This is a genomic window from Chryseobacterium mucoviscidosis, assembly GCF_002177115.1.
Classification (GTDB): Bacteria; Bacteroidota; Bacteroidia; order Flavobacteriales; family Weeksellaceae; genus Chryseobacterium; species Chryseobacterium mucoviscidosis.
Genome location: NZ_MVAG01000091.1, coordinates 1 through 57671 on the forward strand (window position 1 = coordinate 1; position 57671 = coordinate 57671).

General features: G+C 36.4%; 64 protein-coding genes (1 of these 64 running past the window's edge). 17 read left to right on the forward strand and 47 right to left on the reverse strand.

The window, feature by feature from the left end:
• Positions 1-290 precede the first annotated feature (290 nt).
• Positions 291-809 (reverse strand): hypothetical protein, encoded by a 519-nt coding sequence (locus B0E34_RS05655; RefSeq protein ID WP_087707761.1) that lies wholly within the window; start codon positions 807-809, stop codon positions 291-293.
• 267 nt (positions 810-1076) lie between these two features.
• Here B0E34_RS05655 and B0E34_RS05660 point away from each other — a divergent pair, with 267 nt between their 5' ends.
• Genes B0E34_RS05660 through bamJ (B0E34_RS05670) form a run of 3 tightly spaced genes read left to right on the forward strand, consistent with a single transcriptional unit; the run spans position 1077 to position 2620 of the window.
• The gene (locus tag B0E34_RS05660; protein ID WP_076395201.1) at positions 1077-1448 is read left to right on the forward strand and encodes a helix-turn-helix domain-containing protein; all 372 of its coding nucleotides are present in this window, start codon (positions 1077-1079) and stop codon (positions 1446-1448) included.
• A 9-nt stretch (positions 1449-1457) separates the two neighbouring features.
• Positions 1458-1907 (forward strand): D-aminoacyl-tRNA deacylase, encoded by a 450-nt coding sequence (gene dtd / locus B0E34_RS05665; protein WP_087707763.1) that lies wholly within the window; start codon positions 1458-1460, stop codon positions 1905-1907.
• 29 nt (positions 1908-1936) lie between these two features.
• The gene (gene bamJ, locus B0E34_RS05670; RefSeq protein ID WP_087707766.1) at positions 1937-2620 is read left to right on the forward strand and encodes a BamJ family beta-barrel-assembly machinery protein; all 684 of its coding nucleotides are present in this window, start codon (positions 1937-1939) and stop codon (positions 2618-2620) included.
• A gap of 79 nt (positions 2621-2699) precedes the next feature.
• On the opposite strand, the gene B0E34_RS05675 is transcribed toward bamJ (B0E34_RS05670), so the two are convergent.
• From B0E34_RS05675 to B0E34_RS05735, 13 genes are all read right to left on the reverse strand, one after another.
• Complete coding sequence (locus B0E34_RS05675) at positions 2700-3212, reverse strand: hypothetical protein (protein ID WP_087708002.1); 513 nt, start codon at positions 3210-3212, stop codon at positions 2700-2702.
• A gap of 52 nt (positions 3213-3264) precedes the next feature.
• The gene (locus B0E34_RS05680) at positions 3265-3804 is read right to left on the reverse strand and encodes a hypothetical protein (protein WP_087707768.1); all 540 of its coding nucleotides are present in this window, start codon (positions 3802-3804) and stop codon (positions 3265-3267) included.
• Positions 3805-3972: 168 nt separating this feature from the next.
• Positions 3973-5349 carry a DUF4153 domain-containing protein gene (locus B0E34_RS05685; protein ID WP_087707769.1) on the reverse strand — a complete coding sequence of 459 codons (1377 nt, stop codon included), beginning with the start codon at positions 5347-5349 and terminating at the stop codon, positions 3973-3975.
• A gap of 8 nt (positions 5350-5357) precedes the next feature.
• Positions 5358-5648: a hypothetical protein gene (locus B0E34_RS05690; RefSeq protein ID WP_087707772.1), complete on the reverse strand. Its 291-nt coding sequence runs from the start codon at positions 5646-5648 to the stop codon at positions 5358-5360.
• Between the two features lie 2 nt (positions 5649-5650).
• Positions 5651-6136, reverse strand: a complete 486-nt coding sequence (locus tag B0E34_RS05695) for a Coq4 family protein (protein ID WP_087707774.1) — start codon at positions 6134-6136, stop codon at positions 5651-5653.
• Positions 6137-6139: 3 nt separating this feature from the next.
• Positions 6140-6454 (reverse strand): hypothetical protein, encoded by a 315-nt coding sequence (locus tag B0E34_RS05700; protein WP_087707777.1) that lies wholly within the window; start codon positions 6452-6454, stop codon positions 6140-6142.
• Between the two features lie 11 nt (positions 6455-6465).
• The gene (locus B0E34_RS05705; protein ID WP_087707779.1) at positions 6466-6753 is read right to left on the reverse strand and encodes a hypothetical protein; all 288 of its coding nucleotides are present in this window, start codon (positions 6751-6753) and stop codon (positions 6466-6468) included.
• Positions 6743-7588, reverse strand: a complete 846-nt coding sequence (locus B0E34_RS05710) for a metallophosphoesterase (RefSeq protein WP_087707781.1) — start codon at positions 7586-7588, stop codon at positions 6743-6745. Before B0E34_RS05710 ends, B0E34_RS05705 begins: the two co-directional genes overlap by 11 nt.
• Before the next feature lie 24 nt (positions 7589-7612).
• The gene (locus B0E34_RS05715) at positions 7613-7903 is read right to left on the reverse strand and encodes a hypothetical protein (protein WP_087708004.1); all 291 of its coding nucleotides are present in this window, start codon (positions 7901-7903) and stop codon (positions 7613-7615) included.
• Between the two features lie 66 nt (positions 7904-7969).
• Entirely contained in the window at positions 7970-8260 is a 291-nt protein-coding gene (locus B0E34_RS05720; protein ID WP_076395182.1) for a winged helix-turn-helix domain-containing protein, read from the reverse strand.
• Complete coding sequence (locus tag B0E34_RS05725; RefSeq protein WP_087707783.1) at positions 8257-8793, reverse strand: hypothetical protein; 537 nt, start codon at positions 8791-8793, stop codon at positions 8257-8259. Before B0E34_RS05725 ends, B0E34_RS05720 begins: the two co-directional genes overlap by 4 nt.
• A gap of 4 nt (positions 8794-8797) precedes the next feature.
• Entirely contained in the window at positions 8798-9415 is a 618-nt protein-coding gene (locus B0E34_RS05730; RefSeq protein ID WP_087707784.1) for a hypothetical protein, read from the reverse strand.
• A gap of 120 nt (positions 9416-9535) precedes the next feature.
• Positions 9536-10300 carry an enoyl-CoA hydratase/isomerase family protein gene (locus B0E34_RS05735; protein WP_087707786.1) on the reverse strand — a complete coding sequence of 255 codons (765 nt, stop codon included), beginning with the start codon at positions 10298-10300 and terminating at the stop codon, positions 9536-9538.
• 270 nt (positions 10301-10570) lie between these two features.
• Here B0E34_RS05735 and B0E34_RS05740 point away from each other — a divergent pair, with 270 nt between their 5' ends.
• The 3 genes from B0E34_RS05740 to B0E34_RS05750 are packed head-to-tail and all read left to right on the forward strand — an operon-like array spanning position 10571 to position 12551.
• Positions 10571-11116, forward strand: a complete 546-nt coding sequence (locus B0E34_RS05740) for a phage tail protein (RefSeq protein ID WP_087707788.1) — start codon at positions 10571-10573, stop codon at positions 11114-11116.
• A 37-nt stretch (positions 11117-11153) separates the two neighbouring features.
• A complete protein-coding gene (locus B0E34_RS05745) occupies positions 11154-11699 on the forward strand; it encodes a phage tail protein (protein ID WP_087707790.1) in 546 nt (181 codons plus the stop codon).
• A gap of 24 nt (positions 11700-11723) precedes the next feature.
• A complete protein-coding gene (locus B0E34_RS05750; RefSeq protein ID WP_087707792.1) occupies positions 11724-12551 on the forward strand; it encodes a T9SS type A sorting domain-containing protein in 828 nt (275 codons plus the stop codon).
• A gap of 189 nt (positions 12552-12740) precedes the next feature.
• Here the strand turns inward: B0E34_RS05750 and B0E34_RS05755 are convergent, their stop codons facing one another.
• From B0E34_RS05755 to B0E34_RS05850, 21 genes are all read right to left on the reverse strand, one after another.
• Entirely contained in the window at positions 12741-13427 is a 687-nt protein-coding gene (locus B0E34_RS05755; RefSeq protein WP_087707794.1) for an SMUG2 DNA glycosylase family protein, read from the reverse strand.
• A 39-nt stretch (positions 13428-13466) separates the two neighbouring features.
• Positions 13467-14201, reverse strand: coding sequence for a DUF4241 domain-containing protein (locus B0E34_RS05760; protein ID WP_087707796.1), 735 nt, complete (start codon positions 14199-14201; stop codon positions 13467-13469).
• A 180-nt stretch (positions 14202-14381) separates the two neighbouring features.
• Positions 14382-14543, reverse strand: coding sequence for a bacteriocin-like protein (locus B0E34_RS21265; RefSeq protein ID WP_165762953.1), 162 nt, complete (start codon positions 14541-14543; stop codon positions 14382-14384).
• 147 nt (positions 14544-14690) lie between these two features.
• On the reverse strand, positions 14691-17186 hold the full coding sequence (gene paaZ, locus B0E34_RS05765) for a phenylacetic acid degradation bifunctional protein PaaZ (protein ID WP_087707798.1): 2496 nt from the start codon (positions 17184-17186) through the stop codon (positions 14691-14693).
• 95 nt (positions 17187-17281) lie between these two features.
• Positions 17282-17875 carry an acyltransferase gene (locus B0E34_RS05770; RefSeq protein WP_087707800.1) on the reverse strand — a complete coding sequence of 198 codons (594 nt, stop codon included), beginning with the start codon at positions 17873-17875 and terminating at the stop codon, positions 17282-17284.
• Positions 17876-17940: 65 nt separating this feature from the next.
• Positions 17941-18447 (reverse strand): hypothetical protein, encoded by a 507-nt coding sequence (locus tag B0E34_RS05775; RefSeq protein WP_123956558.1) that lies wholly within the window; start codon positions 18445-18447, stop codon positions 17941-17943.
• A gap of 47 nt (positions 18448-18494) precedes the next feature.
• Entirely contained in the window at positions 18495-19700 is a 1206-nt protein-coding gene (gene pcaF / locus B0E34_RS05780) for a 3-oxoadipyl-CoA thiolase (protein WP_087707804.1), read from the reverse strand.
• Positions 19701-19758: 58 nt separating this feature from the next.
• Complete coding sequence (locus tag B0E34_RS05785; protein WP_087707806.1) at positions 19759-20073, reverse strand: hypothetical protein; 315 nt, start codon at positions 20071-20073, stop codon at positions 19759-19761.
• 5 nt (positions 20074-20078) lie between these two features.
• Positions 20079-20492, reverse strand: a complete 414-nt coding sequence (locus B0E34_RS05790) for a PaaI family thioesterase (protein ID WP_087707808.1) — start codon at positions 20490-20492, stop codon at positions 20079-20081.
• A gap of 1 nt (position 20493) precedes the next feature.
• On the reverse strand, positions 20494-20808 hold the full coding sequence (locus tag B0E34_RS05795) for a hypothetical protein (RefSeq protein WP_087707810.1): 315 nt from the start codon (positions 20806-20808) through the stop codon (positions 20494-20496).
• Between the two features lie 9 nt (positions 20809-20817).
• Positions 20818-21234: a hypothetical protein gene (locus B0E34_RS05800; protein ID WP_087707812.1), complete on the reverse strand. Its 417-nt coding sequence runs from the start codon at positions 21232-21234 to the stop codon at positions 20818-20820.
• A gap of 2 nt (positions 21235-21236) precedes the next feature.
• Complete coding sequence (locus tag B0E34_RS05805) at positions 21237-22370, reverse strand: 3-hydroxyacyl-CoA dehydrogenase NAD-binding domain-containing protein (protein ID WP_087707814.1); 1134 nt, start codon at positions 22368-22370, stop codon at positions 21237-21239.
• A gap of 40 nt (positions 22371-22410) precedes the next feature.
• Positions 22411-22764: a four helix bundle protein gene (locus tag B0E34_RS05810; RefSeq protein ID WP_087707816.1), complete on the reverse strand. Its 354-nt coding sequence runs from the start codon at positions 22762-22764 to the stop codon at positions 22411-22413.
• 35 nt (positions 22765-22799) lie between these two features.
• Complete coding sequence (locus B0E34_RS05815) at positions 22800-23600, reverse strand: enoyl-CoA hydratase-related protein (protein WP_076395152.1); 801 nt, start codon at positions 23598-23600, stop codon at positions 22800-22802.
• Between the two features lie 94 nt (positions 23601-23694).
• On the reverse strand, positions 23695-24159 hold the full coding sequence (gene paaD / locus B0E34_RS05820) for a 1,2-phenylacetyl-CoA epoxidase subunit PaaD (RefSeq protein ID WP_087707818.1): 465 nt from the start codon (positions 24157-24159) through the stop codon (positions 23695-23697).
• 97 nt (positions 24160-24256) lie between these two features.
• Positions 24257-25006 (reverse strand): 1,2-phenylacetyl-CoA epoxidase subunit PaaC, encoded by a 750-nt coding sequence (gene paaC / locus B0E34_RS05825; protein WP_029297552.1) that lies wholly within the window; start codon positions 25004-25006, stop codon positions 24257-24259.
• 136 nt (positions 25007-25142) lie between these two features.
• Positions 25143-25424, reverse strand: coding sequence for a 1,2-phenylacetyl-CoA epoxidase subunit PaaB (paaB, locus tag B0E34_RS05830; RefSeq protein ID WP_002981782.1), 282 nt, complete (start codon positions 25422-25424; stop codon positions 25143-25145).
• A gap of 123 nt (positions 25425-25547) precedes the next feature.
• Complete coding sequence (gene paaA / locus B0E34_RS05835; RefSeq protein WP_087707820.1) at positions 25548-26486, reverse strand: 1,2-phenylacetyl-CoA epoxidase subunit PaaA; 939 nt, start codon at positions 26484-26486, stop codon at positions 25548-25550.
• A gap of 112 nt (positions 26487-26598) precedes the next feature.
• Positions 26599-27684 (reverse strand): 2Fe-2S iron-sulfur cluster-binding protein, encoded by a 1086-nt coding sequence (locus B0E34_RS05840; protein WP_087707822.1) that lies wholly within the window; start codon positions 27682-27684, stop codon positions 26599-26601.
• A complete protein-coding gene (locus B0E34_RS05845; protein ID WP_087707824.1) occupies positions 27685-29001 on the reverse strand; it encodes a phenylacetate--CoA ligase family protein in 1317 nt (438 codons plus the stop codon).
• Positions 29002-29339: 338 nt separating this feature from the next.
• The gene (locus B0E34_RS05850) at positions 29340-29918 is read right to left on the reverse strand and encodes a TetR/AcrR family transcriptional regulator (RefSeq protein WP_087707826.1); all 579 of its coding nucleotides are present in this window, start codon (positions 29916-29918) and stop codon (positions 29340-29342) included.
• 596 nt (positions 29919-30514) lie between these two features.
• Between B0E34_RS05850 and clpB the strand changes: the two genes are divergently transcribed.
• Entirely contained in the window at positions 30515-33121 is a 2607-nt protein-coding gene (gene clpB / locus B0E34_RS05855) for an ATP-dependent chaperone ClpB (RefSeq protein ID WP_087707828.1), read from the forward strand.
• 133 nt (positions 33122-33254) lie between these two features.
• Here clpB and bamJ (B0E34_RS05860) read toward each other — a convergent pair whose 3' ends face one another.
• Positions 33255-33956 carry a BamJ family beta-barrel-assembly machinery protein gene (gene bamJ, locus B0E34_RS05860; protein ID WP_087707830.1) on the reverse strand — a complete coding sequence of 234 codons (702 nt, stop codon included), beginning with the start codon at positions 33954-33956 and terminating at the stop codon, positions 33255-33257.
• A gap of 192 nt (positions 33957-34148) precedes the next feature.
• On the opposite strand from bamJ (B0E34_RS05860), the gene B0E34_RS05865 reads away from it, so the two are divergent.
• From B0E34_RS05865 to B0E34_RS05885, 5 genes are all read left to right on the forward strand, one after another.
• On the forward strand, positions 34149-34703 hold the full coding sequence (locus B0E34_RS05865; protein ID WP_087707832.1) for a hypothetical protein: 555 nt from the start codon (positions 34149-34151) through the stop codon (positions 34701-34703).
• A gap of 29 nt (positions 34704-34732) precedes the next feature.
• Positions 34733-35380, forward strand: coding sequence for a hypothetical protein (locus B0E34_RS05870; protein ID WP_087707834.1), 648 nt, complete (start codon positions 34733-34735; stop codon positions 35378-35380).
• A complete protein-coding gene (locus B0E34_RS05875; protein WP_087707836.1) occupies positions 35359-36144 on the forward strand; it encodes a sensor histidine kinase in 786 nt (261 codons plus the stop codon). The genes B0E34_RS05870 and B0E34_RS05875 overlap by 22 nt, the downstream gene beginning before the upstream one ends.
• Complete coding sequence (locus tag B0E34_RS05880) at positions 36141-36779, forward strand: response regulator transcription factor (RefSeq protein WP_076395130.1); 639 nt, start codon at positions 36141-36143, stop codon at positions 36777-36779. The genes B0E34_RS05875 and B0E34_RS05880 overlap by 4 nt, the downstream gene beginning before the upstream one ends.
• A 192-nt stretch (positions 36780-36971) precedes the next feature.
• Positions 36972-37964: a zinc metalloprotease gene (locus tag B0E34_RS05885; protein WP_087707838.1), complete on the forward strand. Its 993-nt coding sequence runs from the start codon at positions 36972-36974 to the stop codon at positions 37962-37964.
• 62 nt (positions 37965-38026) lie between these two features.
• Here the strand turns inward: B0E34_RS05885 and B0E34_RS05890 are convergent, their stop codons facing one another.
• From B0E34_RS05890 to B0E34_RS05930, 9 genes are all read right to left on the reverse strand, one after another.
• Positions 38027-39889 (reverse strand): M1 family metallopeptidase, encoded by a 1863-nt coding sequence (locus tag B0E34_RS05890; RefSeq protein ID WP_087707840.1) that lies wholly within the window; start codon positions 39887-39889, stop codon positions 38027-38029.
• 143 nt (positions 39890-40032) lie between these two features.
• Positions 40033-40860 carry an endonuclease/exonuclease/phosphatase family protein gene (locus B0E34_RS05895; protein WP_087708006.1) on the reverse strand — a complete coding sequence of 276 codons (828 nt, stop codon included), beginning with the start codon at positions 40858-40860 and terminating at the stop codon, positions 40033-40035.
• Positions 40861-41130: 270 nt separating this feature from the next.
• Complete coding sequence (locus B0E34_RS05900) at positions 41131-43329, reverse strand: M1 family metallopeptidase (protein WP_087707842.1); 2199 nt, start codon at positions 43327-43329, stop codon at positions 41131-41133.
• A gap of 79 nt (positions 43330-43408) precedes the next feature.
• Positions 43409-43603: a hypothetical protein gene (locus tag B0E34_RS05905; RefSeq protein WP_123956560.1), complete on the reverse strand. Its 195-nt coding sequence runs from the start codon at positions 43601-43603 to the stop codon at positions 43409-43411.
• A 2-nt stretch (positions 43604-43605) separates the two neighbouring features.
• Complete coding sequence (locus B0E34_RS05910) at positions 43606-44862, reverse strand: S8 family peptidase (protein WP_087707846.1); 1257 nt, start codon at positions 44860-44862, stop codon at positions 43606-43608.
• Between the two features lie 148 nt (positions 44863-45010).
• On the reverse strand, positions 45011-45604 hold the full coding sequence (locus B0E34_RS05915) for a hypothetical protein (RefSeq protein ID WP_087707848.1): 594 nt from the start codon (positions 45602-45604) through the stop codon (positions 45011-45013).
• Positions 45604-46302: a hypothetical protein gene (locus tag B0E34_RS05920; protein WP_087707850.1), complete on the reverse strand. Its 699-nt coding sequence runs from the start codon at positions 46300-46302 to the stop codon at positions 45604-45606. The genes B0E34_RS05915 and B0E34_RS05920 overlap by 1 nt, the downstream gene beginning before the upstream one ends.
• Positions 46303-46318: 16 nt before the next feature.
• Positions 46319-47191: a DUF2589 domain-containing protein gene (locus B0E34_RS05925; RefSeq protein WP_228408263.1), complete on the reverse strand. Its 873-nt coding sequence runs from the start codon at positions 47189-47191 to the stop codon at positions 46319-46321.
• 484 nt (positions 47192-47675) lie between these two features.
• Positions 47676-48557: an SDR family oxidoreductase gene (locus B0E34_RS05930; RefSeq protein WP_087707852.1), complete on the reverse strand. Its 882-nt coding sequence runs from the start codon at positions 48555-48557 to the stop codon at positions 47676-47678.
• Positions 48558-48787: 230 nt separating this feature from the next.
• Between B0E34_RS05930 and B0E34_RS05935 the strand changes: the two genes are divergently transcribed.
• A complete protein-coding gene (locus B0E34_RS05935; RefSeq protein ID WP_087707854.1) occupies positions 48788-50422 on the forward strand; it encodes a DUF1800 family protein in 1635 nt (544 codons plus the stop codon).
• A gap of 4 nt (positions 50423-50426) precedes the next feature.
• On the forward strand, positions 50427-52043 hold the full coding sequence (locus B0E34_RS05940) for a DUF1501 domain-containing protein (protein ID WP_087707856.1): 1617 nt from the start codon (positions 50427-50429) through the stop codon (positions 52041-52043).
• 326 nt (positions 52044-52369) lie between these two features.
• Here B0E34_RS05940 and B0E34_RS05945 read toward each other — a convergent pair whose 3' ends face one another.
• Complete coding sequence (locus B0E34_RS05945) at positions 52370-52780, reverse strand: DUF1573 domain-containing protein (RefSeq protein WP_076395107.1); 411 nt, start codon at positions 52778-52780, stop codon at positions 52370-52372.
• A 161-nt stretch (positions 52781-52941) separates the two neighbouring features.
• Here B0E34_RS05945 and B0E34_RS05950 point away from each other — a divergent pair, with 161 nt between their 5' ends.
• Both B0E34_RS05950 and B0E34_RS05955 read left to right on the forward strand, forming a co-directional pair.
• Positions 52942-54189: a sensor histidine kinase gene (locus tag B0E34_RS05950; protein ID WP_087707857.1), complete on the forward strand. Its 1248-nt coding sequence runs from the start codon at positions 52942-52944 to the stop codon at positions 54187-54189.
• Between the two features lie 15 nt (positions 54190-54204).
• Positions 54205-54885, forward strand: a complete 681-nt coding sequence (locus tag B0E34_RS05955) for a response regulator transcription factor (RefSeq protein ID WP_087707859.1) — start codon at positions 54205-54207, stop codon at positions 54883-54885.
• 166 nt (positions 54886-55051) lie between these two features.
• Here B0E34_RS05955 and B0E34_RS05960 read toward each other — a convergent pair whose 3' ends face one another.
• A complete protein-coding gene (locus B0E34_RS05960) occupies positions 55052-56389 on the reverse strand; it encodes a dihydroorotase (protein WP_087707860.1) in 1338 nt (445 codons plus the stop codon).
• A gap of 161 nt (positions 56390-56550) precedes the next feature.
• Between B0E34_RS05960 and B0E34_RS05965 the strand changes: the two genes are divergently transcribed.
• Positions 56551-57671, forward strand: partial view of an oligosaccharide flippase family protein gene (locus tag B0E34_RS05965; RefSeq protein WP_087707862.1) — the 5' portion only. 304 nt of this gene lie beyond the right edge of the window; only the first 1121 of its 1425 coding nucleotides appear in the window; its start codon is at positions 56551-56553; the stop codon falls past the right edge of the window.

Sequence of the window (57671 nt, forward strand, 5' to 3'; positions counted from 1 at the left end):
ACTTTATCTAATGATTGACATTTATAACATTTCATAATACTAATTTATGAAATATATTTTAATTTAACAATACCAAAATTAGCAGTATCCACATTTTGATTCGCCAGAAAATGCGCTCGTAAATTGTCTGCTTCCATCAAATGATTTTACAGATAAGAAAACTGCTGTGTATTTAAGCTCTGCATACCGATCTGTGTAAGCATGTAATTAATAGCACTCGGTGCGGGAAGACTATAAGCTGGATTGCTTCCTGCACCCCCATCCGGTCCGTAGCTTCCTCCATTTCCTATTTAATTATAAAATTCATCCTGAAAACAACTGTTAATAATTTGTGTATCGTAATAAGCCGCATTAATTGTTCCTGCATAAGCACAGGGTTTTCCCGGAAAATGCAAACCTTCTATACAGGAGACTGGTGTAGTAATTACTGTATAACAGCCAATTGCAGTCTTAGCGGCTGTTTTTGCAATCCCGTTCTCGAAAGAAAGACTGGATATAAGTTCTCCGTTGTAAGACTTATAATGTACCGTACCCGAGAAGGTTGTAAGATTCAGATAAGGAATTGGCGTACTGGAAATATATTGTGCGATAAAGAATGATTCCCTTTCTCCTGTAGTGTAAACGATTATCTCATAAACCGTATCATCTTTTTTAGTAAAAGTACTGTAAGATGTTTTGTTGCCTTTCTTTACAACATCTACCGGCTGGTTATCAAAAAGCAATGCAGCGTAAGAATTGGATTTTGAAAAGTAATTGGACGAGTTTATTTTCGTTTCTAAAAAATTTTTAAAAGCAGGAACGTCCTTCATGAGGTAAACCTTCGCTTTTTCTTTTTGAGTTTCAGAAGAAAAACTGTCGGATGAAGCATCTTCATGTGCGGCAGCTAACCAGAAATAATACCAATGCCATAAGCATTATGAAATAAGATTTTTTCATTTTGTATTGAATTAAAATTTAATGCTTCAAATATATATTTTATTCCGATACCTTACTGTTCTATTTTCGGGAGGAATAAATTTTATGAATTGGAAAGATAGTTTTTGTTACTTTTGTTATCAGTATAATATTAGATCACAATGAACATTCAGATAGGGAGTAAAATAAGAAGATTGAGAGAGACTAAAGGCTTTTCTCAGGAAGAAATGGCTGAAAGGCTGCAAATTTCTCGCTCAGCATACAGCCGTATAGAAATGGGTGAAACAAACTCTTGGGTTAATCATATTGAGAAGTTATGCGAAAATTTAGATATCAAACCGGAAGATTTTTTTATTAATTCTGAGAACAACATAAATACAAATCAGGATAACGCTTCTGCTGTTCAGTCTAATCCTCATCATGATACTCATATCACCATCAATCAATTATCTGAAAAAGTAATTGAAATGTATGAAGAACGCATCCGAGAGCTGAAAGAACAGGTAGAATTCTGGAAAACAAAGAACAGCTAAAAATTTGTAATGAAAGTTGTCATACAAAGAGTTTCAGAATCCAGCGTAAAAGTGGATGGAAAAGTGGTCGGGGAAATCGGAAACGGTTTAATGCTTCTGGTAGGAATTGATGAAAATGATGAAAAAAGCGATGCAGACTGGCTTGTACAGAAAATTTTAAACCTCAGAATTTTCGGTGATGAAGATGGGAAACTGAATCTTTCTGTTCAGGATATTCAGGGAGAGATATTATGCATCAGTCAGTTTACGTTGATTGCCGATTATAAAAAAGGAAACCGCCCTTCTTTCATTAAAGCCGCAAAACCGGATAAAGCGATTCCTTTGTTTGAGTATTTTAAAGAAGAAATTTCAAAATCCGGACTAAAAACCGAAAGCGGAATCTTCGGAGCAGATATGAAAGTTTCGTTAATTAATGACGGTCCGGTAACTATTGTGATGGATTCCGTTACAAAAGCTTAAATTCGCAGAAAATATATTTACATTCAACAATGAAAAAAACGTTATTTACCTTAGTTCTTTTAACAGGAGTAAATCTTGCATTCGCTCAGAAAACTTACACAGACGAGCAGAAAGCGTCTTACTACATCGGTCTTGATATTGCTGAAAACATGAAGAAGCAGGGCTTTCCGGCAGATCCTGAATTATTGGCACAAGGTTTTAAAGATGCTTTCGGAGATAAGGCAAGTTTATTCCCGAAAGAAGAAATGGGAACTTTTTTACAGGGCTTTATGCAGAAGCAGAATGAAAAAAAACAGGCTGAAGCAAAAGTAAAAGCAGAGGAAAACAAAAAGAAAGGTGCTGAGTTTTTAGCTAAAAATAAGCTGAACAAGAACATAAAAACCACAGCAAGCGGTTTACAATATGAAGTTCTTAAAGAAGGCGATGGTAAAGCAAAACCAACTGCTTCAAGTACTGCAAACGTAAAATACACCGGAAAATTAATGGACGGAACCGTTTTCGATTCTACGGATAAAAACGGAGGACAACCGATCGAATTAAATCTTTCAAGCGTTATCAAAGGTTGGACAGAAGGAATCCAACTGATGTCGAAAGGTGCAAAATACAGATTCTATATTCCGGCTGATCTTGCTTATGGAGACAACGGAGCAGGTGGCGTAATTCCTCCGGGAGCAACCCTTATTTTTGATGTGGAACTGGTAGATTTTAAATAATCTTTTCTATAAAAAAACAGCAAAAACGTCTTTCAGAAATCTGAAAGACGTTTTTTTAAAATAAACTTTTATAAAAAAACTAATTCGCAGGAACGCTGCTGAAATTTAGTGCAATTCTAAGGTTCATGTCAGAACTTGTCTGGTTCTTCAGTTCATAAACCGTTCTTACGGTAACCCCCGTACTTTTTACCACCTCATCTAAAAATCCTGAAGTTGCAAGATCAAGATTCAAACTTGAAGCATCTGTAGAAATATTGGTTCTTGAAGCAACCAGTCTTTCTCCTGTTCCGCTCGATGAAATGTATACTTTTATCGATTTAAAAGCATTCAGGCTTCCTCCTGCCGGAGAAACTACGGAAACTTTAGCATCCGATATTCTTACGTCTTTAATTTTTGCATTGTTATTTCCTCCAAACCAAGTCTGAACGTTGGAAGCGGTAGAAGTAGAAGAAACTTCTTTATCTGCGGGAACTCCAGTGGAAACTAACACATTGGCTGTATAAGGAAATGTATTCTGAACCAACGACTGCACCGTTCCACAACTTACCAGAGCTACTGAAGCTACTGCCGCCGTCAAAAATATATTTTTCATAATGATAAATTTTAACATTGTCTTTGCAGAAACTATACCAAAATGATGAAAATTATTCTACACTTACGGTAAAACTGCCTTTGGTATTACCGGAAGCCATATTGCTTTTACCGATGATCAGCCAAACTTCGCCCTTATCTTTTACATCATAAGTAATTTCTCTTCCAAAAGGTCCGTCATAATCTCCGTTGGGAAGTTTGATCTGGTTAAAGCGGATGTTGAAATCCTTTTCATTGGTCGAAATTTTTGCCTTTATTTTAGATTGATCGAAATTGATGATTTTAAGAATAAATTCCTGTCCGTCTTTTGTAAATTCTTCTCCTAAAGTTAACGGAAACTGTTCTGCATCTACCGTTCTGGTAATTTTACCATCCTTTACCGTTCTCATCACTCCGGTTTTAAGAACTTCTTTGGTTTTCGGCGCGTTGTTGATCACAGAATCCTTCATTTTTACGGCTGCGGAATCCATTTTAGGAGCAGAATCAGATTGTTCGCTTACGATTACTGAATCATTTTTCTGAGTTTCTGCCGGAGCAGATTCTTTTTGACATGAAACAATAAGTAAAGGGATGAGCAATAAGGATTTTTTCATAATGATAATTTTTAAGCACGATCTAAGCCGTCTTGATTTTAAAGTTTATGGAGATGCCAAAATTGTTCCATTGATTATTTAAGATGATTTTTTAATAACAATCTTTTCTGATTGATTAAAAAAACCTCACAGGTTTTTGAAACCTGTGAGGTTTGACCGAAGATCTTCTTACTTTAAATTCTGGTAATACAAAACCTGAGAAAGAAATGTTTCATTTTGTTGGAATTTCACTCTTTCTAAATTCAGAATTTCAGATTTTAAGGCATCGTTGTGATGTTCTTCGGCATAATTCAGCAATTGCTTCTCACTGAAATTAATTTGAGTTTTATGGTAGTTTGAAGCAAAGTCTTTACGTTTCCTATTTTCAGAAGTAATGATTCCGCCCCAATTGATGTAGCTGCAAACAAGGATTACTCCGTAAATATACCAAGCCATGGTGTTGAAAAGGAAAACATTTCTCTTCTGCTTCTGAATTTTAATAAAAGTGGTGACCAAGCCAATTAAAGCCAATATCAAAAATGCATAAACACCCAGTCTTTTGTAGGTAAAACCATAATTGATGATGTATTCTGAGTTTTTCACCATGGCAGAAATAACGAGAACGGCATTCAGGAAAATCCAGACTTTGGCTAACATTTTCATCAATCCGGCTTTCGGATCAAAATTGAAATTCGATTTAAAGTAAAACATGATCACCAGAATCGACATGATGATCGACAGAATGACTGCATTTACTCTTTCATGTGTTTCTTCGGAGAGTTTTACAGGACTTTTTACTGACTCGTAAAACTGTTCATAGTTGTAGGTGATGATGAAAAAGACGAGCAGAATATTCAGCGCAAATAAAGAAATTACGCCGCTCATTCTTTCTGCATCCAGATCAAGAAAAGAATAGGTGGCTTTCTGAATTTTATCTTTCTCCCCGAAATTGTTATCCAGCAATCTGTTGCTTTTGTAAATAAAACGTTCAACGGCGAAATTCCAGTAATTGAATGCGATAAAAAAGCCTAAAACAATCATAGCAAAAAGCTGCCAGAAATTGACATCAAGCTCCACATTGGTGAATAAATTGGCAAAATGATCGCTTCCTGCGGAATAGATTCCAAAGAAAACGGAGATCAGAATTAAAGGAATTATTACAAAAGCCAGTGTTTTCTGCCACAAACCGGAAACGTTTCTTTTGGGAAGCCATGCATCGAAATTCAGGATTCTGAAAAACTCTGTAAAGCAGTTCGTCACAAAAACCGGAACCAGCAAAAGGATTTTCATCCTGCGGTTTCGGGATCTGTATCCTAACAATAACAGTGAACTGACAACCGCCAGAAAGGACGGAAAATCTCCGTACCACGCAAACGCAGCACTCGAAATAATGCTCGTTACGAAAAGAAAAATAAACGTTTTGGTTCGGTTTCGTTCAGGTGTTCTGAAGAAAGTAAGCACGGCATAAATAATTCCGATAATTCCGAGATTGAGACCTACATTCTGATCATAAAATACAATGACAAAAAGCAGGGTCGTAAGAAATATATAGTGATGTGTTTTCATAGGTTAGTTTAAATGTTGGTGAAAATAAAAAAGTAAAAGGCGGCAATCGGAATATTCAACAAAATCAGCAAAGCTGAGTTTCCGTGAGATTTTTTATCTGAAACATCTGTTAAAAAAGTAATCAGTTCGGAGCAGAAAACAATCATGTTGACAACAACGGCAATAACGACATAATAAAATCCGAGCCAGACAAAAAACCAAGATTCGGAGATCCAGAATGCCAGTAAGATGATGGTTCCAAGCAGCCATGAAATCAGAAACAGACTTTTTCCGACGGGACTAAATTTTATTCGTTCCATGATTAATGCAAAACAGCGGTATTCTTCTGTTGAATGAAATCTTTCAGATGCTCAAAATTCTGCCAGAGCAAAGCTTCAAAATCCCAATGGTAAAACGGACGCATATTTTGTCCTTTTTTGTAGGCTTTGATGTAGAGTTTGTAATATTCCGGTAAAATGAGGCTTCCCAAAACAATGGCTGCCAAAAGATGGGCATTGAGCTTTCCGTTTCCTAACAGGAGAAACTGCATGGCGATTTCGTCCTCGAAATTGGTTCCGCATCCTGTAATAAGGTGATGAACATCGTGATTTTCCATTTTGGGAATCATCGTGAAACCATGTTTTTTATAAAATTCTCCCAATTTTCTGCCCAGAGAATCTTCCTGAAACTCCAGCAGTTGTTTTTCGGTAAACTGCCACTGCCTTTTCTTTTTCTTGAAATAGGTTCTGTACAGTTTCTGGGTCTTATTGTAAACGAAAAGAAGAAATTTGACGCGTATTTTTTTCATAATTTATGGGTTTAAAAAATTAATTGAAACAAGCTGAAATCCGATGATGATATAAATTATTGCTATGGGAATATTAATCAGCATAATTCCTGAAGATTTAAGACAGGCATTGAGTTTACTCTTATGAACAATTCCGTGCATTAATAGAGTAACAAGAACAATCATATTAACTACAAATCCATATTCCAAAACCAAAATTCCACCTTCAACAAGTAAATCATTTTTAGTGAGAGCATACCCGAACAAAGAGATGCTTCCTAAAATAAATGAAAGCCAAAACAGAGTTTTTCCGATAATTATGATTGTTTTTTCATTCATATTATGTTATTTTAAGTTAATGATATGGCTAAGTATAAAAAAAAGATGATTGGAAAATTAAACATCATCAATACCAAAGAATTTTTAAATTGAACACGGTTTTCAGGAAAAATAAATATAAAAGCAAACAGCAAAATCATTGAAAATAGATTAATAATCAGATTAATTGCTGACAAGAAAATCAAAGTCCCAACAAGATCATCACTAATTTTAAATACCATGCCTGCTATAATTAAAATTCCGATCAACCAACTTGCAGAGAAATAAATCAATGCAATGTTGTTATATTTACTTTTCATAATTTATGAGTGTAAAAACCGTAATTTCCGGACGCACCATAAAGCGAACCTGAAAAGAATGTCCCAAAGCACGGTTGATGTAAAGCATTCTTCCATCTTCAAGATCAATTTCTCCGGAAATATATTTTCTGTTTTTCACGGGAAGCAGAGGCGTAATGACTCCGGGAATTCTGCACTGTCCTCCATGCGTATGTCCGCTCAGAATCCATCCCTGATAACCATTCCAGATATCTTTATCACAGGCATCGGGATTATGACAGAGAATAATATTCGCTTTGGAAGGATCATAATCTTTCATCACTTTCTGCGGTGCAAAATTGGGCGACCATAAATCTTCAAAACCGATAAAATTCAGTCCGTTGCTTTCCTGCTGCGCATTATTCAGCATTGTGATTCCGAAGCTTTCCAGAATATTGCAGATATTGTCGGACGACTGAAGATCCTGCCAGTCTTTTCCGTAATCGTGATTTCCCAGAATTCCAAATGTTGCCAGATTTCCCAACACAACATGTTCCATCACTTTTTTAAGGTCTTCCGTTTCTTTAGCTCCTCCATGATTAACAAAATCTCCTGTGTACACCACGAAGTCGGGATTGTATTTTTTAGCTTTCTGAAAAGAATCGATAATGAAATTCCAGTCGAAGCGGGTTCCAACATGAAGGTCGGAAATCTGCATCAGAATTTTTCCTTCAAGATCTTTGGGTAAATTTTTAATCGGAAGTTTCCGTTCTACAAATTCCAGCCAAAACGGTTCGATCTGCCATGAATAGAGAAGAGGGAATGCTCCTATTACAGAAAGCTGAAAGATCTTTTTTAAAAATGTTTTCCGGTTCATTTATGTTTTAGTTTTTTTACAACATTAGCTTCCTGCGAAAGGAGTTCCGAAAAGCCCGACTGCCAGTTCGATCCACACTAAAGCCAGGACTAATAAAATCGCAAAGCAGATCAGCAGTTTATACCGTAAAGATTTTTTCGATCGGATGACCAGATTGATAAAGAATGCGGTTCCGAAAAGTAAAGTTCCGGCAATAATAAAATCAGCAGGAGACCAGTTCCAGCCTTCTGCAAAAAGATTGGCAAAAAATGCCGTAAGCATCAATAATGCAGGAACTGCGAAAATGATGGTTGTTTTTTGTTTTTCTAAAGTCATAATTTTCATTTTAAATTATTAAAAGTACTTTGTATTTCAAAGTTTAAAAATAAAAAAATTTAATCTCTATTTTCCGAGTAATTTTTCCAAAGCATTAAGATGTTCTGTAAAGGCTTCTCTTCCACTTTGGGTTACCCGATATGATGTTTTGGGTTTCTTGCCTACAAATTCTTTCTTCACTTCTATATATGCTGCTTTTTCCAGCGCGTTGCTGTGACTGGCAAGATTTCCGTCCGTTATTTCAAGCAGGCTTTTCATTTCTGAGAAATCAACCCAGTCGTTTACCATGAGAACGGACATAATGCCCAATCTTACACGGCTTTCGAATTCTTTGTTGAGTTGATTTATATTTATCATTTTAATTTTATCCTGTCTATTCTGAAATAATCATACACTGTTGCATCAACACCGATTGTTTCCTTTGTCTTTACATTTTCAACGGTTACAAAATCATGATCTCTGAAAAATTCAGAATTAAAATGTCTGTTGATATTTTCATTCATTAAATAAATTTCTCCAACGTTATGATGAACCTTCCAATCATTTTGCAGTCCGCTCTGCTTCAATTTAAACTGAATAACAGAAGCTAAAAATGCTGAGTAACCGATACAGTTTGCTTTTTTGGTTTCTACTAATTTATCTGTTTCATGATCACATTTATCAAATGAAAAACTAAGGGTAGAAGCTGTTTCTTTTAAAGAATTCTGAATGAGATCTTCTACAGATGTATTACTTCCAGTTTCCTTTAACCGATTTTTCAGTTTCTCGTTGGCAATATCTAAAACCGTTCTTTCTTTAATTATGTCATATGAAAAAAATATCCGGAATAAATAAGCTTTGCAGAACACAACTGCAAAAATAATGATTAAAAATATCCCCCATTTTTTCACAATTCTATTTGTATTTCTTATGCATTATCAATCCATAAACAATATGCAAAGCTCCAAATCCTATTGTCCAGAAAACCAGTCCCCATCCTAAAAAGAATAAGGAAATTAATCCTAAAACAATCTGACAATAGCCTAAATATTTTATATCCGTTAAGGTATATCGTTCCGCACTTACCAAAGCCAGTCCGTAGAACAGCAGTGTTGCCGGAGCAATAAATACAAAAAGATGATGATAAAGAAGTGCCAGACAAAAGAAGCCTCCCGTTATCAAAGGAACTGCAAAGGTAACCAAAAGTCTTTTAGTGGTTGCATCCCAAATCTTCAAACCTTTCTTTCTGCTTTTATTGGCAGTGAAAATATAACCACTGAGCAATGCCACACCCAGAATAACAACTCCAGTTACAACAAGTTCTTTTACCAATGACGGTCCGAAAATATTTCTTTCTCCATCAAAATAATCAATTCCCTCTCTCTGAAAAACAAAATATACATACACTCCTCCTATAATTGCCGCTAATCCCGCAACAACTCCGGACAACCCGCTCAAAGAAATAAATCTGGAAGAACGCTCCATCATAGAGCGAATGTGTGATAAGTCTTCGTGATAGTTTTTTGATTCCATAAAAAGAACTTTGAATTACAAAGTTACTATTTATTTTGAATCTGCAAAATATTTTTTGGGGAAATTTAGAATTTATTTCAAAAAAAAGCCGCTGATCTTATCAACGGCTCAATGTATAAATTACTTTGCTCTTAATCTTTCTTTAATAGATTCAATATTCTTTTTTGCAGAATCTTCCAGAATCAGACTTGCACTCATGTGGATTCTTGCAGGCATCAGTTCGTTAAAATGATCTGTTCCTTCCCACGAAACCTTTTTAATTAAAGCTAAAGCATCGCTGCTTCTTGAAGCCAGTGTCTGAAGGAATTTTTCAAGCTTGGCATCCATATCTTCAATGGTTTCTGAAACCGAATGATAAATATTGTGCTGTTCTGCCCATTCTGCCGATCTGAAGTCTGCATCAATTGCCATGGCTGAAAACTGGGATTTTCCTATTTTTCTTTCTACATAAGGTCCTATTACAAATGGCCCTATTCCCAGATTGATTTCCGTTAAAGCTAATGCCGAATCTTTGGTAGCGAAACAGTAATCTGCTCCACACGCAATTCCTACTCCGCCTCCTGTAGTTTTTCCCTGAACTCTTACCACGACTATTTTTCCGCAGTTTCTCATCGCATTCAGCACTTTTGCAAAGCCCCCGAAAAATTTTGTCGATTTTTCCAGTTCTTCAATTTCCAGAAGCTCATCAAAACTGGCTCCTGCACAAAAGGCTTTTTCACCTTCACTTTTTACAAGAATGGCTTTTACTTCTTCTTTTGCACCTTCATCAAGAATGGTCTGTGCCAGTTTTTCAAGAATGGCTCCCGGAAGTGAGTTGCTTTTCGGAGTTCCGAATGTAATTTCGGCAATATTGTTCTTCAGTTCTGATACTACAAATTCGTTCATTTTTAGTTTTAATTGGATTTACACAAAAATACTAAATACAGGGATTTTGAGGAAGATTTTATTTAAGTTTTTATACTCCCGGTGTTCATTACAATTCTCATTACGTAGAAATACGGAATCTTCAATTTGGTATTTTCTACTCTACCATGCATCATGCTATTGCCGTTACTTTGACATATCAATACGACATAAGTTTTTAAAGATTTTCTGGCGGCATCCGAAAAGCCATAAACAGAGTAGGAATTAAAAAAACTGAAAAATTATATTATCATGGACGACGAATTAATGGGCGTAGTTAAAGTATTCGCAGGCAATTTTGCACCTAGAGGCTATATGTTCTGCAACGGTGCTTTACTAAGCATTGCACAGTACAGTGCTTTATTCTCACTTTTAGGAACAACTTACGGTGGTGATGGTATCAGAACTTTTGCCCTGCCAAATCTTAACGGACGTACTCCGATCGGTCAGGGGAATTCAAATACCGGAAGATCTTATACTCTAGGAGAGGTAGGAGGAACAATACAAAATACTTTACTTTCTTCTAATTTACCGAGTTTTGCGAGCCAGCTAAAGGTTTCATCATCTAATGCGACAACTTCTGTGCCTACTGCAAATACATCGATCGCAGTAAGCGGTATACAGGCAGGAAGAGATTTTACGGCTGTTCCAAGCTTTGTAGATGCAGCACCTAACACGGTATTATATCCACAATCTGTTGTTTTTACAGGACAGAATCTACCGGTTAATAATATGCCTCCATATTTAGGAATTAACTACATCATTTGTGTAGAGGGAATTTATCCTTCAAGACCTTAATTTTTTTTTAAAGTACTAACAAATTAATACAATAATCATGGACGAAGAATTAATAGGAACCATCAAATTATTTGCAGGTGATTTTGCACCGAGAGGATATATGTTTTGTAATGGTGCTTTGATAAGCATCAGCCAAAATCAGGCACTTTTCGCTATCCTAGGAACAACTTATGGCGGAGACGGAAGAACAACATTCGCTTTGCCTAACCTTAACGGAAGAACACCCATCGGGGCTGGAACTTCAAACACAGGAAAAAATATTGCTTTGGGAGAAGCAGCAGGAACACCAACCAATACTCTTCTTAGCTCAAATCTTCCATCAATGATAAGCCAGCTAAGAGTTTCTTCTTCGAATGCAACAACGGCAACTCCTTCGGGTAATTCTTCGATTGCTGTTTCAGGAACATATGCAGGAAGAGATTTTCAACCTGTTCCAAGTTTTACAGATGCGGCTCCTAATACGCAAATTAATGGAGCTTCAGTAACGTTTACAGGGCAAAATGTGCCTGTTAACAATATGCCACCTTACCTTGGTCTTAATTATATTATCTGCGTAAATGGTATATATCCATCAAGACAATAATTAACAACCTAAAAATTTAAAATCATGAAAAGTACTATACTTTTTACCTTATCTGTTCTTTTTATTTCGGTCTTTTCTTTTGGACAGACCAGTACGGAACAATTTGAGACAGAATCTAATGCAAGCGCAAGCTTTACTGATAATGGAGTAATATTCAATATTCTGTCGCATGTAAATACCTACGATATTCAGGCTTCTTATCCGGGGACTGGATGGAGTGGTACCGCAATTGACAACAGATATATAGATAACTCCGGAGCGGGTAACCAATCTGCCGGAACTTCTTTTAGTATTAAGACAACATCTAATTTATTTAAAGTAAACAGATTCTGGGTTTATTTAGGCGCAGCAAATACTGCACAGAATGTAACTGGGACATTAACTATTACAGGTAAATTATCCGGAGTTACAAAATTTACTCAGACAAAAACTACAGGGTTTGTTAACTCTATTGCTACAACGAATGGATATACTTTAATAGACATGACTAATCTTAACGGACAGAATTATAGCAATATCGTTATCGATCAGCTACAAATTACTGCAGGAGGTGGTTATCAGTATATGGGATTAGATGCGTTTACATGGGTAAAAGATACCGGACTTGTATTAGCTGCCAACGAAGTAAGATCATCGAAAAAAGATTCGGGGATTTATCCTAATCCAACAAGCGGTCCACTTACCATTAAAACTGAGGAAAACAGTAAGTTTGAGGTGTACAGCCAAAGCGGACAATTGGTAAAAACAATTGAAACACAAAAAGGAACAAACGAATCTGATATTTCCGATCTTCCAAAAGGTGTTTACATGATAAAGTCTTCTAAAGAGTCTTATAAAATTATCAAAAAATAATACGCTTATCGTTAAGGTAAAAACTAATAACCATGAAATTCATTAAGATAGGTGATTGTACCATGAAAGATTTTAAAGCATAATATTGTGATGATGTCCCCTGAGCAATCGGGGGATTTTCATGTTTTCCCTCGTTCTGGCGATATTTAATATCACCGTTCTAAAACTCTCTGAGAAATTCAGGGAGTTTTAATTTTTCAGTGAGAGAATGTACTTATCAATATACAATTGTTTCTCCTTGGATTTGTACTGCTGGATGTATCTTGGATGTTCCAGAACTGTCATTTTTTCAAATAAATTGGCTTCCTTATTTAATTTTGAAATAAAATCTGCATTTTTTTTACCCAAAACAAAGACTTCCGAAATGTCGATATTCAGGGTGATATGTTTCTTTAAACAATCAATCATAAAATCTTTTACATCTTTAAAAAGTTCTTTATCATCATAATAATTGGCGTTGATCCAGCTACCTTTCGATTTCCTGACAATTGCTAAAGGAAACGGAGAATTAATATAAACATCCTGATAAAAATTTTCTGCTCCGCCATACTGCTCAATCACATCATACATAAATACTGAGGAAACTTCATGCGTATGAGCAGATTCCATTTTAATTCCGCACACGCTTTCCAGACGTTTGGTATCTGTAAAAGGAACTCCTGTAACGCCTGCTCCGTGACGACTGGGATTAATCCCTATCAGAAATTTTCTGTTATTGAAATCATTGTAATATTTATGATAAAACCTTTCCATAACAATCATGGTTTCAGGATTGTCGAGATAAGGATTAAGCACCTGAAAATCATCGGGAATATTTCCGGAGTAATGTAAGTTTCGGTTAAATTCTACTACTTCCTCAGCAAAAGTTTTCGTCATATTTAGTTTTTCAGAAAAAAATTATCCGGCTGATCTTTTTTAATCTACATCATCCTCATCTCCATCTTCGCTTAAGGCTAATTCAATATCAATAAACTGGATGTATAATCCGCAAATACTGTCATTGTTATCATAAGCAAAGTATACAGGATAAATACCGTCTCCAAAGCCACTTGCAAACATAGGAATATGATAACTGGTATCCGGAACTTTCCAGTTGATCCAGTCTCCGGCATCTCTTTGATTTTTCGGATGGTCTTTATAGCTTTGCTCGAAAAGTCCGGCGAAATAATCATCGTAAAAATTGTCAAGATCAGTTTCATCCACAAATTTATCCACAAAAGGAAGCACTTCTTTATCCGTAATACAGCCTAAACCCGCGTCCACGCCAAAACCAAAATAATCATCTTCAGTAACGCCTTCTAATTCTTCAATTCCAACCAAGGCTTCCCTGTAAACAATGGGCTTTTCTTTAGTAAATTCCACTTTAACAACAGCATATCTGTCACCCCAGTCTTCTGACTTTACCACGGCAATGGTTACAGGAAAATCACCTTTCGGAGCCTGAATAAAATACGGAGATTGGTTTCCGTTCAGATCAACAAGAGGATCTCTCACCACTATTTTACCGGAAGGAAGAGAAACATTTCCGATCTCCATCGTTTCCAATGGCTGCCCTGCAATTTCATCAGACGTAAAATAGGTTTCCAAATCCGTCGGGCATATGAGAACATCTTTTACTTCTTCATATTTCTGTAGCCAGTTTTCGTTCATTTCTTTTGTTTTATGATATAATTAAGCCTGAAAATAAGGAATAAAAATAAGGGTATCAAATATCATTAAGTTTTTAACATAAGATTATAAAAAACCCTTTCAACATAAGCTGAAAGGGAGTTTATAATTATTTTAACCGAAACAGGCTAATTAAAACGACACATTATTTATCTGTATCATTTAAGAATCTGCACAAATAACGCACGCTCTTGGAGTACTTGGCCAGCTTCCGGGAATACAGCAGCTTCCTTTAGGACACGAAGTTGGTGTACAAGACCAGTTTGGACCAGATCCTTCAATGGCTCTCAACTCTGGTCTTGAGAGTTTTTTTAAGTTTTTCATAATGATTTAGTTTTAATGATTGTTCCTACTCTTTATGCTTTTCGGATTTCGCATCCTAAAGTTAGCAATAAAATCATTTAAAAACAATTTAATCAAATAGTTATACAATTAAAAAGCAGCAATTCATTAAAGAATGCTGCTTTATATTTAAATTAATCCAAACTGCTCAAAATGATGTGTAAAATGCTTCTTGTGCATCAGTTCCCACATTTCTTTATTCAGTTTTCCGAAAACGAAATTCAGGTGTTCTGCCTGTGGATTTTCTTTATAATAAATCACAAATCTTTTTAAGTTATCAATGAAAGACTGTTTAGCAGCTTCAAGATTTTTATGTCTTAACTCCAATAGTTTTTCATCATCTGCCAAAAACGGTGCAGGGAAATCTTTCGGCATTTTTCTGTGGTTATACAAAGAATCCTGCCATTTTTCCAACTGTTCTTCAGGAGTGAAGCACTTATCAGCTTCCGGTTCGCCAAGACTTACCAAGACACCATGCTCCAGATGTTCTATCATTTGCTGCGGTGACATTTTTCCCCAGTTTGGCTGAGTAGAATCTGTTAATCCATTCAGCATTTTCTGAATATTTTTTAAGTTTAAATCGATAAAAGGAGACTGTTTTGCCACCAACGTTAAAATAGTTGCCACACAAACGATTTCATCTCTCTGATTTACGACCTCAACTAACCATTTTACAACTCCGGAAGGAATATTTCTTCCTTTTACCCCTCTGTTGATTTTTTCTTTCGCCGTTAAATACACCGTAATGGTATCTCCTGCATAAACAGGTTTAAAGAACGAACAGTTTTCCAGTCCGTAATTTGCGATAACCGGTCCTTTTTTCCCTGAAACAAACAATCCTGCCGCTGCTGAAAGAATGAAATAGCCATGAGCAACGGTTTTATCGAAAATAGTTCCGGTTAAGCTAGTTGCATCGGTGTGTGCATAGAAATGATCCCACGAAACATTGGAGAAATTCACGATATCTGCGTCGGTAACCGTTCTTCCTGCTGTTTCCAGAGAATCTCCCACCTCAACTTCTTCAAAATATTTCTGGAACGGATGTTTATCAGAATATTTTTTCTCAGCTCCCTGCTGATAAATCTTTGTAATGGCTGTTAAAATATCCGGAGAACCCTGAATAGCTGTTTTCTGAAGGAAGAAATGAAGACCGTTTAATCCGCCCATTTCCTCTCCTCCTCCTGCTCTTCCGGGACCGCCATGCATCAAAGTCGGAAGCGGAGAACCGTGACCTGTACTTTCTTTCGCACTGTCTCTGTTCAGTACAAAAATTCTTCCGTGCTGTGAAGCCATTTTCCAAGATGTTTCGGCAACGAAATTATTATCATGGGAAACGATGGAACCCACCAAACTTCCTTTTCCTCTTTTTGCCAAAGCCGCCGCTTCTTCCGCATCTTTGTAAGGCATTAATGTAGAAACCGGACCGAAAGCTTCGACATCGTGCGAGATATTTTTTTCGAATGGTTTATCATTTAAGAACAATTTCGGACTCATGAAAGCTCCGTTTTCATAATCGGCATCTACCAATTCGTGCTTTCCGTCGTAAATTAACTCGGTTTCAGCTTTAAGCAAATCAACTTTTCTTAAAACCTCATCATACTGTTGTTTTCCAACCAAAGATCCCATTCTGGTTTCTCTACTCAACGGATTTCCGATTTTTGTCTGATCTAAAGCTTTAGATAAAGCATTCTGAACGTCACCAATTAAGTTTTCGGGAACAATAATTCTACGGATCGCCGTACATTTTTGTCCGGCTTTCGTCGTCATTTCGTTACGAACTTCTTTGATGAATAAATCAAATTCCGGAGTTCCCGGTTTTGCATCCAACCCAAGAATTGAACAGTTCAAAGAATCTGCTTCCATATTGAAACGAACGGCATTTCCTGCAATCGAAGGCAGAGATTTTAATTTTCTTCCTGTATTGGCAGAGCCTGTGAACAAAACAGAATCTCCATCCTGCACATAATCCAGAATATTTCCCGGTTCACCGCATACTAATTGAACCGCCCCTTCAGGAAGAATTCCGCTTTCAATCATATCCTGAAAAACAGCGTTCGTTAAATAAGAACCGAAAGGAGAAGGTTTTACGATCGAAGGAACACCTGCTAACAATGATGTGGATAATTTTTCCAGCATTCCCCAAACCGGAAAGTTGTAAGCATTAATTTGTACTGAAACTCCTTCACTCGGCGTTAATATGTGGGTTCCCAAAAAAGTTCCGTTTGCCGAAATTTTCTGAGTATCTCCATCTACCCAAAACGGTGTATTCGGAAGCATTCTTTTTGCCAATCCTGAATACGTGAAGAATGTACCAAAACCTCCTTCAATATCTACCCAGGAATCAACGTGAGTTGCTCCTGTTTTATACGATAGTTCGTAATATTTTTTCTTTCTTTCAAGGAGATAAAGTGCTACTTTTTTAAGCATTTCTCCACGATCGTAGAACGTCATGGATGAAAGGTTTTTATAACCTACTGTTCTTCCGTAATCCAAAGCCTGCTCAAAATTCAGACCTTCTGTGTCGGAAACAGCAACCTGCTCTCCATTAACAGCATTGTACAAAGGAATTCCGTTTCCGTTTCCTTCGATCCACTCGCCGTAGATATAGTTTTTTAACTTTTCCATATTTATCTAATTTGAAAATTTGAGAATGAGTCAATTTGAAAATTAGTTTCCTATGATAAAATTTTCAAATTAGCACATTTTCAAATTATTTAATTTTACTTAATATCATCCCAGATGCTGTAATCCACCACTTTTGTAGGGATCTGCTGAACATATTCTGTAAAAGGTTCACAAGGCAAAATAGCATCTTTTCCTTCTCTTGCCAGTTCCTGATATAATCTTGTTCCTTCTGTTTTCCATCTGATCATTTCATCAGAAACATCGCGGATAATTTTTGCAGGACTTCCTACAATTAATTTTCTGGCATCACATCTGAAGTTTGCCGGAACAAAAGCTAAAGCGCCGATGATACATTCATCTCCGATTACCGCTTTGTCCATCACGACAGAATTCATTCCGACCAGACAGTTTTTACCGATATGTCCGGAGTGAATAATCGCTCCATGACCGATATGTGCAGACTCTTCAAGTATGGTTTCAATTCCCGGAAAAACGTGTAGGGTACAGTTTTCCTGAACATTGGCACCGTCTTTCACTATAATTTTTCCCCAGTCACCACGAATCACTGCATTGGGCCCAACATAAACTTCTTCGCCAATTTCTACATTTCCGATGATCACCGCTTGCGGGTGAACGTACGCGGAAGGTTTTATTATCGGGCGAATTCCGTGATATGAGTAAACGTTCATTTTTTATTTAATTTGAAAATTAATTTTTGTGATGTACAATTTTACTTGTGCTTTCTTAATAAATTTTAATCAATGACTGAAAGTTTAAAGTAATATATTTCATCTCCACTCTCAAGAATAAATTCATCATAATCTGATGCATAATGGCTTTTCAAATTTTGATATTCTATTTCATAAATTTGTATTGGATCTATTGTTTGAAGTAAAAGATCAACAAAATCTACAATCCATTCTCTTTTCCGCTCATCAAAGTATAAAGAAAAATTATTTCCTACATCAGATAAGTAATAGTCACGTTTATCCTGATAGGAATAAAACCATTTATCATGTAATAACTTAAAGAAAAATTTAAATGCTTTCTCTAAACTTATTTCTTTCAATGTATAACTTTCACTAATATTTTCAACTTTATTCTCTATAGTTTTCGCAATGGTATCTAATTTAGGTATAATACTTAATTCAAAATTATAACTATGGTCGGTTTTATCATTGAATCTGGCTATTGTTTCAAGTTTTCCAACAATAATTCCATAATTAAGTATTTTATGTTCCTTTTTAGTTAGACCTTTCATTGTCATTATTTATAGAAAATATCAGTACTTAAAAATTATTAATTGATTTAAACCCGTTCAATCACCATCGCATACCCTTGTCCGACACCGATACAAAGTGTACACAATGCATATTTCTTATCCTGTTTTTGAAGTTCCATTGCCGCAGAACCAACGATTCTGGCTCCTGAAACTCCAAGTGGATGACCGATTGCAATGGCACCTCCGTTTGGATTTACTCTTGAATCGTCATCTTTTAAACCTAAGGTTCTTGTTACGGCTAAAGCCTGAGCGGCAAATGCTTCATTCAATTCGATGATATCCATATCGTCTAATGAAAGATTCAGTCTTTTTAATAGTTTCTGAGTGGCTTCTACAGGTCCGATTCCCATAATTCTTGGCTCAACTCCGGCAACGGAAGATCCTAAGATTTTCGCTTTTGGCTTCAATCCATATTTTTTTACCGCTTCTTCGCTTGCTAAAATTAAAGCTGCTGCTCCGTCATTCATTCCGGAAGCATTTCCTGCGGTTACCGTTCCTTCTTTTCTGAAAGCCGGACGAAGTTTTCCTAGTCCTTCCATTGAAGAAGTCGGTTTGATAAATTCGTCTGTATCAAAGATTTTCGGTTCGCCTTTTTTCTGTGGAATTTCAACTTTTACAATTTCTTCTGCCAGTCTTCCGCTTTCCTGAGCTTTGGTGGCTTTCTGCTGTGACCAAATGGCAAATTTATCCTGATCTTCACGGCTGATGTTATGTATATCCGCTAAATTTTCAGCCGTTTCACCCATTGCATCAATCCCGTACATTTCTTTCATTTTCGGGTTGATGAATCTCCATCCGAAAGTGGTGTCAAACATCTGACTGTCTCTACCGAAAGCTGTGCTTGGTTTCGACATTACATAAGGAGAACGCGTCATGTGTTCTACTCCACCTGCGATATAAATTTCACCTTCTCCTGCAGCAATAGAACGGAAAGCATTTGCCACCGCAGACATTCCTGAAGCACACAATCTATTCACCGTTTCCCCTCCGATTTTATAAGGAAGCCCAGCCAATAAAAGCCCCATTCTGGCTACGTTTCTGTTGTCTTCACCTGCCTGATTGGCGCATCCGAAAATAACGTCCTCAATTTCCTCAACAGGAACTTCAGGGTTTCTTGCTACAATTTCTTTAATAACAATGGCAGCCAAATCGTCGGCTCTTACTTCAGAAAGTCCTCCGCTTAATTTTGAAATGGGAGTTCTTATGTAATCTATGATGTATACGTTGTTCATAATAATTCAATTTAATAATCCAGCAATGCTAAATTGGCTATTTCATTTATACTATTCATTAACTTTTTAAAATTCCTTCATGCCAACACATCCACAGTAAATAACTGTTAACCGCTTCAATTCCATCTTCATTAATCCAAACATGATTTTCTTTTAAATATTTTTCGGATAAGTTTTGAATTTCTTTGACGGTAAATTGTGAATGCTCAGATTTATTCCAAATAATATTGAAGGTGGCTGTTCGCATATTTTCAAATTCTTTTAAAGTTTCATCAAAGTTCTCCAGATTATTATCTTTAAAATAATCTCTCATCTTTTCTTTATCAATGAAAAGAGTGCTTGAAAACTTTTTTAAAATTTTATTCTTATCCAATATTTTTAAAGTTCAATAACTTTCTTATTAATTTTGTAAACTGTTCCGACAAATTTGGCAACCAATTCTTCGTTTTGATTGGTAATTTTAATGTCGTAAACAGCGGTTTTTCTGGTTTCATTGACCAAAATGCTTTCTGCTCTGAAAATATCGCCTTCTTTTCCGGCTTTGGTAAAATTGATGATGCAGTTTAATGCAACAGCAGCATCACCGGAATTGTTGGACGAAAAAGCCAGTGCAGAATCTGCAAAAGCAAATGTAACGCCTCCGTGAACCGTTTTCAGCCCATTAATCATTTCTTTTTTAATGGGCATTTCTATTAAACAATAATTTTCTCTGACTTCAATCAGTTTAATATTCATCCATTGGGAAAAATAATCCTGATCAAACATATATTCTGCAACCTGTCTCGGATTCATTTTAATTTTTGCTAGTTATTTTTTCAAATAATTCATCAGCCAACTTGTCGTAAACCGACATGGTCTTTCCAAGAATAATCTGATGGGACGAAAGATTTTCGGAATTTGAAGGATCTTCTGTTTGAAAATGTTCATTTAAATCAATTCCAAATTCATTTGCTAATCTTTTAATCAATTCTTTATATTTTTCATTGAATTTACCTAATAATTCAAGCTTTTCCTGATAATCATGTATTGAAGAAAGTTCCTGAATGATGTATTCTTTTTCAATGATAAGTCTTGTTTCCAGTTCAGCTCTGAAGTCCTCAATATTCATAAAATTTATTTAATAATTGTCAGCAGTAAGGTAAAGTTTATTTTCATTTTCCATTACTGATTTGCAAATATTTATTATCTCATCATATTCTTTTCCAAACAATTTAATATCAACTTGGTTTTCATTATTAATGAGATAATCATAAAATTCTATGATATCGATAATTTGTTCTTCTTTTTCAGAAGCCCAGCCAATCATATCATACACTCTTGAATAGTTGTATCTATAAACCGTACTCTCCGAAGAATGATGCAAAAAGTCATTATCTAAGTTCATTATTAAATCAAAAGCATTTGTTGCTAAAACTAATTCAGTAATAATATTTTCATCACTATCTTTTTCGCTTAGTATGACCTCTCCTAATCCAAAAGCAAAATGCTTTTGCCAATCAGATAACAAATCTATTCTAAGAGTTTTATGTTTCATGTTTAAATTAACTTTTTCAGCAACGGACTTTGTCTGTATCTCTCTTCCTGATATTCTTCGTAAAGATCCTGCAAAGTTTCGGAGATTTTAGAATATCCTATTTCTTTTCCCCATGCCAATAAACCTTTGGGATAATTAACGCCTTTCTGCATTGCGAGTTCCAGATCTTTGTCATTTGCTACGCCTAACCTTTTTGCTTCTACGGCTTCGTTAATCAGCATGGAAATAATTCTCATGAATATTTGCTGATAAAGTGCATCGTCTTTCACAGGTTCCGGTTTAACAGCTCCTTCCGAATAATCGTAAAACCCTTTTCCTGTTTTTCTGCCGTGAAGTTTTGCCTCGGACATTCTCTGCTGAAGAAGAGACGGTTTGTATTTCGGATCGTAGAAATATTCGTTATAAACGGTTTTGGTTACCGAGAAATTTACGTCAACTCCGATTAAATCCATTAATTCAAAAGGTCCCATTTTAAAGTTACCTAAAGTTTTCATCGCATCATCAACCTGTTCTACCGTTGCTATGTTTTCTTCAACAATTCTCAATCCTTCTCCATAGTAAGGACGGGCAATTCTGTTGACGATAAATCCGGGAATATCTTTTGCAACAACAGGAGTTTTTCCCCAATCTTTCATCAGACTGTAGATTTTTTCCGCTAAAAATTTTTCGGTTAATAAAGATGGAATAACCTCAACTAAAGGCATCAGCGGAGCCGGATTGAAGAAGTGAATTCCGATGAAACGCTCCGGTTTCTGTAATTCCGCACCAAGAGAGGTGATGGAAATGGAAGAAGTATTGGAACCAATCACACAGCTTTCTGAAACGTATTTCTCTAATTCTGTGAAAACTTTGGTTTTTATTTCTTTATTTTCGATGATGGCTTCAATGATCAATTCACAATCTTTGAAGTCTTTTAATTCGGTGGCAATGGCAATATTGGCTAAAATTTCAGTCATTTTCTCTGATGAAATTTTCTGTTTATCAACCAGTTTAGTCAGTGTTTTTTCCAGACCTACGGTTGCCGTTTCTACTTGTTTTGCGTTGGCGTCATAAATCCAGACTTTGCATCCGTTCGTTGCGGCTACCTGTGCAATGCCGATTCCCATGGTTCCGGCACCGATAATTCCTACATTCATATTTTTAATTTGAAAATTTGGAAATGAGTTAATTTGAAAATTATTTAAGCTTCGAACTTGAAATAATTTTAGATAGAATTAATAAAATTTCTTTTAAATCTGAAATTAATTTTTCATTGGGCGATTGCAAATGTGGAGACTTTAAACACAGTAAAAGCCAATATTCTGTTTCATCAGCTTCTTTAGCGGCAATTTTCAATTTATGGATAAAATCCGCTTTGCTTTCTGCATTTTGAGCTTCTCTAACATTAGCTCCAATCGAAGTTCCAGATTTGAAAATCTGATTTGCTAATGGAAATCTTTTAGTTTCGTACAAACCTTCTGAAAATTCAATGATGTCTAAAGCAAAATCAAAAGTCTTATTTACAATAATATTCTCTTTATCATTTCTCATTTTCAAATTCTCAGATTAACTCATTTTCAAATTAATTATTTCCCTTTATACTCAGGTTTTCTTTTCTGTAAAAAGGCACTTACTCCTTCTTTAAAGTCTTCTGTTTCTGCAGCTTTCTGTTGCAGATCGCCTTCTAATTCCAACTGCTGCTTCAGCGTATTGTCGTAAGAATGCGCAAATGCTTTTTTGGTTAATTTTAAACCAACTGTAGGCATATTGGATACTCTTTCTAAAATTTCCAGTGATTTTGAACTGAATTCTTCCTCATTGAAAACTTCAGCAACCAAACCGTATGATTTAGATTCTTCCGCGGATAATTTTTTTCCGGTAAATGCTAAATAATTGGCTAATTGTCTTCCCAGTAATTTTGGTAAAAAATAGGTTCCACCCGTATCTGGAATCAATCCGATATTGGAGAAAGCCTGAGCAAAATAAGCTTTTTCATTTGCCAGAACAAAATCGCAGATCAACGCCAACATCGCTCCGGCTCCAACTGCAGGACCATTTACCAACGCTACAACCGGTTTTTTGCAGTGGGTAATTTCCATTACCAAAGGATTGTAATAATCTGTTACAATTTTTCTGATGATATCGTTGTCATGATGTTCATTACCCTGAACAAAAGCATCATCAAGATTCTGACCGGAACAAAAAGCTCTTCCTCTTCCGGAAATTGCCACACATCTTACTGCAGGATCTTCACTGCATTCTTTTACAAAATCTTTCAGATCTGATAAAGACGGCTTTGTAAGCGCGTTCATGGTATCCGGCTGATTGAGATAAGCAATTTTAAGTTTTCCGTCGAAATGCGACTCAATATCGAGTTGTGTATACATAGTTTATAATTTTTTAATTTGAAAATTAGACAATTTGAAAATTTTAGTTCACTACTAATTTACTCGTTTTCAAATTAGCACATTTTCAAATTGTTTAGTGACATTTAAAATAGTCAAAAGGTTCTAAACAGTCTAAACACTGATACGAAGCCTTACATAAGGTAGATCCGAATCTGCTGATCTGTTTTGAGTTCAAGGAACCGCAACGCGGACATTTTTTAGGTTTCCCGATATGATGCTCGTCGGCTCCTTTTTCGGGAGGTGTAATTCCGTATACCCGAAGTTTTTCTCTCGCTTCATCGGTTAACCAGTCCGTCGTCCAGATCGGAAACATTTTGGTCACCACTTTCGCTTCCCATCCGTTTTCCTTCATAATTTTGATGATGTCTTCCTCAATGGTAAACATGGCGGGACAGGCAGAATAAGTAGGCGTAATGGTTACTTCGCAGGAATTCTCGCCAGTAATTTTCGCCTCTCTTACAATACCCAATTCCACGATATTAATTACCGGAATTTCCGGATCGGGAACCATTTCTAATATTTCTAAAGGATTTTTCATAATTAATTTGAAAATTTGAAAATTTGGGTAATTTGAAAATTTATGGCACTCCTCAATTTTCAAATTAGCACATTTTCAAATTAACTCATTGATTTTTTTACCAAGTACAGCCCGGATAAGCTCTCTGCATATACTGCAATTCACAAAGGATATATCCAAAATATTCTGTGTGATATCCTGTTCTGGATTTTGGCTGCATGAAAGGATTTGTAGGATATTCTAACTGGAAATCTGCAAAATCTTTTTGGGTGATCGCTAAAAATTCTTCATAAAGAGCATCGGTATTCGGAGCAATATTTAAAGCGACCAAATCATCTTCTCCTTCTGTTTTTGCAAATAAACCTTTGGTGTATTCCCAGATATTTTCAATGGCTTTTACCAGACGGCTCTTACTTTCTTCTGTTCCCTGAGCAAAAATTTTCATCCAGGAAGCAGCGTGCGTGTAATGGTATTTTACCTCTTTTAATGATTTTTGAGCAATCGCTGCCAATTCTTCATTGGCTGAATTGGACAATGCTTCATACATCAGTTTCTGATATACTGCAAAAACATACACTTTTAAAATCGTCTGGGCATAATCTTCGTTCGGAAGTTCTGTCCAATGTGCATTCACATATTCGTGTTCATATCTTAAAAAGGCTATATCATCTTCAGATTTTCCATCGTCTAAAAGTCTTGAAGCGTAAACGTAAAAGTTGTTCGCCTGACCAAGTTCATCCAGCGCAATATTCGTTAATGCAATATCTTCCTCCAGATAAGGACCTTCACCGCACCACGCAGACAAACGTTGTCCCATAATGAAACTGTCGTCTGCCAATTTTAATAAATAATTATATAATGGGTTCATTGTTTTTTAATTTGAAAATTTGAGAATTAGTTAATTTGAAAATTGATTTATTGTCTTAATTGAAAAATTGAAAATAATTAATGTGTTAAGGTCATTTTCTAATTTTCAAATTAGCACATTTTCAAATTGAATCAATCTACATATTTTTTACATCGTTCGGGATCTCGTAGAAGGTTGGGTGACGGTATAATTTGTCATCAGCCGGATCGAAAAATGCTTCTTTATCCACTCCTTCTGAAGTTACGATGTATTTACTTGGAACTACCCAAACTGAAGTTCCCTCTTTTCTTCTTGTATAAACGTCTCTTGCGTTCTGTAAAGCCATTTCTGCTGTTGGCGCCTGTACAATTCCAACGTGTTTGTGAGATAACCCCGGTTTAGTCTGAATAAACACTTCCCACATATCTAAATTTGCCATAATTAATTTGAAAATTTGAAAATTCGTTAATTTGAAAATTGATTAAGTGTCGTAATTGAAAATTTGATCGTAAATAAAACCGCTAAGGTCATTTTCAAATTTTCAAATTAGCACATTTTCAAATTATATTACCTCTTTTTGTTGTTTTTCAGCGAAAGCTGCCGCCGCTTCTTTTACCCAGGAATTCTCTCTTTGAGCTTTTCTTTTGGTTTCGATACGCTTTTTGTTGGCAGGACCATTTCCTTTTAAGATTTCCATAAATTCATCCCAAGGAAGTTCCCCGAAATCGTAATGCTGTCTTTCTTCGTTCCATTTCAGATCTTTATCCGGAATGGTTAATCCTAAAAATTCAGCCTGAGCAACCGTAACGTCGATAAATCTCTGACGAAGACTGTCGTTGCTTTCTCTTTTCACTCTGTAATTCATAGAGATTTTAGAGTTTGGTGAACTGTCATCATTCGGACCAAACATCATTAAAGCCGGCCACCAGAAACGGTTTAACGAAGCCTGAGCCATTTCTTTCTGCTGTTTTGTACCGCGGCAAAGAGCCATTAAAATTTCATAACCCTGTCTTTGGTGGAAAGATTCTTCTTTACAGATTTTCACCATCGCTCTTGAGTAAGGACCGTAAGAATTCCCCATCAGCATGACCTGATTCATGATTGCAGCACCATCAACCAACCAACCGATGGCACCGATATCTGCCCAGCTTAAAGTCGGATAGTTGAAGATACTTGAATATTTCGCTTTTCCTGAAAGCATATCTTCGTACGTTGCATCTCTGTCGGCTCTGATGGATCCATCACCTAAAGTTTCGGTTGCAGAATAAAGGTATAAACCGTGACCTGCCTCATCCTGAACCTTCGCCAGAAGAGCCATTTTTCTTCTCAAAGAAGGTGCTCTGGAAATCCAGTTGGCTTCCGGCAGCATTCCGACAATTTCAGAATGTGCGTGCTGTGAAATCTGACGAACCAAGAGTTTTCTGTAATCATCGGGCATTACATCTTTTGGCTCTACTTTATTTTCGTCGTGTACATACTGTACAAATTTTTCTAAATCCATCTTTTTAAATTTGAAAATTAATTAATTTGAAAATTTGAGAATTAGGCAATTTGAAATTAAAACACAATCATGGCATTTTCAAATTGGCACATTGGCTCATTTCCAAATTGATTTAAACATCATAATTAAGCATCACCACGTTGGTTGTCGGGTGACACTGGCAGGTAAGAACGTAACCTCGGGCTACTTCTTCTTCGGTAAGCGCGTAGTTTTTTTCCATGAAGACTTCGCCTTCCAAAACTTCGGCTTTACATGTACAGCACACTCCTCCTTTACACGCAAAAGGTACAGGAAGATTGTCTTTCAATGCTTTATCTAAGATACTCTCTTTTTTTGAATTCAAATGGAAAGAATATTCATCATCGTCAATGATTACCGTAACCATACTTTCAATATTGGCAATGGCCTTGAATTCGTCGCTCATTTCCTCCGTATTTTCTTCGTCAGGAGCAGTGAAATATTCAAATAGAACCTGAATTGCCGGAACTTTTTTATCTTTCTTCAAATAATCTGCAATTCCTTTGATCATTTCAGAAGGTCCGCAAATGAAATACGTGGCTTCTTTTACATCAATATCTGCATATCTTTCAAATAAATGTTCCAGTTTTTCAGGAGAAATTCTTCCTTCAAAAATCGGGTCTTCATGCTTTTCACGGCTTACGAGATAAACTACTTTCAATCTTCCGTTGAACTGCTCCACCAATTTATCGATCTCAGCCTTTTTCATCACGTGATTCATGCTTCTATTGCTGTAGAACAGGTACGCGTTGGAATTCGGCTCCTGATAAAGACTTTCTTTAATATTTGATAAAACCGGAGAAATTCCGCTTCCTGCCGCCAAACCAATGTATGTTTTTACGTTTGTCGGATGATAAGATGTGTTGAAACCGCCCATCGGAGGCATTACCTCAAGAATTTCATCCATGTGAAGATGCTCGTTGAAATAACCGGAAACTTTTCCGCCTTCCAATAATTTCACTAAAACTTCCAGCGTGTTGCTTTTTTCACTCGGCGCATTGCAAATGGAGTAAGAACGTCTTTCTTCATTTCCGTTAATCATCATTCGGAAATTAAGATACTGCCCCTGTTTGAATCTGAATTTATCTTTCAGCTCTTCAGGGATTTCAACCGCTACATTTACTGCATCGTTGGTATCTTTCTGAACTTTTACCGTTTTAAGTTTATAAAATGAATTCATTTATTTTTTAAGTATTCTGTTAATTTTTCCACCTTCGCATTTCGGAAGACTGTCCTGAGCATGAATTTTCACTTTTGTGGTAATTCCTACCCTCTTTTTTATTTCGTTTTCTATACTTTTTTCAAAGCTTCCGACAAAAATAACATAATCGTCGGTATTTTGATTTAAATTTTTCGAGGCGATCAATTCGTCACCAATTTCAACATCAATATCCAGTGCAACACACATTTGTTCCTTCTCAACAGGAGTTAAATAATAGTTCGGAACGACTCCTTCCACATGAGAAAATGCTTCTTCAATCTGACTTGGATAAACATTTACCCCTCTTACAATCAGCATATCATCGGCTCTTCCCAAAATCGGACGCATTTTTACCATCGTTCTTTTACCATTTTCGTCATAGTAAAGACTTGTGATATCATTTGTCCAGTAACGCAGAAGCGGCATTGCTTTCTTCGTTAAAGTCGTAATCACCAAAACGCCTTCTTCACCAAACGGAACTGGCTCTTTTGTAACCGGATCGAGAATTTCGGGGTAAAAATGGTCTTCCCAAATGTAAGAACCTCCTTTTTCTTCAAAATCTTCCATCGAAACACCCGGCCCTATAATTTCACTTAATCCGTAAATATTGGTTGCATGAACGCCTAATCTTTCTTCAATATGCTGTCTGATTAATTCCGTCCAAGGCTCTGAACCTAAAACGGCATATTTTAAACTGATTTCTTCTGCGGGGATTCCTCTTTTAGCAAATTCATCAGCAATGGTTAAAGAGTAAGATGGCGAACAGCAGATTACTTCGGGTTGAAAATCCATGATGAGATCAACCTGTCTCGCCGTCATTCCTCCCGAAATCGGAAGAACGCTCATTCCCAGTTTTTCCGCTCCGTAATGCAATCCCAATCCGCCCGTGAAGATTCCGTAACCATATGCATTATGCAACTGCATTCCCGGTTTCGCGCCTGCTGCGTTCAAAGATCTCGCCACGACTTCGCTGAATAAATCAACATCTTCTTTTGTATATCCCACTACCGTCGGTTTTCCCGTTGTTCCGCTTGAACAGTGAATTCTCTGCAGTTCATTCTTCGGAACAGTAAATAAACCAAACGGATAGTTGTCTCTCAAATCCTGTTTGTAGGTTATCGGAAGTTTGGTAATATCTTCGATCGACCTTATTTCCTGTGGAGATATTCCTGATTCTTTAAATTTTCTTTTATAAAACTCCGACTTCTCCCCAAGATAGCTTACCAAATTTGCCAACCGCTCAGACTGAAGCTGTCTCAACTGATCGAGCTTAAGATATTCAACACCAAAATCCATAACTAACTAACATTTGTTAGGTGTAAATTTAAAAAGATTTTGGAACGTGACAAAATTTTTATGATTTTCGTCAGATTTTTAATGATTCTAAATAGTTAAGGCTAAGATTGAGGTTTAGTTTAAGCATGATTTTAATGAGGATTTTGTCATTCAGTACATAGACAGAAAGTCTACGAACGCAGTTCAGAAGTGAAGTGAAAAATCTGTTTTTATTTAATGTTTAGTAGATTTCTCCTTCGTCGAAATGACAGCTTACTGCATAATCAGAATTGAATAGAGTAAAATAATCTTAAAATAATTGTGAGATTCTTCCTTCGTCAGAATGACAGTTAAACGGTTTATTTTTTTTGATTTCCCAGTAAACCGAAAAGAATTTTATCCCTAATTTCATCGGTGATATCAGAACCAGAATCAATATTTCTTTTGAACCAGAAATAGGAATTGTTTAAGGTATGAAGAATAAATCTCGTGGTAAAAGCGGGTGATCTTAATTCCCAGTTTTCAGCGGTATAAATTTCAGAAATCAACTGTTCAACTTCCTGCTGATAATTTTTTCTTAATTCGATAAACTCTGGTAATCTCTCTTCAAGATGCTTCCATTCATTGGAATAAATGTGCGTGACATCACGGTTTTGAAGAACAACCGACAAATGTTTTTCAATAAAAAGATTGAGCTTTTCCTTTGGTGGAATATTGGTGTTTTTTACATCCTGAAGTTCATCAAAAAATTCCTGCGCGATGCCGAAACAGATCCATTCGAGAATTTCTTCCTTTGAGCGGATGTGTGCATATAAAGAAGCTGCTTTGATATTCAGTCTGGTTGCCAAATCCCGCACAGAGCTTCCCATGTAGCCTTTCTCCTTGAAAAGTTCCACGGCAACATCTAAAATTTTCTTCTGTTTTTCTTTAAGCTCCATTTGTAAAAACGCAAAAGTAATTATTTTGATTTTAATATTTGATTTTGAGAATATGATTTTTAAACTAAAAATTAAAAGCCATACACTGCATAATACTTTTTCAAAATGATGAAATGAAAAATTACTTAAACCATTAAGAAGATTTAAGATGTTAAGTTTAATTAAGAAAAAATCAATAGATTTTTAATATGCATTATTTTGGAAAGCGAAGCAACTCTTAAATATTCTAAACTTCTTAATTAAAATCTTAATGGTTCAATCAAAAAATAAGGTTAGACGTATTTTGAGATTCAACCCAATCTGACGGTTCTTCCGATAATTTTCACTTAAATTCTTCGATTCGGAAATTTTGTCTTTCCAAAATAGATTTAAAATAAATATTTCGGAAATTTTGTCCAATATTTTTAAAAATTCAACAATAGAATACTTTTTGCGATAATGTACCTGAATTAAATGATTAAATAAAGATTAAGGGCATCAGAAATTAGAAAATCTGATTAAAAAATTAACATTTATTTGACTCTTATGGTCTGAAATCTGATGTCTAAAATCTAAAATTGGAAACTAAAAATTAAAGAATCAAAAATATACAAAATATGAACTTAAATCAATATACCGTAAAATCTCAGGAAGCAATTCAGGCTGCACAACAGGTAGCAATGGAATTTGGCAACCAACAGATCGAACCTCAACATTTACTGGAAGGAATTTTTCAGGTAGATGAAAATATATCGCCTTTCTTATTAAAAAAATCTGAAGCAGATGCAGCTTTGGTAAGAGAGCGAAACCGCGAAAATTTAGAGAAGCTCCCTAAAGTTCAGGGAGGGAATATTTACCTTTCACAATCAGCAAATAAAGTTTTGCTTGATGCGCCTAACATTGCTAAAAAAATGGGCGACGAATATGTCACCATTGAGCATTTATGGCTTTCACTATTGGAAACGAATTCAGAAGTTTCAAAAATGCTGAAAGATATGGGCGTTACCAAGAGTCTTCTGGAAGGCGGAATTAAAGAATTAAGAAAAGGAAGCAAGGCAACTTCTGCAAGTTCGGAAGAAACGTATCAGTCTTTAAATAAATACGCTAAAAACTTCAACGAATTAGCGGCGGAAGGGAAATTAGATCCTGTGATCGGCCGTGATGAAGAAATCCGAAGAGTGTTGCAGATTCTTTCAAGAAGAACGAAAAACAACCCGATTCTGATTGGTGAACCCGGAGTTGGTAAAACCGCCATTGCGGAAGGAATTGCCCACAGAATTATCAGCGGTGACGTTCCTGAAAATCTGATGGATAAAACATTATATTCTCTGGATATGGGCGCTTTGATTGCCGGTGCAAAATACAAAGGTGAGTTTGAAGAGCGTCTGAAATCCGTGGTGAATGAAGTTATTAAATCGGAAGGACAGATTATTCTTTTCATTGATGAAATCCACACTTTGGTAGGCGCAGGAGGCGGTGAAGGTGCAATGGACGCCGCGAATATCCTTAAACCAGCTTTGGCAAGAGGAGAATTAAGAGCGATTGGAGCAACGACTTTAAATGAATATCAGAAGTATTTTGAAAAAGATAAAGCCTTAGAAAGACGTTTCCAGAAGGTAATGGTGGAAGAACCGGATACAGAATCCGCAATTTCTATTCTTCGTGGAATTAAAGATAAGTATGAAGCGCACCACAAAGTAAGAATCAAAGATGAGGCGATTATTGCAGCGGTGGAAATGTCTCAACGATATATTTCAGACCGATTTTTACCGGATAAAGCGATTGACCTGATTGATGAAGCATCTGCTAAATTAAGAATGGAAATCAATTCGAAACCGGAAGAGCTTGATGTTTTAGACAGAAAATTAATGCAGATGGAAATTGAACTGGCTGCCATTTCAAGAGAAGGTAACCAGACGAAAATCGATCATTTAAAAGAAGATATTGCGAAGATTTCTGAACAGAGAAATGAAATTAACGCCAAATGGCTAAAAGAAAAGCAAAAATCTGAAGATTTAACGCAGATTAAAAAAGATATAGAATCTCTGAAATTAGAGGCAGAAAGAGCTTCAAGAGCAGGAGATTACGCAAAAGTAGCGGAAATCCAATACGGAAAACTGCGCGAAAAGGAAGAAGAGCTGAAAAAGCTTGAAATCGAAATGCAAAATCATCAGAATGAGTTAATTAAAGAAGAAGTAACTTCTGAAAACATCTCTGAAGTGATTGCCAAATGGACCGGAATTCCTGTTACGAAACTGCTTCAGTCTGAAAGAGAAAAGTTATTGAATCTGGAAACCGAACTGCATCACAGAGTGGTTGGACAGGACGAAGCCATTACAGCCGTTGCGGATGCGATCCGAAGAAACAGAGCGGGATTGAGTGATGATAAAAAACCAATCGGGTCATTCTTATTCCTGGGAACCACCGGAGTCGGAAAAACCGAGCTGGCAAAAGCTTTAGCGGAGTTTTTATTTGATGATGAAAACAATATGACGAGAATTGATATGAGCGAATATCAGGAGCGTCACAGTGTTTCGAGATTAGTGGGTGCGCCTCCGGGATATGTAGGTTATGATGAAGGCGGACAATTAACGGAAGCCGTGAGAAGAAGACCGTATTCTGTGGTTCTTTTGGATGAAATTGAAAAAGCGCATCCTGATGTTTTCAACACATTGTTACAGGTTTTAGACGACGGAAGACTAACAGATAACAAAGGAAGAGTGGTGAATTTCAAAAATTCGATCATTATTATGACTTCGAATTTAGGTTCACATTTAATTCAGGAGCGCTTCGACTCCGCTCTGCGTGACAAGGACGACAACATTAGTCCGGAAACACTGGAAGAGGCAAAAGATGAGGTCTTTGATTTATTGAAACAGACGTTACGTCCTGAATTCTTAAACAGAATTGATGAGGTTGTATTATTCCAGCCTTTAAGAAAAAAGGAAATCGGAAAAATCGTTACCTATCAGTTAAGAGGATTTAATGAAATGCTTTCAAAACGTAATATCATCATGACGGCAACTCAGGATGCAGTAGATTATCTGATGAATAAAGGATATGATCCTGCATTCGGGGCAAGACCTCTGAAAAGAGTCATTCAGCAGGAAGTTCTCAACAAATTATCAAGAGAGATTCTGGCAGGAACGGTAAATGATGGAGACAGAATCACTTTAGATTATTTCGAAGAGACAGGTTTGGTTTTCAGACCGACCGATTTATAAGTAGTTTTTTTCATATATATTATTTTTGAAGAATTTCCGCAGACCAAAAAATCTGCGGAAATTTTATTTGTAATAAATCAGATGTAAAATAAGCAAATCCCATTATCGCTGATCTACCTATCAAACAACATTTTTATTTAATATTCACCAATTCTACATCAAAAATAATGGTAGCACCCGCAGGAATTGATCCGGCACCATTATCTCCGTAAGCCAGCTCCGAAGGAATGTAAAATCTGTATTTAGATCCTTTGCTCATCAACTGGATGCCTTCTGTCCATCCTTTGATTACTGCGCCCAGATTAATGTCCATTGGTGCGCCTCCGTTTTTGTCGGTAGAGTCGAAAACAGTTCCATCCAGAAGCTTTCCGGTATATTTTACCTGTACAATATCAGACGCTTTTGGTTTTGTTTTACCATCACCTTCCTGCAAGACTTCATACTGTAAACCGGAAGCTGTAGTTTTCACTTTAGGATTGCTTTTATTTTTAGCAAGAAAATCCAGACCTTTTTTCTTATTTTCATCTGCCTTTACGCCTGCTGCTGCCTGCTTTTTTTCATGTTGCTTCTGCATAAACTCCTGCATAAAAGCTTCCATTTCTTCAGCCGGCATCAGCTTTTTCCCTCCATTCATTTCTTCTTTAATAGCCTGAGCCAAAAGATCGGCATCTACTTTGAAGCCTTCCTGTTTCATGTTTTGGGCAATGCTCAGACCTATGTAATAAGAAGCTTTCTGATCATCCGTGTATTTGCCATCCGCTGCATTTTCATCTTTCTTAGCGCATGAAACACTAAATATTGCTATGCAAAGTAATGCGATAGTCTGTCTTTTCATTTGATAATTTATTGTTTACGATTAATGAATTTAATAATCGCTGCAAATCTATCCAAAATCTTTATAATTTTAATTAAAAATTGCAATCCGTAAAAACCCCATAAATAATCAGGAAAAAACCGTGTCGTATTACTTTAAAATTTTACGAGATTTGCAATACCAACTAACCTTTCACCTTTTAAAACTAGCTTTATGGAAACAAGACCAAATTTAGACAACTTAGAATTTGAATCAGCCGAATCAATTTCTAATCCCAACACCCTTCATTGCGATTTGATCAGAACTCTTGTAGAGAACTACAGAAAAAATCAGTTGGCGTGTATAAACCAAAATTTAGGATTTGATGATGCCCATTCCATTCATTTTGATCTGGCTACGCTGAAAAAATTTATTTCAGACATTGAAAATGAAGCATTGAAAAACGATTCCCGAGTTACAGATCAGGATTTGGGAATACGATTTTATTATGCGGCTTATCCTAAAGAGCAGGACTGGAGCATCATGTCGGGAACTCCGATCGGAACAGAATATGCGCAGAGACACACTTTAGTTTTGGTTCCTACGATGAAACAGGAAGACGAAAACGGAGATAGGCTTTGCTATGATTTCAATCCTTTAAGCGCAAGCGGAAGCGGTGAGTTTTTGGCGATGGCTTCGGCAAGAAATTCTGGTTTGCAGGGAGAGGTAGTCTGTCAGAATCATGGTCATCTTATTCCTCCCAACAACACGGTTACAGAATCATTTTAATCTAAAAAAAGAAATATTAATTAAATACAATGACCGATTTCCAAAAATTTATATATGAATCTTTATTCTGGAGTGAAGGCATAGCTGCCTTAATCTCTGTTTGTTATTATAAGCAAATTAAAAATCAGTATTGGAAATACTTTGTATTTTATTTAATATTTATATTCTTTTGTGAATGTATTGGAAAGTGGGGAGAAAATTTTATAGACTATAATAAACAAGCCTTTTATAATTATTTTGTTATTCCTGTACAGTTTATATTTTTCTTTTGGCTGTATGCTGCAAAATCTTTTGAAAAACAGAAAACATTTTTAGCATTATCTGCTATTTATCTTTTATCATTTATTCCAAGTGAATTTATTTTAGATACAGATAATGTAATGTTTTCAATTAATTACACTTTAGGTTGTTTAATTTTAATGATCCTTGTGATTATGGAATATTATAAACAAATTAATTCGTCCAATATTCTGAATTTTAACAAAAACCCTATGTTTTACATCAATTTGGGGGTTACATTATTCTATATAGGAACACTTCCATTCTGGACTTTTTTTCCATTTATCAGAAATTATAAAGAAATCTATAATATTTATTTTTCCTACTTTTTACTTTCAGGAATCGTCATGTATCTTTTATTCTCAATTTCATTCATATGGGGAAGACAGAACTCTTAGTAACGTTAATTCTATTCAATATCTTTTTTGTATTGTTTGTGGCTGCGGTGATGGTTTATATCCGCAAATACAAACAGCGCAAGAAAGAATATCTGAATGAGATTGAAATAAAAAACGAAATTCACCAGAAAGAATTGTTAGCGACGCAGCTTGAAATTCAGCAGGCAACGATGCAGCAGATCGGGCGCGAACTTCACGATAATATCGGACAGAAATTAACGTTAGTGAGCCTTTACACACAGCAGCTTTTGTATGAGAATAAAGTTCCGGAGGTAAGCGAAAGAATTGAGCAGGTTTCACAGATCATCAATCAGTCGCTTCATGATCTCAGGAGCCTTTCAAAAACATTAACGGACGACAATATTAATCAAAAGGAAATCGTAACTTTAATTCAGGAAGAAGTAGACAATACCAATGCGTTTAAAAAATGTCATGTCGATTTTCAGCATAATTTTAACCAACTGGATCTCAGCTTTGTGCATAAAAACGTATTGCTGAGAATTACTCAGGAATTTATTCAGAACAGCATCAAACATTCAGGCTGTAAAAATATTCTGATTAATCTGAATACTTCTCAGGAGTCGCTTTGGGAACTGAATATTAAAGATGACGGGGTTGGTTTCGATCAGTCCAACATCAAATCCAACGGAATCGGGCTCACCAATATGAAAAACAGAGCCGAAATTATCGGGGCAGATTTTTGCCTTGAAAGTCAGAAAAATTTGGGAACTACGCTCAACATTATTTTAAAAAGACAGCCATGAAAAAAACGATAGTAATTGTAGACGATCATGTACTTATCGCAAAAGCTTTAGAAGGAATTATTGATAATTTTCCGGAGTTTGAAGTAATTTACGTTGCCGAAAACGGAAAAGACCTGATCCAGAAATTCGAAAACAACAGCAAAATTCCGGATATCATTCTTCTGGACATCAGTATGCCGATTATGGACGGTTTCGAAACCGTACTTTGGCTTAAAGAAAATCATCCGAACATTAAAGTAATGGCTTTAAGCATGCAGGGCGATGATAAAAGCGTTATTAAAATGATCCGGAACGGCGCCAAAGGATACTTACTGAAAAATACACACCCGAAAGAACTGGAGAATGCATTGACGAAACTTAACAATGACGGTTTTTTTTATCCGGAATGGGCTTCGAAAATCATTTTTTCCAACATGAACAATGAAGATGCTGCCAATAATGTAAAAATTTCCGACCGCGAGAAAGAGTTTTTAAAATACACCGTTACAGAACTCAGCTATAAAGAAATTGCGGATAAAATGTGCTGCAGCCCGAGAACGGTAGAAAGCTACAGAGATCAGCTTTGTGATAAATTAGATCTTAAAACACGGGTTGGTCTTGCCGTTTTTGCCATTAAAAATGGTTTCGCAGGTTAAAATCAACACTCAAGCATTACTCAATAACGATTTTAAATAATCAACAAAAACACCGTTTAAATAAAAATACAGCAACATATATTGAAAATTACTATTTATTGAATAATAAAATAATTCAACTATACTGTGAAATACTTGCATAATTACTTCAAATAGTATAATTTCATCTCCGAAACAAAATATTGTATTTTTATGAAAAAACTAATGTTCGGAGCTCTTATGCTGAGTTTCCTTTCTGCTTGTAACAGCGACAACGTTTCTAACCAGACCGAAGAATCTGAAAACACGCCTGCAATTTCCGGAACCGCACTGCAAAGAGGCTGTGCTTCTGAAGAAATCCGAAAAGTGGCATTGAAAAACAGTTCGGAGCTGAGACAGAAATATTCTGAAATTGAAGCTAAAACCGAAAGATTTGAAAATGACATGAAGCTGGGGAAAGTATTATCCGATGGCACTGTTGAAATTCCGGTAGTGGTAAATGTCTTATACAGAACAACTGCTGAAAATGTTTCTGACGCTCGTATCGCAGAACAAATTGCAGTTCTTAATGCAGATTACGCAGGAACCAACACCGACGTTTCAAAAATTCCTTCCGAATTTCAGGGGGTAAAAGCAGGTGATGTGAAAGTAAGATTCAGACTGGCGAATGTCGTAAGAAAATCTACTACCAAAACAAGCTGGAGTACCAATGATGCGATGAAGAAAGCATCTACCGGAGGAATTGATGCAACAAGCCCTTCTAATTATCTAAATATCTGGACGGTAGGAAATATGGGACAGATTCTTGGCTATGCAACTTTTCCGGAATCTTCAGGATTATGGAACGACGGTGTAGTAATTGCGTCTCCTTATTTTGGTAAGACCGGTGCTTCTTCTCCTTTCAATCTGGGAAGAACAGCTACACACGAAGTAGGACACTACCTGAACTTAAGACACATCTGGGGAGATGCGAACTGTGGAAACGACCTTGTAAGCGATACACCTACGCAAACAACAGCTAACACAGGAAAACCAAGCTACCCTCTTTACAATACCTGCAGCGGCGTACAGAGATCTGTAATGTTCATGAATTACATGGATTATGTGGATGATGCTGCCATGTTTATGTTCTCCGCAGGACAAAAAACAAGAATGCAGTCTGTTGTAGCTTCTTCCGGAGCAAGATCAGGGTTAAGACTATACTAATCTTTATTGTTAATTTTAATACAAATGATTCCGGCTGTTTCTCTGAAACAGCCGGAATTTGTTTATAATGTTTTAGTATTGTCTTTCGGGGTGTAATCCATAAAAATACCTCCGTCAAGGTTTACCGATTTAACTTTTTTGGTAATCGGAACTGTAAGCATTGTTTTTTTCTGATCTTTTTCCCAGACCGATGGCGAAAAATGAAGCTTCTCCACAGTTCCGTCTTCATAGCCGATTTCCGCATCAAAAGGGATGGCAAAACCGCCCACATTATCTACATTTACCGTCAGAAGATCATTCATTTGAGATACTGAAGACACTTTCAGGTCGATATAATTATTCGTGTAAAACCAGTTATTAAAGAACCAGTTCAGATTTTTTCCGGAACCTGTATTCATAGAATTAAAATAATCCCACGGAATCGGATGTTTTCCGTTCCAGTTGTTCATATAATGATGAAATGCTTTTTTAAACAGATCATCTCCCAGATAATCTTTTAAAGCCAGATAAGAAAGGGATGCCTTTACATAAGAATTGTTTCCATACCCTGCTCCGCTTACCTGAGTACTCATCGTAATAATCGGCTGATCCTGTTCCGCAGAAGGATCATTGATCCATCTTTTTACCCTGAAATTTTTATAAAATTCTTTTGCTTTTGCTTCACCGTTTTCATCAATTCCGATTAAATATTCCAGAGTTGTTGCCCATCCTTCATCCATAAAAGCATAACGGGTTTCGTTGATGCCCATATAGAAAGGAAAATAGGTATGTGCAATTTCATGGTCTGCGGTTAATCTCGCATCCTGAAAATCATCCGGAATACTGGTATCGTTAATCATCATCGGATATTCCATGTCTGCAAACCCCTGAATTGCCGTCATTGCATTGTAAGGATATTCCACTCCGGGCCAGTTTTTAGAAAACCAGTCGAGATTATACTGCATCCATTCCACATAATGCTCAAAATCTTTTGCATCTGCTTTGTAACCTGCCTGAACACTTGCTCTTTTCGTTTTAAGCTGTACACTTGCCGCATCCCAAACATAATGATTGCTTAAAGCAAAACAGAAATCGGTGATATGGCTGGCTTTAAATTTCCACGTATTCCATTTATTCTGCTTCGTTACTTTTCCTGACTTCATTTCATGCTCAGTAGCAATGTGAATGACTTTGTCGCTTTTTAACGAAGACTTATATCTTTTTAAATACTCAGACTGAAGAACGGCATCGGGATTCAGGAAATCTCCGGTTGCCCAGACTACGTAATTTTTAGGCGCAGTAATGGCAAAACTGTAATCGTTGAAATCATTATAAAACTCCTGCCTGTCGGAATGCGGAAGCATATCCCATCCATTGTAATCATCATAAACAGAAACTCTCGGGAAAGAATAGGCTACATAAAATGTTTCAGGATCTATCTGTCCTTCTCTTCCGCTTTGTACAGATAAAGGATACTCCCACTCTATTTTAATTTCAGCTTTCGCTTTGGATTTTAAGGCTGAATTCAGCTTTATTTTTTCAACCGTTCCCCAATCGTCGCTGTTTACGTTATATTTTTCACCATTTACAGCAAATGATTTAATATGCAACCCCGAAGAAAGAAAATCTTTGGAAACAACGCCCGATCTCGGAGCCTGTGGTTTATGGAGATTATTAACAAATCTTATGGCAAGATCATTCAGATCATTTGGGCTGTTGTTGGTATAGACGATGGTTTCCTTTCCCGAAACCACCTTAGAATTGGCATCTACCTTTACCTCAACATTATAAATCCCTTTATTCTGCCAGTAATTTTTACCCGGAGCGCCCGACAGATCACGGGTTCCGTTTTCGTATGCTTTTTTAATATTTCTCGGCATATACAATTCCTGCGCGGAAAATTGCCATGAAACTAAAAACAATACACCCAAAACAAGCTTTTTCATTAAAATCTTTTTATAATAAGTATTTTATTTAACATAAAAGTAACAAAAAACGGCAATATAATTATTACCGTTTGTATTATTTTTTGATTGCTTACAATTAAGCAGAAATCATTTAATATCTTAAATATTTGACTAAAGCCATTTTAAAACATTAAATCCACTAAAACCGGAAAGTGATCCGATGGATACAGCAGATTTTCTCTTCTGTCGTTGATGTGTCTGTGAGATTTGATCTTAAATCCTTTGACGAAAATATAATCAATCCTGTCCTTCGGAATTTCATTTACATTGAAACCTGTAAAAGTACCTTTCGGACCGTAATGTTTTGTTTCTGAATGATAAAAACTGTCCTTCATATTCTGCGACATAATTTTTATCGGCTCCGAATCTTCCGTTAAATTAAAATCCCCGCTCACAGTTACAGGCAGATTTTTAGGATTGATTTCTTTGATTTTCTTTAAAATTAATTCTGAAGACTTCACTCTTGCTACATTTCCGATATGATCGAAATGAAGATTCAGTGCCATGAATTCTTTTTTAGATTTTTTATCTCTGAAAACAGCATACGTACAAATTCTGTTCAAAGCGGCATCCCATCCTTTTGAAGGTTTTTCAGGAGTTTCCGAAAGCCAGAACGTATCCGATTTTAAAACCTGCAATCTCTCTGTATCATAAAAAATAGCCGAAAATTCACCTTTTTCTTTTCCGTCGTCTCTTCCCACTCCTACATAATCATAGTTTTTCAATCCGTTTTTTATATCCTTCATCTGATCCGGCAATGCTTCCTGAACGCCGAAATAATCCGGATGATAATAGGTAAGGAGATCTGCAACATCCTGTTTCCTGTTCGTCCATGAATTTTCTTTATCCGAATCTACATTCAGTCTGATATTAAAACTCATCACCTTAAGATTCTGCGAAAATCCCAATGCAAAAACCATCAGGAATACGATTGAAAATCTGTAATTCATAATCATCTATTTTAATTAACAAAGTAACAAAAGTAAGATTTCTCCTTAAAACAGTCTTTAGAATTGGGAATTTTAATATTAAATTCAATTTAAAAACAAAAAACTCCGGAGTATTTTCCGAAGTTTGATATGGTAAAATAGAACCATTAAGATTTTATTTAAGGAGTTAAGGTCAAATTAAGTTTACCATTATTTAAGATTGAAAATCTTGATTTTCCTTAATAAAGCTTAACTTCTTAATTTAGAACTTAATGGTTTAAAAGATTAAAATTATTCTTTATTAAATTTAAATTCTCTTCCGTTCTGCTTAAAGGTAAATGACTTTTTATCCTGACTGAAGGTTAAAGAAATCTGCGCCATCTCCAGACTGAATGTATTGTTCCCGATATATTCCAGAGGAAATTCCTGCTGTCCTGTTGCCTGAGCAAAAAGCTGGTTGTTTTTCTCTGTAAATACAATTTTCATCGGAAGATCCTTGCTTCCGAAAGTTCCTGTAAATTCTTTAAGATTTACTTTTTCCGTCGGTTTTGCATCAGCGGAACTCCATGTGTTATTTTTAGAATCTACATCCGGAATCTCTGAATTCGGATCCAGTTTCACCTGATCGATTTCTTTTGTAGAATTGATTCTGAATGTCCATTCCGTATTTCTTTTCCAGACCTCGATCGGCAGTTTTACCATCTGCTGCGTTCCGTCTTTAAATTTAACCTGAACGTTGGTCGGCATTGGTAACTGTCCGATATTTTCAACCGTGATCTGGGCTCCGTTTTTAAAGTCTCCGTTAACGTATTTTACATTTTTAATGCCCTGATCGATTTTCCATTTGTTGATGAACCAGCCTCTCCAGAACCAGTTCAGCTCTTCACCCGACACATTTTCCATCGTGTGGAAAAAATCCCAAGGTGTAGGATGTTTGAAAGCCCATCTTTCAACATAGGTTCTGAATGCCTTGTCGAATTTTTCAGGTCCTAAAATAGATTCTCTTAAGATTTGCAGTCCCATTCCCGGTTTGAAATACGCCAAAGCTCCGATGCTGTTTTCTTTCATATTATCCGGACCTACCATAATGGGTTCAAAACCGTCGCTCATAATATATCCGCTCATCTGCGCAATATTTTTCTTTTCGTGATACTCACCTTTGTTAAAAGCTTCCGTAGAAAGTTCGTTGATGAATGTATTGAATCCTTCATCCATCCAAGCAAACAATCTTTCGTTGGAACCCACAATCATCGGGAACCAGTTGTGCCCGAATTCGTGATCGGTAACGCCCCAAAGATCGCCGCCTTTGGAATCCATATGGCAGAAAACAATTCCCGGATATTCCATTCCGCCTTCATTTCCTGCTACATTGGTTGCAGCCGGATAGGTATATTCGTACCATTTTGCAGAGTAATGCTCAATCGCCGCTTTTGTGTATTCTGTAGATCTGCTCCACGCATCTTTCCCTACACTTTCTACAGGATAAGCAGATATTGCCAAAGATTTTTTTCCGCTCGGAAGGTTAATTTTTGCCGCATCCAGAATAAATGCCGGAGACGAAGCCCATGCAAAATCTCTCGCCTGATTGATTTTAAATTTCCATGTTTTTGTTCCTGTTGAATTGTTTTTTCCTAATTCAGATTCAGAACGGATCATCACTGTTTTATCGCTGTTTTTTGCCTGATCCCATCGGCTGATTTCTTCTTTGGAATACACTTCTTTTGAATTCAGTAATTCTCCTGAAGCCACCACATAATGATTGGCAGGAACGGTAATGTTTGCCGTAATATCTCCGTATTCCAGATAAAATTCCGAAGCACCAAGATAAGGCAGGGTATTCCATCCCATGACATCATCATACACACACATTCTCGGATACCATTGTGCTATCGTAAAGATTTTTCCGTTTTTCGTATCCTGAATTCCCATTCTGTCGGAACCGTATTTTGGAGAAAGGAAAGAATATTCAATCTTAATTTTTGCGACTCCTCCCATAGCTTTAAGTTCTGCTGGAAGATCGATCTGCATTCTGGTATCGGTAATGGTATATTTCACATCCTTTCCGTCCAGTTTTACCGATTTTATTTTGTAACCGCCGTCAAATTCCTCACCGTGCGCTCCGTTTCGGCTTCCCGAAGTCGGTACGACTGCATTTCCTCTTGAATCTTTTGCAAATAAATTCTGGTCGAGCTGCAGCCATAAAAACCCTAATTTATCAGGACTGTTGTTTGTATAAGTGATTTCCGCAGTTCCTGTAAGTTCGTTTTTGGCTTCATTAAGGCTTACATCGAGATTGTAACTTGCCGAATTTTGCCAGTACGCGTGTCCCGGCTGTCCGCTTGCGGATCTTGTAGGCGTACCTGTCTGTGTATAGAAAAATGGTTTGAAAGCTTCTACGTAGCTGTATTTCGGGGCTTCCTGAGCCAAAGCTGACTGTGAAAAGAACATCACGGCAAGCGCAGAAACAAGGGTTGGAATTTTGAAGTTCATATTACTATTTTTAATTTAACAAAGTAAACAAAAATAAGACTTCTCCGGACAGAAAAGTCTGATGTCTTCATTTATCTTGTTAAATTTCTTTGTCTTCTTCCACAGAAAGAAAATACTGCTCAAAATCTTTATCGGAAACCGGCTTTTCGCTTTCGAGTTTTACGACTCCTATGGTTTTATAGTGGGCAGACAATTTTACATTGTTTTTTTTCAGTTCTTTTTCAAGCTGTCTGATATCTGTATTTTTTTTGAGAACTGCTAAGTATGTTTTCATCATTATATCTGTATAAGTCCGTTTCCGATATCTCTGTATTTCAAACCTTCGATGGGTTTTGCCTTCGTTTCAACAAGTTCCCAGATTTCTTTTGCCGATTTTTCGGGAAACTGTTCCATGTACAAAGCAATAAGCCCTGAAACATGGGGTGTTGCCATGCTTGTTCCGCTCATTGCGTAATAATTGCCTGTTTTATTTTTGGAATTTTTGGGATAAGAACTGATGATATCAACTCCGGGAGCGCAGATATTGACGTTTCCTCCGGTTGAAGGATTTAAGCCCGCGTTGGAAAATTTAGCTACTTTCATTTGTCCGTCAATCGCTCCGACTGCCATTACGGACATGGAGTTTGCTGGCATTGAAACAGGTTTGGGAACAGCCGGTCTGTTGCTGTCGTTTCCTGCTGCTGCAATAATGATGCAGTTGTTTTCCAAAGCTCTTGCTCCTATGGTTTCAAAAAGCGGGGAAGGTGCTTCATTCAGCAGAACCGGAGAAGCGAGTGAAAGGGACAGAATTCTGAATTTCTTTGTAATTGCCCAGTCTATGGCATCAATAACGCTGCTTGTGGTTCCTTTTCCTGTATCGGAAAGCACTTTTGCAATTTTTAAATTGGCATCTTTTGCGATTCCGTACCGTTTTCCGTTATCCAGTCTTATATTTCCTGTCGCAACTCCTGCACAGTGGGTTCCGTGACCGTTGGGATCGCGGCTCCAGTCTTCTCCGGCAATGAAGGATTTTCCTTCAATATTTTTTCCGAAAAAATCGGGATGAGAAAGTTCTAGTCCTGTATCCAGAATACAGATATCAACACCTTTTCCTGTGTATAATGAATTTCCGAGACCCAAAGCTTTGAGCCCCCATTCCATTTCCACTAAAGGTTTCTGCGGTAACGGTTTATTTATAATGTATTTTTCCAGCTCGGTGATTTTCTCTGCAATCTCTGCGGACTGTTTTTTCAGTTCACTGATGATCGACAGTTCATCCGCCGAAAAAAAATCTCTTTCTTTTTCAAAATAAACGATCGGGTTAGAATCGTTTTTCACAGCGCTTTTCAACTGTGCTTCATCCATATTTTCAACCACAAGAACACCCAGATTTTTGTAGAGAACTCCGTTATCCTCATCAATAACATCATAGGCTCGGTTTTCTGCGGAAAGAAATTCTGATGAGGTAATGTTTACATCAAATTCATTTTCAATTTTTTTGAGGGAGTTTTTATGCTGATCTTCGAGAACAACAATGTATCTTTCATTTTCCATGGGTTTTGTTTTTAAATCTATTATTCGCCTTTTAATTTTAATACAAAGGGCACTAAGTTTTTTTTACAACTAATTGCTTTTAAGGCTCACAAAGGTGTTTGGCTACGTCGAATCTTCGATTTCACTTAAATTAAGAAACACAAAGATTTTAAATTATTACAGAATAGTTTAATTTTAAAAGAACTTTTTCAAGAAGCAGGTAAATGTCTTCCGAGATCATCTGTAATCTGAGTTTTTTATTAATTCCGGCAATCTGAGTGTTTTGTTTGATTAAAGAATTCCAGAAGTCTTCAATTTTTGGTACATTGGCGAGACTTTTCACGATTTCGTCGTTCAGTATTCCGTTTTGATAGAGAGAAACTATTAATCCTGATAAAATTTCTTCTGCTTCATCCAGTTTTTTCTGCTCTTTGGTGTACATTTCCATTAAAAATTTGTGGACACTTTCCATTGCACTGAATGAAAATCCCCAAGTCAGCTCACGTTTTCCCGAAGCTATTTTTTCCATCTGAACAGGATTAAATCCTCTTTTTACCGTGGAAATCATGTTCATAACCTTTAAAACTTCAGATTCGTACGTAGTATTTCCTTTGGTTTTCAGGTAATCTAAAAATTCATAGAGAAATTCCTCAAACTGCGCATCAAAATCGAAAGACTTCGACAGATAAAGCTCCTGAACTTTATTAAAATGCTCAAGCAATTCCTGAATTTTCTGTATCGTATGATGAACGAGTTCCTGCATTACTCAAAAATTATCTGTTCGACTTCTTTACCGTCTTTGTCTTTAAAAGAGACGATTCTGATTCCTTCGTCTTCCATTTCCACATGAAGATTAACGAAAAGCTTGTCTTTGTCTTCCGCAGAGTTGGTATTGGGATCGATGTAAATATTGTTGATTTTAGAATTCACGAGGCTAAATCTGTTCAGCAAAGCACTGGTGAAAATTTCTTTCATTTCGTTCACTTCCGCTTCGCCGTTTCCTTCCTGCACGCGGAAAATTCCTGAATTTAAACTTTTCACATTCTGTCTGAGATCAACTTTAAGCAATTCGGCAGAAGGTTTTTTACCAAATTTCTGATCTCCGGCTTCAAGCGTTTTAAAAAGACTGGTAAATTCTTTGGTCTGAAGCTGTTTTTTGCTGATCTCCGTCATATTGAGGTTTTTCTCTTTATTGGCAAGACGGATTTTTTGGTTAACATCTTCCACAAGCTGATCTTCGCTGTACTTGAAATTGTACTTCGAATCTGCATCAATATCTGTAATCTTGATGGGAATATCCATTTTTACACTCGGAAGCGAATATCTTGGAACTTTAAAAAACTTTAAATACTCGTGTTTAGCATATTCTTTTGCGATCATTACCGCATTTTCGTCTGCTTTTTTACGAGCCTGAATTATCTCGTTGTTGAGATAATCCAGGTAATCTGATAATTTAATCATTTCTCGTAAAGGGTTTTTATTGTGCGAGTAATCCTAAAACTTTTTCCAATCCTGCAGGCATTTCGTCGTTGGTTGCTCTTACTTTTACGCCCAGAGAATATTCTTTTTCCACTTTAATTCCTGTTGCAGAAGTTCTTTTGTAAGAAACGTCCACTTTAAACTTCACCGGTCCGAAACCTCCTGAAGCTCCCGCAGTAATCCCGAATTCATCGCTTACATCTTTGGTGTAAGTAGAATTTAATTTTACATTGAAATCCACTTCGCAGGTTTCAATTCTGAAGCTCGGAACATTTAGTAATGCAATGAAAGGAACTGAAATTTCAACATCGTTCATTGTTTCTTTAGGATTGGTGGAACTTTCGGGTTCTGCCGGATCAAAATCAGGGTTTGGTCCCATTTTTTTGTATTTGAATTCCGCCATACGAAGCTTACTATCACTTCCATCCTGTTCGAATCCTACTTCTTTGATGAAATTTACTGTGCTGATTGATGCATTCGACTGTGCTTTTACACACGCATCCAACGGACCTCCGATGATGGTTGCAAAATCGATGCTTCCCAATTCTGCTGCAAAATCTGCACTTTCAGCTCCTGAAGTTTTGAAAACCTGATCGTCTGCCGCCATTCTTCCTGCCATCATTTTCATGATTTCTGAAGAAACGGCTGCGAAAGATTTTTCCCACTTCTCATCGTAGTTTTTCTTGAAGTCTTCAATAATGCTTACCAATTCTTTATTGGAAAGAGAAGAAAGTTCTGACGTTTCAATTCCTGAAACTTTTTCGTAAACTGCGGGACTTAAAGATTTTTCCAGTCCTGTTAATAAATCAATTAATTCACTTTTTGTTTTCTTGGTGTGGTTTGCTTCCAACACCGACTTTAATGTTTCCATGTTTGGTTGTTTAGGTTATTAAAAATTGATACTGCAAATGTATCATCGCCTGTGATGAGTTGTCTCAGTAATTCACCTAAATTTCAACCGTAAAATCACCCAAATAAAAAAAGTAGATTCCCCATTGAGAATCTACTTTTTGCTTTATTTAAAGGATTTTTTTCTTTTTAAATTAGAAAACAATTTAAATTTTTCTAATTATCCGCAATATGCTATAATTAAATGTTGTTTATTGTAATCATTATTATTTTTTTACCACAACGACACTAAGGTTATCCACAAAGCTCACAACTATTGTGTTCCTTGTGAAATCTTTAGTGCTCTTCGCGGTTAAAATCCAAGTATGATAAATAACAGATATCCAAATAAATTTTTATACACATTGTCATTCTGACGAAGGAAGAATCTAAATATTCTTTTTTAGAGATTCTTCACTCCACTTCGTTCCGATCAGAATGACAGTGAAAACATTAAAATCTAAAAATTAATTTGATTTTTTAGCTTTAATCATCGCTTCCAGCGCATCCCACATTTCCTGCGGAATATCTTCAAGCATGTTAAATTCACCTGCTCCCTGCAACCATTCTCCGCCGTCGATGGTTACCACTTCGCCATTCATATAAGCGGAATAATCTGAAACTAAGTAAGCGGCAAGATTTGCCAGTTCCTGATGTTCTCCTACTCTTCTTAAAGGAACTTTCTTTCTCATGTCAAATTTTTCCTGCAGGTTTCCCGGAAGCAATCTGTCCCATGCTCCTTTTGTAGGAAATGGTCCCGGAGCAATGGCATTGAAACGGATTCCGTATTTTGCCCATTCTACCGCCAAAGATCTCGTCATTGCCAAAACGCCTGCTTTTGCACAAGCGGACGGAACCACATACGCAGAACCTGTCCACGCATAAGTCGTTACGATATTTAATACCGTTCCTGAAGTTTTGGAATCGATCCAGTGTTTTCCCACGGAAAGAGTACAGTTCTTTGTTCCTTTCAACACAATATCCAGAACAGCATCAAAAGCAGAATGTGTGAGTCTTTCTGTAGGAGAAATGAAGTTTCCGGCAGCATTGTTAAGAAGGATATCAATTTTTCCGAATTCTTTTAGCGTTGCTTCTTTCATGGCTTCTACCTCATCCCAGTTTCTTACGTCACATGCTACGCAAAGAACTTTTCCGCCTGTTTCTTCTTCCAGCTCTTTTGCAGTTCCCTGTAGTTTTTCGAGGTTTCTGGACGTGATGACTACTTTTGCGCCCAATTCAAGAAAATATTTGGTCATTGCCTTACCGAGACCGCTTCCTCCTCCTGTTACAATGGCTACTTTATCTTTTAAAGCTCCTTCACGAAGCATCGGCTGTGTATAAAGATTCATAATTTAGTTTTAATAGATTACGTTACGTAGTAAATTTACTATAAATATTTGTTTTGGCAGAGTAAAAAGCTATGCAGGATATAGAATAATCAGACAGAATACTGAAGTCTCTCAAACAAAACGAAAAATGAAACATTTTCAATATATATTAAATTTAATCTTTATAATTGCTTTAAAAAATTATATTTAGTTCATTAAAATTGTACATTTGTTCAAAATAAAGCATAATTATGCCAAGTCTTACTCCTAAAATCACAGTTCTGGGATTTTCGAATGCTTATCATCTTCTCAGACGCACCACTTACAACATTACAAAGGCTAAAGTTCTGGATTTTGCGACCAAAACTCCGCAACAGGCACTTGCAGAATTATTTACGTTCAGTAATCCTGTTCCGCCTTCTCCGCTGAATAATGTGGGTGAAACAATTGTCCCGACAGCGGCAAATCCTACGATTACCGATACCCAAAGTACGACAAACAGCGTGAGAAACGATCTTTACTGGTGGCTTTACAGTGCTTTGAAGGATCCTTCTGCACAGCACAAAATTGCTTATTTTCTTCATGTTCTTTTTGTAACGGATGATAATGCTTCTTTCTGGACAAATTATGATTATAAAGAGCTTCTCAGGTTTCATGCGAATGGAAGTCTTAAAGAACTGGCTTTCAGAATAACACAAAATCCGAGAATGCTTGTTTTCCTGAATAATAATGTGAATCTGAGCACAAGTCCCAATCAAAATTATGCAAGGGAATTTCTGGAATTGTTTACGATTTTAAAAGGACCGCAGATTGCTACGGGAAATTATACCAATTACACGGAAACAGATGTACAACAGGCGGCAAGAGTTTTAACAGGATTCTCCCTGACTTCATCGGTACATCTGGATAAAACAGCAAGACTTAATTCTCTGGATCCGGTAACGAATATTCCGACAGGTCAGGTAAAAGTTAACACGCACGATACGGGAACCAAAACGTTTTCGTCAGCTTTCGGAAATCAGGCAATTTCGGGAGGGAATACAGACGCAACGATTAAAGCCGAACTTCAGAATTTCATTAACATGGTTTTTAATCAGGATGAAACGGCAAAAGCGTATTGCAGAAGAATGTACCGTTATTTTGTGGGAAGATTAATTACCACCGAGATCGAAAATGATATTATTGTTCCTTTGGCAGCATCTCTGAAAGCAGACAATTACAATATTATTCCTGCTCTCACCACGCTTCTTAAAAGTAAACATTTTTATGATGAGGAAGACAGCATTACGGGAGATCAGACGATTGGAAACATTGTAAGAAATCCGGTTGAGCTTTATCTCCATATGTTTTCTCTGCTGAATCTTCAGATTCCGCTTTACAATACGAATCCTTCGGCAATACACAGTCTGATGAACGTGGTGAATAATTATTCTTCGAATATGGGAATGCCTGTTTTTAATCCACAGTCGGTAAACGGATATGCAGGATATTACAGCAGCCCGAATTACGATAAAAACTGGATCACAACATCATCTCTGAGAATACGGTATAACAATACGATTGATTATCTCATTAACGGACTTACCTACAACGGCTTTACCTTTAAACTGAATAATGCCTCTTTTGTAAAAGACAGCGGATATTTTTCTAATCCCGCCAATGCAGATACTCTGGTAACAGAATTTCTTCAGATGATGTTTGTGGAAGTTCCGGACGGAACCCGTTATGATTATTTCAAAGGTATTTTTCTGAATAATTTAAGTACCATCAACTGGCAGAATGAATGGAATAACTACCTCAATACAGGAAATGCCAATAATGTAAAGATTCCGATCGACAGACTGGTAAAAGCCATCATTAAATCTCCTGAATTCCAAATAATTTAAGATCATGAACAGAAAAGATTTTTTAAAATTAATATCTCTTGCGGGAGTTGGAGCTCCGTTTTATCTTAACGGAATGCCTTCGAGGTTTATGAATCAGTTTTTGGATTTTCAACTGAATTGTGATACGGTTAACGATCGCTCTTTGGTTATTCTGAGATTAGCAGGAGCCAATGACGGACTGAATACGGTAATCCCGATTAGCCAATACAGTACCTATGCCGCATTGCGTCCCAATATAAAAATTGAAAGTTCAGGAACAGGAAGTTATATTCCGTTAGACAGCACGGTATCTTCGGGTAAACTTGTAGGTCTTAATCCTTCTATGACAGGTTTTAAAAGTCTATATGATTCCGGAAAACTGCTTTTAATGAACGGAGTTGGCTATCCGAACCCGAATTATTCGCATTTCCGATCAGAAAATTTAATGTTTGCAGGGAAAGACGGAACTACAAACTCGGATCTTCTCGACGGTATTTTCGGAAGGTATCTTGGCGCGTTATATCCGGGACTTGCCGGAAATCCGACGACACTGAATCCTGATCCGCTTGCTATACAGATGGGAAATCTCAATCCGTGTCTGTTTTATGAACATACGACTGAGAAAAATATCGAATACAACATGACCGGATTTCAGTCGAGTGTTTTCAGCAATTTAAATTTAATGAATTCTGAGTATAATGATCTTCTCAACTATATAAAAGGAGTTGCCACGAGTATGGATGCGTATTATGACCGCGTGATGCAGGTTTTCAACGCCGGAAACAATTCCACGACTACTTATCCTAATTCGTCTTTGGGAAAACAACTGAAAACAGTGGCAAGAATGATTAAAGGAGGCAGCAAGACCAAGATTTTCCAGGTGAATCTAAGCGGATTTGATACCCATGTGAGTCAGGTACAAACCGGAAGTACGCATTTGGGAACCCATGCGAATCTATTAGCAGATATTTCCAATTCTGTTGCCGCTTTTCAGGCAGATATTCAGCAGTTGGGCATTGCAGATAAAATAATGACGGTTACTTTCAGTGAATTCGGCAGACAGGTTCGCGAAAACGGAAGTACCGGAACTGATCATGGAGATCTTGCTCCGTTTTTCGTGGTTGGAAACGCTGCTGCCGCAGGAATTTTGGGAGATCATCCTGTGTTTACCAACCAGACAAGTTATTACTACAACCAAAATCAAAGAAGATATGATTACCGGCAGATTTTCGCTTCGCTTCTTCAGGACTGGCTTGGCGCAAGTACGAGTCTGATGATTACTTCGGAACTGGATTATTACGTTACAGGAAATCAGAAAGTGGATGTGATTAAAAATTCTCAAAAAGCGAATGCAGTATGCTCAACTTTGGGAACATCGAATGTGGTTTCCGACAAAGGAATTAAGATTTATCCGATTCCGGCAAGCCAGTTTGTGTATGTTGAATTTGAAAGCAGAATATCCGGAAGTATAAAGTATCAGTTAATGGATATGAGCGGAAGGGTAATTCACAGCTCTTCGGAAAAACCAATATCCAACCGTATTGAAATTAATGTTTCGGGAATTCCTGAAGGAAATTATTTGTTGAAAATCAATACAGATTCTGAAGAAATCAGCAGAAAAATTATTGTTTCGCACCGTTAATTTTTTGATTATCTTTTATTAAACGTACTGCTTTTTAACGCAAAGGATCGCTAAGATATTTTATATAACAACTGTTTTTAAGTTCGCAAAGGCGTTTCACTCAGCTAAGAACTCAAAGGGTTTTTCAATTAACAAATTAAGGACATCATTAAATTTTTATTTAAAAGACCATTGTATTCTTTTTACTTTTTTGTTTGCAAACTTTAAATAAAAAAAGCTTGATCTTTTGCGGCTAAATAAAAAGTTTAAACAGATTTTAAATCAAAAACAGCCCGACAATTTCTGTCGGGCTGTTTTTATATTGAACAAGATTAAATTTATTCAGATTAAGAAGCAACAACTGTACCTTTAAAAGAAAGAGTCTTTGGAGTTTTGCTGTCGCTTGTGGTAACATTTACCGTTTTCATGAAAGGACCCGCTGCTGCAGCGTTGTAGCTTGCTTCTACAAATCCTTTTTTACCAGGAAGAATAGGCGTTTTTGTATAATCCGCTGTTGTACATCCGCAAGAAGGTGCTACGTTTTCGATAATGATAGGCTTCTTTGATGTATTTGTAAATTCGAATCTGATGGTTTTTGGTTTTCCCTGAGGAATATTTCCAACATCAATAGATTCTGATTTCCATGTAACATCTGCAAGAATTCTTACAACCGGATTATTGTCAGTCGGAAGTGTATTTGCAAAAAACGGTGAAAATGCCAAAACAGCTAATAATGCTGAAATTTTTAAATTTTTCATGAGTATAAATTTTAATAATTAAAAAAAACCGATTTATTTTTGTTTTCACAAATGTAAGATGAATATTTGTATTAATCCTGTTAAGCGGTCTCAAACATTTGTTAATAAGTTGTTAACGATCAGAAATTAATAGATATTTTTGGATATTATTGTTCCTGTAAATGGAAATAAAGAAACTCAATATTATTATAACGCTTGGTTTTGTTGCTATTATCGGAATTCTGATAGCACAGCTTTTATGGACACGACAGGCTTATAATCTTGAAGACAAGAAATTCAACCAGACCGTAAATATTGCTTTGCTGGAAGTGGTTGAAAAACTTTCCGGCGGAAAAACGTCCTTTACCGAAAGTCCGGTTCAGAACATTTCCAATGATTATTATGTGGTAAACATTAACAATGAATTTCATCCTGAAGTTCTGGAACATTACCTGAAAACCGAATTCACACGTTTTCAGATCAATACCGATTATGTCTACGCATTGTACAATTGCCACAGCGATCAGATGATTTATGGAAAATTCGTATCGAAACATCAGGAAAGCCCGAATGAAAAAGTGATTAAATTTCCGAAGCATAAAAATCTGGTGTATTATTTTTCCATCCGTTTTCCGGATAAAATCACGTATCTCATTAGTTCTTTACGTTTCTGGTATGTTCTTACTTTTGCCCTGATCATCATTCTTCTGGTGTATGTATATTCCATTTATACGATTATTCAGCAGAAAAAATTCTCGGAACTGCAAAGGGATTTCATCAATAATATGACGCATGAATTCAAAACTCCTCTTTCATCAATTTTGCTGGCTTCGGAAGCTTTAACCAAGCAGGAACAGATCAAGGAAAATCCTAAATTACAAACGTATACTTCCATCATAACGGATCAGAGCCACAAACTGAATAGTCATATTGAAAAAATACTGAATATTGCCAAAAATGATGCTTCAGGATTGTCTCTGAAACCGCAAAGAATTATTTTAAAGCCTTTCATTCAGGAAATTGCAGAAACCGTGAAACAGAAGAATGAATACATTTCGATTGAATTATCTATTGATGATAATATTTCCGTTATAGCCGACGAATTTCATTTCAGTAATATCATTTACAATATTCTGGACAATTCCATAAAATACTGTGAAACCCAACCACATATTATTATTTCTTCGATAAATGATACAAAAGGTTTATATTTAAAGTTCAAAGACAACGGAATCGGGATTCCTGCGAAAAACCTTCCTCATATTTTTGATAAATTTTACAGGGTAAACACTTCAAAAAGCGATGCGGTAAACGGTTTCGGACTGGGACTTTTTTATGTAAAAAAAGTGGTTCAGCAGCATAACTGGAAAATTTCTGTTGAAAACAACAGCCATCAAGGAATTACCACTACCCTGTTTTTGCCATTGTAAAGAATATGTGTAATCATGGAAAAATCTAAAATTCTCTACGCCGAAGACGACAAAACCATTGCGTTCCTCATTCAGGACAGTCTGGAAAATCATTACGATATTTCCTGCTATTCTGACGGAAAATCGGCTTTGGATGCTTTTAACAGAGGAAGTTTCGACATCTGTCTTCTGGATATCATGATGCCGGAAATGAACGGTTTTGAGGTCGCACAAAATATCAGAGAAAAAGATGCTGAAATTCCTATTATTTTTATTTCTGCCAAAGCATTGAAGGAAGACCGCATCAAAGGACTGAAAATCGGAGCGGATGATTATCTGGTAAAACCTTTCAGCATTGAAGAGCTTATCCTTAAAATTGAAGTCTTCCTGAGAAGATCTAAGAAAAAAGAATCTTCGCCACAAAAATACAGAGTCGGAAACTATGATTTTGATCCGAACAATTACACCTTACACAATTCTGACAATAAAGTAACACTTACTCAGAGAGAATCTGAACTGTTGTTATTTTTTATCCGTAATAAAAATACCGTTCTCAAAAGACAGGATATTCTGAAGGCGGTTTGGGGCGATGATGATTATTTTATGGGAAGAAGCCTTGATGTTTTTATTTCAAGACTGCGAAAAGTTTTTTCCGATGAAGAAAATATTTCCATTGAGAATCTTCATGGGATTGGTTTTCGCTTTTCTGAGAAATGATTTTTTTGTCTCCACTCTTAATTAGCCTGAATTTGATCTAAATATTCCAAATAAAAAATTGACTTTATCCGAACTTTGGGATAAGTTTCGGCTAAAGCCAATTCGAGTTATTAATAATGAAAAAGCGGACTAAAGCCCGCTCTTATTGATATCAGTTATGTCGATCTTATTCCTGAACTTCAAAAAGCAAACGCTCCCCGAATTTTTGTTCATTAATTTTTCCGTTTTCGTACACCAGATTTCCATTGACAAAAGTATGGGTAACTTTAGAATGGAAATTCATTCCTTCCAACGGACTCCAGCCGCATTTGTAAAGAATATTGTCTTTTTCCACCGTCCAGTTTTCGTTTAAATCCACTAAAACAAGATCCGCTTTATAGCCTTCTTTGATGAAACCTCTTTTTTCAATTCTGAATAAAATGGCAGGATTATGAGCCATTTTCTCAACGATTCTTTCTAAAGAAATTTTTCCGTTTTTATAATTTTCCAACATTACGACCAAAGAATGCTGCACCAAAGGTGCTCCTGAAGGACATTTTGTATACACATTCTGTTTTTCTTCCCATGTATGAGGCGCATGATCCGTTGCAATCACGTCAATTCTGTCGTCCAGTAATGCTTCCCAAAGTCCGTCTTTGTCTTTTTGTGTTTTTACGGCAGGATTCCATTTGATCAATCCGCCTCTGGTTTCATAATCTTCATTGGTAAATGTTAAATGATGAACACAAACTTCTGCGGTAATTTTTTTATCTTTTAAAGGAATATCGTTTCTGAAAAGTTCTGTTTCTATTGCCGTTGACAAATGAAAAACGTGAAGCCTTGCTCCTGTTTTTTTCGCTAATTCAATGGCTTTGGATGAAGATTTATAACAGGCTTCTTCACTTCTTATCAAATGATGGAATTTCACCGGAATATCTTCCCCGTATTCATCAAGATATTTTTGCGTATTTGCTTTGATCGTTGCTTCATCTTCGCAGTGAACCGCAATGAGCATTTTTGTATTGCTGAAGATTTTTTCTAAAGTTTCAGGATTATCAACCAACATATTTCCGGTAGAGGAACCTAGAAACAATTTAATTCCGGGAACATTTCTGGGATTCGTTTTTAAAACTTCCTCCAGATTATCGTTGGTTCCGCCCATCATGAAACCGTAATTAGCGTAAGATTTCTGAGAGGCAATTTCATATTTATCAGCCAATAACTCCTGTGTTACCGCATTCGGAACAGTATTGGGCTGTTCGATAAAACTGGTTGTTCCTCCTGCAATTGCCGATCTTGATTCTGTTTCAATATCTCCTTTGTGCGTTAAACCCGGTTCACGGAAATGAACCTGATCGTCGATAACACCCGGTAAAAGATATTTTCCGCCACCATCAATAACCTGATCTGCTTGCTCGGAAATTTGAGAATCTATTTTGGAAATTAAATCATTTTCAATTAAAATATCACCTTCAACGATCTTTCCTTCGTTAACGATTTTTACATTTTTGATTAAAGTCTTCATTTTTACTTTTTTTACAAATTAGAGATGGAGCCATGCTTCCAACTTTGTCAAAGTTTAAAACTTTGACAAAGTTCTTCAAAATTAAGGTTTATGAATGAATTTTAATGCGGCTGATAAAAAATCAATTTCTAAATATTTACATTTGCATAAAATTTCACACGTTGTATAAGAAATTATTAGGACAGACAATTATCTATGGAATTGGAGCTATAGCGCCAAGAATTATTTTATTCATCCTAAATCCACTTTTGATTTATAAAATTCCCAACGAAGGTTTTGCAATTTTCACACAGCTTTATGCATGGATTTCTTTTGTGAACATTATCCTTTCTTTTGGCTTTGAAACTGCTTATTTTCGATTTTCTGCTGAAGAGGATAATGAGAAGAAAACATTTAATACCTCATTTTGGTTTTTGTTTTCAACCTCCAGTCTTTTTTTGGCTTTATGTTATTTATTCAATCAGCCGATTGCAGATTATGCGGGTTATCACAACAATCCGGAATACATAAGATGGTTTGCAATGATTGCTTTTTTTGACAATCTTCTGGTAATTCCTTTTGCATGGCTTCGTTTTCATAATAAACCGATAAAATACTCTGCAGTAAGAATTGTACAATCTGTGTTTCAGGCAATTTTTACAGCAGCACTATTCTTCTGGATCCCCGAAAATGTATCTAAAAGCTTTGGATTGGATCAAAACGTAGACTTCCCCTTCTTTAGTAATTTAGCAGGAAGTGCCTTAGGATTTTTATTGCTGTTTCCTATTATATTAAAGGTAAGATTTCAGTTTGTGACTTCTTTATTTAGCAGAATGGTTAAATACTCGTTTCCGTTGATGTTGGCTGGTCTTGCTTTCATGGTGAATGAAAATTTTGATAAATCTGTTCAAAGAGGTCTTATTTCAGATGAAGAGGCAGGAGCTTATGGAGGATGCTACAAATTAGCTGTATTAATGACATTATTTGTAACCGCTTACAGAATGGGAATCGAGCCTTTCTTTTTTAAACAAATGGATAAAGGAGACGCTAAAAAAACATATGCTAAAGTAGCCGAATATTTTGCATTTTTTGCCTGTGTGGTTGCTTTGGGAATTATTGCCAACATTTCCTGGCTGAAAAGTGTATTTATCCCCAATCAGTCTTATTGGATTGCAATAGATATCATCCCGATTATTGTTGTAGCAAACCTTTGCTTTGGAATTTATTATAATTTTTCGACATGGTATAAAGTAACGGACAAAACCAGTGTAGGAACCTTTATTTCATGGTTCGGAGCCGGAAT

Coding starts and splice junctions, on each gene's coding strand:
- B0E34_RS05795 (WP_087707810.1), bottom strand. CDS start 20,808: ATGAATATTGAGGACTTCAGAGCTGAACTGGAAACAAGACTTATCATT.
- B0E34_RS05815 (WP_076395152.1), bottom strand. CDS start 23,600: ATGTATACACAACTCGATATTGAGTCGCATTTCGACGGAAAACTTAAA.
- dtd (WP_087707763.1), top strand. CDS start 1,458: ATGAAAGTTGTCATACAAAGAGTTTCAGAATCCAGCGTAAAAGTGGAT.
- B0E34_RS05840 (WP_087707822.1), bottom strand. CDS start 27,684: ATGAATTCATTTTATAAACTTAAAACGGTAAAAGTTCAGAAAGATACC.
- paaZ (WP_087707798.1), bottom strand. CDS start 17,186: ATGGAAAAGTTAAAAAACTATATCTACGGCGAGTGGATCGAAGGAAAC.
- B0E34_RS05885 (WP_087707838.1), top strand. CDS start 36,972: ATGAAAAAACTAATGTTCGGAGCTCTTATGCTGAGTTTCCTTTCTGCT.
- B0E34_RS05910 (WP_087707846.1), bottom strand. CDS start 44,862: ATGGAAAATGAAAGATACATTGTTGTTCTCGAAGATCAGCATAAAAAC.
- B0E34_RS05655 (WP_087707761.1), bottom strand. CDS start 809: ATGAAGGACGTTCCTGCTTTTAAAAATTTTTTAGAAACGAAAATAAAC.
- bamJ (WP_087707830.1), bottom strand. CDS start 33,956: ATGAAAAGACAGACTATCGCATTACTTTGCATAGCAATATTTAGTGTT.
- B0E34_RS05890 (WP_087707840.1), bottom strand. CDS start 39,889: ATGAAAAAGCTTGTTTTGGGTGTATTGTTTTTAGTTTCATGGCAATTT.
- B0E34_RS05775 (WP_123956558.1), bottom strand. CDS start 18,447: ATGAAAGGTCTAACTAAAAAGGAACATAAAATACTTAATTATGGAATT.
- B0E34_RS05695 (WP_087707774.1), bottom strand. CDS start 6,136: ATGAAAAAAATACGCGTCAAATTTCTTCTTTTCGTTTACAATAAGACC.
- B0E34_RS05730 (WP_087707784.1), bottom strand. CDS start 9,415: ATGGAATCAAAAAACTATCACGAAGACTTATCACACATTCGCTCTATG.
- B0E34_RS05800 (WP_087707812.1), bottom strand. CDS start 21,234: ATGAAACATAAAACTCTTAGAATAGATTTGTTATCTGATTGGCAAAAG.
- B0E34_RS05805 (WP_087707814.1), bottom strand. CDS start 22,370: ATGAATGTAGGAATTATCGGTGCCGGAACCATGGGAATCGGCATTGCA.
- B0E34_RS05770 (WP_087707800.1), bottom strand. CDS start 17,875: ATGAACGTTTACTCATATCACGGAATTCGCCCGATAATAAAACCTTCC.
- B0E34_RS05760 (WP_087707796.1), bottom strand. CDS start 14,201: ATGAACGAAAACTGGCTACAGAAATATGAAGAAGTAAAAGATGTTCTC.
- B0E34_RS05705 (WP_087707779.1), bottom strand. CDS start 6,753: ATGAAAAGTAAATATAACAACATTGCATTGATTTATTTCTCTGCAAGT.
- paaC (WP_029297552.1), bottom strand. CDS start 25,006: ATGAACCCATTATATAATTATTTATTAAAATTGGCAGACGACAGTTTC.
- B0E34_RS05920 (WP_087707850.1), bottom strand. CDS start 46,302: ATGATTAAATTATCAGATTACCTGGATTATCTCAACAACGAGATAATT.
- B0E34_RS05960 (WP_087707860.1), bottom strand. CDS start 56,389: ATGAAGACTTTAATCAAAAATGTAAAAATCGTTAACGAAGGAAAGATC.
- B0E34_RS05865 (WP_087707832.1), top strand. CDS start 34,149: ATGGAAACAAGACCAAATTTAGACAACTTAGAATTTGAATCAGCCGAA.
- B0E34_RS05740 (WP_087707788.1), top strand. CDS start 10,571: ATGGACGACGAATTAATGGGCGTAGTTAAAGTATTCGCAGGCAATTTT.
- B0E34_RS05750 (WP_087707792.1), top strand. CDS start 11,724: ATGAAAAGTACTATACTTTTTACCTTATCTGTTCTTTTTATTTCGGTC.
- B0E34_RS05790 (WP_087707808.1), bottom strand. CDS start 20,492: ATGAATCCGAGACAGGTTGCAGAATATATGTTTGATCAGGATTATTTT.
- B0E34_RS21265 (WP_165762953.1), bottom strand. CDS start 14,543: ATGAAAAACTTAAAAAAACTCTCAAGACCAGAGTTGAGAGCCATTGAA.
- B0E34_RS05810 (WP_087707816.1), bottom strand. CDS start 22,764: ATGAGAAATGATAAAGAGAATATTATTGTAAATAAGACTTTTGATTTT.
- bamJ (WP_087707766.1), top strand. CDS start 1,937: ATGAAAAAAACGTTATTTACCTTAGTTCTTTTAACAGGAGTAAATCTT.
- B0E34_RS05845 (WP_087707824.1), bottom strand. CDS start 29,001: ATGGATTTTGGTGTTGAATATCTTAAGCTCGATCAGTTGAGACAGCTT.
- pcaF (WP_087707804.1), bottom strand. CDS start 19,700: ATGAACAACGTATACATCATAGATTACATAAGAACTCCCATTTCAAAA.
- B0E34_RS05940 (WP_087707856.1), top strand. CDS start 50,427: ATGAACAGAAAAGATTTTTTAAAATTAATATCTCTTGCGGGAGTTGGA.
- B0E34_RS05700 (WP_087707777.1), bottom strand. CDS start 6,454: ATGAATGAAAAAACAATCATAATTATCGGAAAAACTCTGTTTTGGCTT.
- B0E34_RS05710 (WP_087707781.1), bottom strand. CDS start 7,588: ATGAACCGGAAAACATTTTTAAAAAAGATCTTTCAGCTTTCTGTAATA.
- paaD (WP_087707818.1), bottom strand. CDS start 24,159: ATGAAAAATCCTTTAGAAATATTAGAAATGGTTCCCGATCCGGAAATT.
- B0E34_RS05720 (WP_076395182.1), bottom strand. CDS start 8,260: ATGATAAATATAAATCAACTCAACAAAGAATTCGAAAGCCGTGTAAGA.
- B0E34_RS05715 (WP_087708004.1), bottom strand. CDS start 7,903: ATGACTTTAGAAAAACAAAAAACAACCATCATTTTCGCAGTTCCTGCA.
- B0E34_RS05675 (WP_087708002.1), bottom strand. CDS start 3,212: ATGAAAAATATATTTTTGACGGCGGCAGTAGCTTCAGTAGCTCTGGTA.
- B0E34_RS05930 (WP_087707852.1), bottom strand. CDS start 48,557: ATGAATCTTTATACACAGCCGATGCTTCGTGAAGGAGCTTTAAAAGAT.
- B0E34_RS05935 (WP_087707854.1), top strand. CDS start 48,788: ATGCCAAGTCTTACTCCTAAAATCACAGTTCTGGGATTTTCGAATGCT.
- B0E34_RS05745 (WP_087707790.1), top strand. CDS start 11,154: ATGGACGAAGAATTAATAGGAACCATCAAATTATTTGCAGGTGATTTT.
- B0E34_RS05900 (WP_087707842.1), bottom strand. CDS start 43,329: ATGAACTTCAAAATTCCAACCCTTGTTTCTGCGCTTGCCGTGATGTTC.
- paaB (WP_002981782.1), bottom strand. CDS start 25,424: ATGGCAAATTTAGATATGTGGGAAGTGTTTATTCAGACTAAACCGGGG.
- B0E34_RS05925 (WP_228408263.1), bottom strand. CDS start 47,191: ATGGAAACATTAAAGTCGGTGTTGGAAGCAAACCACACCAAGAAAACA.
- B0E34_RS05680 (WP_087707768.1), bottom strand. CDS start 3,804: ATGAAAAAATCCTTATTGCTCATCCCTTTACTTATTGTTTCATGTCAA.
- B0E34_RS05875 (WP_087707836.1), top strand. CDS start 35,359: ATGGGGAAGACAGAACTCTTAGTAACGTTAATTCTATTCAATATCTTT.
- B0E34_RS05955 (WP_087707859.1), top strand. CDS start 54,205: ATGGAAAAATCTAAAATTCTCTACGCCGAAGACGACAAAACCATTGCG.
- B0E34_RS05660 (WP_076395201.1), top strand. CDS start 1,077: ATGAACATTCAGATAGGGAGTAAAATAAGAAGATTGAGAGAGACTAAA.
- B0E34_RS05870 (WP_087707834.1), top strand. CDS start 34,733: ATGACCGATTTCCAAAAATTTATATATGAATCTTTATTCTGGAGTGAA.
- B0E34_RS05880 (WP_076395130.1), top strand. CDS start 36,141: ATGAAAAAAACGATAGTAATTGTAGACGATCATGTACTTATCGCAAAA.
- B0E34_RS05850 (WP_087707826.1), bottom strand. CDS start 29,918: ATGGAGCTTAAAGAAAAACAGAAGAAAATTTTAGATGTTGCCGTGGAA.
- paaA (WP_087707820.1), bottom strand. CDS start 26,486: ATGGATTTAGAAAAATTTGTACAGTATGTACACGACGAAAATAAAGTA.
- B0E34_RS05915 (WP_087707848.1), bottom strand. CDS start 45,604: ATGCAGGAACTCGTTCATCATACGATACAGAAAATTCAGGAATTGCTT.
- B0E34_RS05735 (WP_087707786.1), bottom strand. CDS start 10,300: ATGAACGAATTTGTAGTATCAGAACTGAAGAACAATATTGCCGAAATT.
- B0E34_RS05895 (WP_087708006.1), bottom strand. CDS start 40,860: ATGAATTACAGATTTTCAATCGTATTCCTGATGGTTTTTGCATTGGGA.
- B0E34_RS05950 (WP_087707857.1), top strand. CDS start 52,942: ATGGAAATAAAGAAACTCAATATTATTATAACGCTTGGTTTTGTTGCT.
- B0E34_RS05755 (WP_087707794.1), bottom strand. CDS start 13,427: ATGACGAAAACTTTTGCTGAGGAAGTAGTAGAATTTAACCGAAACTTA.
- B0E34_RS05905 (WP_123956560.1), bottom strand. CDS start 43,603: ATGAAAACATACTTAGCAGTTCTCAAAAAAAATACAGATATCAGACAG.
- B0E34_RS05685 (WP_087707769.1), bottom strand. CDS start 5,349: ATGAAAACACATCACTATATATTTCTTACGACCCTGCTTTTTGTCATT.
- B0E34_RS05690 (WP_087707772.1), bottom strand. CDS start 5,648: ATGGAACGAATAAAATTTAGTCCCGTCGGAAAAAGTCTGTTTCTGATT.
- B0E34_RS05945 (WP_076395107.1), bottom strand. CDS start 52,780: ATGAAAAATTTAAAAATTTCAGCATTATTAGCTGTTTTGGCATTTTCA.
- clpB (WP_087707828.1), top strand. CDS start 30,515: ATGAACTTAAATCAATATACCGTAAAATCTCAGGAAGCAATTCAGGCT.